This is a genomic window from Variovorax humicola (genome assembly GCF_037889915.1).
Lineage (GTDB): Bacteria > Pseudomonadota > Gammaproteobacteria > Burkholderiales > Burkholderiaceae_C > Variovorax > Variovorax humicola.
Genome location: NZ_JBBKZV010000040.1, coordinates 1 through 42,847, shown reverse-complemented (window position 1 = coordinate 42,847; position 42,847 = coordinate 1). Strand labels below are relative to the sequence as shown.

General features: G+C 65.9%; 40 protein-coding genes, 3 pseudogenes and 2 riboswitches. Of the genes and pseudogenes, 18 read left to right on the top strand and 25 right to left on the bottom strand.

What is annotated here, in order from left to right:
• Positions 1-305 (bottom strand): CoA transferase subunit A (locus WKW80_RS33000; protein WP_340367809.1); only part of this gene is annotated, 305 nt, incomplete at its 3' end.
• A gap of 89 nt (positions 306-394) precedes the next feature.
• On the opposite strand from WKW80_RS33000, the gene WKW80_RS32995 reads away from it, so the two are divergent.
• On the top strand, positions 395-958 hold the full coding sequence (locus WKW80_RS32995) for a LuxR C-terminal-related transcriptional regulator (protein WP_340367808.1): 564 nt from the start codon (positions 395-397) through the stop codon (positions 956-958).
• Positions 959-1,019: 61 nt separating this feature from the next.
• Positions 1,020-1,217, top strand: coding sequence for a hypothetical protein (locus tag WKW80_RS32990; protein WP_340367807.1), 198 nt, complete (start codon positions 1,020-1,022; stop codon positions 1,215-1,217).
• 14 nt (positions 1,218-1,231) lie between these two features.
• Here the strand turns inward: WKW80_RS32990 and alkB are convergent, their stop codons facing one another.
• The 4 genes from alkB to WKW80_RS32970 all read right to left on the bottom strand — a co-directional run bounded on the left by alkB (position 1,232) and on the right by WKW80_RS32970 (position 4,342).
• Positions 1,232-1,876 carry a DNA oxidative demethylase AlkB gene (gene alkB / locus WKW80_RS32985; RefSeq protein ID WP_340367806.1) on the bottom strand — a complete coding sequence of 215 codons (645 nt, stop codon included), beginning with the start codon at positions 1,874-1,876 and terminating at the stop codon, positions 1,232-1,234.
• A gap of 4 nt (positions 1,877-1,880) precedes the next feature.
• On the bottom strand, positions 1,881-2,567 hold the full coding sequence (locus WKW80_RS32980) for a 2OG-Fe(II) oxygenase (protein ID WP_340367805.1): 687 nt from the start codon (positions 2,565-2,567) through the stop codon (positions 1,881-1,883).
• Positions 2,564-3,655: a bifunctional DNA-binding transcriptional regulator/O6-methylguanine-DNA methyltransferase Ada gene (ada, locus tag WKW80_RS32975; RefSeq protein ID WP_422823012.1), complete on the bottom strand. Its 1,092-nt coding sequence runs from the start codon at positions 3,653-3,655 to the stop codon at positions 2,564-2,566. Before ada ends, WKW80_RS32980 begins: the two co-directional genes overlap by 4 nt.
• A gap of 267 nt (positions 3,656-3,922) precedes the next feature.
• The gene (locus WKW80_RS32970; RefSeq protein ID WP_340367803.1) at positions 3,923-4,342 is read right to left on the bottom strand and encodes an FKBP-type peptidyl-prolyl cis-trans isomerase; all 420 of its coding nucleotides are present in this window, start codon (positions 4,340-4,342) and stop codon (positions 3,923-3,925) included.
• A gap of 101 nt (positions 4,343-4,443) precedes the next feature.
• Between WKW80_RS32970 and WKW80_RS32965 the strand changes: the two genes are divergently transcribed.
• The 3 genes from WKW80_RS32965 to WKW80_RS32955 are packed head-to-tail and all read left to right on the top strand — an operon-like array spanning position 4,444 to position 7,298.
• Positions 4,444-5,841, top strand: coding sequence for an ethanolamine ammonia-lyase subunit EutB (locus WKW80_RS32965; protein WP_340367802.1), 1,398 nt, complete (start codon positions 4,444-4,446; stop codon positions 5,839-5,841).
• Between the two features lie 40 nt (positions 5,842-5,881).
• The gene (eutC, locus tag WKW80_RS32960) at positions 5,882-6,673 is read left to right on the top strand and encodes an ethanolamine ammonia-lyase subunit EutC (protein WP_340367801.1); all 792 of its coding nucleotides are present in this window, start codon (positions 5,882-5,884) and stop codon (positions 6,671-6,673) included.
• Positions 6,674-6,719: 46 nt separating this feature from the next.
• Complete coding sequence (locus WKW80_RS32955; RefSeq protein WP_340367800.1) at positions 6,720-7,298, top strand: peroxidase-related enzyme; 579 nt, start codon at positions 6,720-6,722, stop codon at positions 7,296-7,298.
• Positions 7,299-7,301: 3 nt separating this feature from the next.
• Here the strand turns inward: WKW80_RS32955 and WKW80_RS32950 are convergent, their stop codons facing one another.
• Both WKW80_RS32950 and WKW80_RS37555 read right to left on the bottom strand, forming a co-directional pair.
• Positions 7,302-9,056 (bottom strand): phosphoethanolamine transferase, encoded by a 1,755-nt coding sequence (locus WKW80_RS32950; RefSeq protein ID WP_422823011.1) that lies wholly within the window; start codon positions 9,054-9,056, stop codon positions 7,302-7,304.
• A 42-nt stretch (positions 9,057-9,098) separates the two neighbouring features.
• Positions 9,099-9,635 (bottom strand): annotated as a pseudogene (locus WKW80_RS37555) (phosphatase PAP2 family protein); the annotation flags it as partial.
• 154 nt (positions 9,636-9,789) lie between these two features.
• Between WKW80_RS37555 and WKW80_RS32945 the strand changes: the two are divergent.
• Positions 9,790-10,461, top strand: a complete 672-nt coding sequence (locus WKW80_RS32945) for a response regulator (RefSeq protein WP_340367798.1) — start codon at positions 9,790-9,792, stop codon at positions 10,459-10,461.
• 10 nt (positions 10,462-10,471) lie between these two features.
• On the top strand, positions 10,472-11,806 hold the full coding sequence (locus WKW80_RS32940) for an ATP-binding protein (RefSeq protein ID WP_340367797.1): 1,335 nt from the start codon (positions 10,472-10,474) through the stop codon (positions 11,804-11,806).
• Positions 11,807-11,969: 163 nt separating this feature from the next.
• Here WKW80_RS32940 and WKW80_RS32935 read toward each other — a convergent pair whose 3' ends face one another.
• Positions 11,970-12,752 (bottom strand): SDR family oxidoreductase, encoded by a 783-nt coding sequence (locus WKW80_RS32935; protein WP_340367796.1) that lies wholly within the window; start codon positions 12,750-12,752, stop codon positions 11,970-11,972.
• 142 nt (positions 12,753-12,894) lie between these two features.
• Between WKW80_RS32935 and WKW80_RS32930 the strand changes: the two genes are divergently transcribed.
• The 5 genes from WKW80_RS32930 (at position 12,895) to gcvP (ending at position 20,512) form a co-directional block, all read left to right on the top strand.
• Complete coding sequence (locus WKW80_RS32930; RefSeq protein WP_340367795.1) at positions 12,895-14,595, top strand: electron transfer flavoprotein-ubiquinone oxidoreductase; 1,701 nt, start codon at positions 12,895-12,897, stop codon at positions 14,593-14,595.
• A gap of 147 nt (positions 14,596-14,742) precedes the next feature.
• Positions 14,743-15,753, top strand: coding sequence for a D-erythronate dehydrogenase (gene denD, locus WKW80_RS32925; protein WP_340367794.1), 1,011 nt, complete (start codon positions 14,743-14,745; stop codon positions 15,751-15,753).
• A gap of 8 nt (positions 15,754-15,761) precedes the next feature.
• Positions 15,762-15,865, top strand: a riboswitch (glycine riboswitch).
• A 12-nt stretch (positions 15,866-15,877) separates the two neighbouring features.
• Positions 15,878-15,980, top strand: a riboswitch (glycine riboswitch).
• 47 nt (positions 15,981-16,027) lie between these two features.
• On the top strand, positions 16,028-17,197 hold the full coding sequence (gene gcvT / locus WKW80_RS32920) for a glycine cleavage system aminomethyltransferase GcvT (RefSeq protein ID WP_340367793.1): 1,170 nt from the start codon (positions 16,028-16,030) through the stop codon (positions 17,195-17,197).
• 30 nt (positions 17,198-17,227) lie between these two features.
• Entirely contained in the window at positions 17,228-17,602 is a 375-nt protein-coding gene (gene gcvH, locus WKW80_RS32915) for a glycine cleavage system protein GcvH (RefSeq protein ID WP_340367792.1), read from the top strand.
• A 12-nt stretch (positions 17,603-17,614) separates the two neighbouring features.
• Entirely contained in the window at positions 17,615-20,512 is a 2,898-nt protein-coding gene (gene gcvP / locus WKW80_RS32910) for an aminomethyl-transferring glycine dehydrogenase (protein WP_340367791.1), read from the top strand.
• Between the two features lie 49 nt (positions 20,513-20,561).
• On the opposite strand, the gene WKW80_RS32905 is transcribed toward gcvP, so the two are convergent.
• Positions 20,562-21,455, bottom strand: a complete 894-nt coding sequence (locus WKW80_RS32905; protein ID WP_340367790.1) for a DUF3014 domain-containing protein — start codon at positions 21,453-21,455, stop codon at positions 20,562-20,564.
• 96 nt (positions 21,456-21,551) lie between these two features.
• Between WKW80_RS32905 and WKW80_RS32900 the strand changes: the two genes are divergently transcribed.
• Positions 21,552-22,181 carry a flavin reductase family protein gene (locus WKW80_RS32900; protein ID WP_340367789.1) on the top strand — a complete coding sequence of 210 codons (630 nt, stop codon included), beginning with the start codon at positions 21,552-21,554 and terminating at the stop codon, positions 22,179-22,181.
• 37 nt (positions 22,182-22,218) lie between these two features.
• Positions 22,219-22,623 (top strand): cupin domain-containing protein, encoded by a 405-nt coding sequence (locus WKW80_RS32895; RefSeq protein WP_340367788.1) that lies wholly within the window; start codon positions 22,219-22,221, stop codon positions 22,621-22,623.
• A gap of 327 nt (positions 22,624-22,950) precedes the next feature.
• Here WKW80_RS32895 and WKW80_RS32890 read toward each other — a convergent pair whose 3' ends face one another.
• The 5 genes from WKW80_RS32890 to WKW80_RS32870 all read right to left on the bottom strand — a co-directional run bounded on the left by WKW80_RS32890 (position 22,951) and on the right by WKW80_RS32870 (position 27,195).
• A complete protein-coding gene (locus WKW80_RS32890; protein WP_340367787.1) occupies positions 22,951-23,625 on the bottom strand; it encodes a DsbA family oxidoreductase in 675 nt (224 codons plus the stop codon).
• Positions 23,626-23,768: 143 nt separating this feature from the next.
• Positions 23,769-24,536, bottom strand: coding sequence for an alpha/beta fold hydrolase (locus tag WKW80_RS32885; protein ID WP_340367786.1), 768 nt, complete (start codon positions 24,534-24,536; stop codon positions 23,769-23,771).
• Positions 24,537-24,616: 80 nt separating this feature from the next.
• Positions 24,617-25,039: a carboxymuconolactone decarboxylase family protein gene (locus WKW80_RS32880; RefSeq protein WP_340367785.1), complete on the bottom strand. Its 423-nt coding sequence runs from the start codon at positions 25,037-25,039 to the stop codon at positions 24,617-24,619.
• Positions 25,036-26,250 (bottom strand): lyase family protein, encoded by a 1,215-nt coding sequence (locus WKW80_RS32875; protein WP_340367784.1) that lies wholly within the window; start codon positions 26,248-26,250, stop codon positions 25,036-25,038. Before WKW80_RS32875 ends, WKW80_RS32880 begins: the two co-directional genes overlap by 4 nt.
• Positions 26,251-26,274: 24 nt before the next feature.
• Positions 26,275-27,195 carry a shikimate dehydrogenase family protein gene (locus tag WKW80_RS32870; protein WP_340367783.1) on the bottom strand — a complete coding sequence of 307 codons (921 nt, stop codon included), beginning with the start codon at positions 27,193-27,195 and terminating at the stop codon, positions 26,275-26,277.
• A gap of 199 nt (positions 27,196-27,394) precedes the next feature.
• Here WKW80_RS32870 and WKW80_RS32865 point away from each other — a divergent pair, with 199 nt between their 5' ends.
• Positions 27,395-28,183 carry an IclR family transcriptional regulator domain-containing protein gene (locus WKW80_RS32865; RefSeq protein ID WP_340367782.1) on the top strand — a complete coding sequence of 263 codons (789 nt, stop codon included), beginning with the start codon at positions 27,395-27,397 and terminating at the stop codon, positions 28,181-28,183.
• A gap of 251 nt (positions 28,184-28,434) precedes the next feature.
• Here WKW80_RS32865 and WKW80_RS37720 read toward each other — a convergent pair whose 3' ends face one another.
• A complete protein-coding gene (locus tag WKW80_RS37720; RefSeq protein WP_479694163.1) occupies positions 28,435-29,361 on the bottom strand; it encodes a rhomboid family intramembrane serine protease in 927 nt (308 codons plus the stop codon).
• Between the two features lie 111 nt (positions 29,362-29,472).
• On the bottom strand, positions 29,473-30,597 hold the full coding sequence (gene aroC, locus WKW80_RS32850) for a chorismate synthase (RefSeq protein ID WP_340367780.1): 1,125 nt from the start codon (positions 30,595-30,597) through the stop codon (positions 29,473-29,475).
• 163 nt (positions 30,598-30,760) lie between these two features.
• Here aroC and WKW80_RS32845 point away from each other — a divergent pair, with 163 nt between their 5' ends.
• From WKW80_RS32845 to WKW80_RS32835, 3 genes are all read left to right on the top strand, one after another.
• Positions 30,761-31,045, top strand: coding sequence for a hypothetical protein (locus WKW80_RS32845; RefSeq protein WP_340367779.1), 285 nt, complete (start codon positions 30,761-30,763; stop codon positions 31,043-31,045).
• Between the two features lie 116 nt (positions 31,046-31,161).
• Positions 31,162-31,473 carry a hypothetical protein gene (locus WKW80_RS32840; protein WP_340367778.1) on the top strand — a complete coding sequence of 104 codons (312 nt, stop codon included), beginning with the start codon at positions 31,162-31,164 and terminating at the stop codon, positions 31,471-31,473.
• A gap of 71 nt (positions 31,474-31,544) precedes the next feature.
• Positions 31,545-31,967, top strand: coding sequence for a cupin domain-containing protein (locus WKW80_RS32835; RefSeq protein ID WP_340367777.1), 423 nt, complete (start codon positions 31,545-31,547; stop codon positions 31,965-31,967).
• Positions 31,968-32,096: 129 nt separating this feature from the next.
• On the opposite strand, the gene cydX is transcribed toward WKW80_RS32835, so the two are convergent.
• From cydX to WKW80_RS32790, 9 genes and pseudogenes are all read right to left on the bottom strand, one after another.
• A complete protein-coding gene (gene cydX / locus WKW80_RS32830; RefSeq protein ID WP_340367776.1) occupies positions 32,097-32,243 on the bottom strand; it encodes a cytochrome bd-I oxidase subunit CydX in 147 nt (48 codons plus the stop codon).
• A gap of 24 nt (positions 32,244-32,267) precedes the next feature.
• Positions 32,268-33,387 (bottom strand): annotated as a pseudogene (gene cydB, locus WKW80_RS32825) (cytochrome d ubiquinol oxidase subunit II).
• A gap of 3 nt (positions 33,388-33,390) precedes the next feature.
• Entirely contained in the window at positions 33,391-34,992 is a 1,602-nt protein-coding gene (locus WKW80_RS32820) for a cytochrome ubiquinol oxidase subunit I (RefSeq protein WP_340367775.1), read from the bottom strand.
• Between the two features lie 39 nt (positions 34,993-35,031).
• Positions 35,032-36,726 (bottom strand): amino acid ABC transporter ATP-binding/permease protein, encoded by a 1,695-nt coding sequence (locus WKW80_RS32815; protein WP_340367774.1) that lies wholly within the window; start codon positions 36,724-36,726, stop codon positions 35,032-35,034.
• Positions 36,723-38,411 (bottom strand): thiol reductant ABC exporter subunit CydD, encoded by a 1,689-nt coding sequence (gene cydD, locus WKW80_RS32810; protein ID WP_340367773.1) that lies wholly within the window; start codon positions 38,409-38,411, stop codon positions 36,723-36,725. Before cydD ends, WKW80_RS32815 begins: the two co-directional genes overlap by 4 nt.
• Positions 38,412-38,556: 145 nt before the next feature.
• On the bottom strand, positions 38,557-39,666 hold the full coding sequence (locus WKW80_RS32805; RefSeq protein WP_422823010.1) for an acyltransferase family protein: 1,110 nt from the start codon (positions 39,664-39,666) through the stop codon (positions 38,557-38,559).
• Between the two features lie 51 nt (positions 39,667-39,717).
• Positions 39,718-40,680, bottom strand: coding sequence for an NAD(P)H-dependent flavin oxidoreductase (locus tag WKW80_RS32800; RefSeq protein WP_340367771.1), 963 nt, complete (start codon positions 40,678-40,680; stop codon positions 39,718-39,720).
• Between the two features lie 132 nt (positions 40,681-40,812).
• Positions 40,813-42,603 carry an acyl-CoA dehydrogenase gene (locus tag WKW80_RS32795; RefSeq protein ID WP_340367770.1) on the bottom strand — a complete coding sequence of 597 codons (1,791 nt, stop codon included), beginning with the start codon at positions 42,601-42,603 and terminating at the stop codon, positions 40,813-40,815.
• A gap of 72 nt (positions 42,604-42,675) precedes the next feature.
• Positions 42,676-42,847 (bottom strand): annotated as a pseudogene (locus tag WKW80_RS32790) (electron transfer flavoprotein subunit alpha/FixB family protein); the annotation flags it as partial.

Here is a 42,847-nt window from a genome sequence, read left to right as displayed (position 1 = left end):
TGCGGCGTGAACTCCAGTTCGAGTTCGCCCGCGAGGTACTGGCGCTCGAACTCCTTGTTCTCGCCGACGTAGCTGGCGACCATCTTCTTGATCTGCCGCGTCTCGAGCAGCCTGCCCAGGCCGAAGCCGTCGACACCCGCGTTGTTCGAGATGCAGGTCAGGTTCTTGACACCCGAGTCATGCAGCGCGTCGATCAGCGCCTCGGGAATGCCGCAGAGGCCGAAGCCCCCGACGGCGAGAGTCTGGCCGTCGGCCACGACGCCTTTCAGCGCCGCGTCGGCGGAGGGATAAATCTTGTTCGCCATGGCGTGGAATCCTTGGGTCGGAAAGGGTTGATGGAACACTGGAAACAGCGCCCAACGATACTACGTACTCGCATACGTAGTATTTCGTAATGGGCACACCCGATATCGACTACCGCCTGGCCTTCGAGCACGCACCCGTGGGCATGGTGCTGTCGCGCCATCGCACGATGGTCGACTGCAATGCCCGCCTGTGCGAGATGTTCGGTGCCACGCGCGAGTCGCTGGTCGGCCAGTCGTTTCGGGTGCTGTACCCGAGCGTCGCCGAATTCGAGCGCATCGGCAAGCGCATGGAGCCGATCCTGAATGCCAGCGGGCGCTACGCGGACAACCGGATGATGCGGCGCCTGGATGGCGCATTGCGCGGCGAGACATTCTGGTGCCACGTTACCGGTCATGCACTGAATCGGGCGGCGCCGCACGAGGCCGGCATCTGGACATTCGAAGACCTGGGCTCGCGCCGCTCCGTCAAGGCCGAGCTCACACCACGCGAGCGCGAAGTCGCGGCGCAAGTCATGCAGGGGCTGACGTCCAAGCAGATCGGCAAGGCGCTCGGCATCAGCCACCGCACCGTTGAGTTGCACCGGGCACGGCTCATGCGCAAATACAGTGCGAGCACAACAGCCGAATTGGTGCAGAAACTGCTAGCCGGCTGAATGGCCTATATGGGGAAATGACCTACAGAAATGCCCCTTGCATCGGACCAATATTCGGTTCATGACACACACCAAACTCATCGTTCGGGAGCCTGTCGCAGGCTCGTTCTTCTGGACCTTGATGGAGTCCGACGCCAAGGGCGATCCGGTGCGCGAACTCGAAACGGCGGAAGCCGATTTCGACTCGTATGAAGCCGCCCTCGCCGCCGGCACGCGCGCGTTGAAACGCCTCGTCGATCGCGAGCACTCGACGCACTGATTTCAGTCTGCGAATCAACCTGCCTTGCGAAAGGTCAGGTTGATGCGGCAGCGTCCGGTCAACGGATGCTCGCCTTCTTTCAACGGCAGGATGCCGTGATGGCTGAGCCGTGCCGGACCACCCCATACCACCACGTCGCCATGGGCGAGCGAGAGGCGCCTTGATTTGTCTGCACGCCGGATGCCGCCGAACAGGAAGGTCGCCGGCAGGCCGAGCGACGCCGAGACGATCGGCTGGGCATAGTCGCGCTCGTCGCGGTCCTGGTGCAACGACAGGCGGGCGCCGGCTTCGTAGCGATTGACCAGGCAGGCATCGGGTACGAAGCGATCGAAGCCCGCGGCCGCGGCCGCCTGCGCTGCAAGCTGCAGGAAAGTCGCGGGCATGGCGGGCCATGGTTCGCCGCTGGCGGGGTCGACGCGGTCGTAGCGATAGCCGGTGCGGTCGCTGACCCAGCCCAGCGTGCCGCAGTTGGTCATGGCCACCGACATGCGAAAGCCCCCGGGCGTTGTCATGTGACGCCACGGTGACGATGCGAGCACCCTTTCGAGGTCGCCCAGCAGTTGCTGTGCGATGTCGTTGGCGAACCCACGCAGCAGCACGGCTCCCGGCACGATCGGGATCGACAAGCCCTCTTCTTCCTGCTCGAAAAGATCGCGCATCGCTTCAGGCCGCGTCGTGAAAGATGATGCCGGCGGTGTGCCGATGCCCCGATCGCACGCGGCTCACGCCATGCCGCAGATTCACGCGGTACGCGCCGCGCGTGCCCTGCACCGGGCGGTTGTGCACGGCGATGACGGCCGCATCGCCCTGTCGCAATGGCAGCACCATGGGCCGCGACTGCATGCGCGGTCGTTGCTCGGTCATCACGAACTCGCCGCCCGTGAAATCCCGCCCCGGCTCCGACAGCAACACCACCACTTGCAACGGAAAGACATGCTCGCCGTACAAGTCCTGGTGCAGGCAGTTGTAGTCGCCCTCGCCGTATTGCAGCACCAGCGGCGTCGGCCGCACCTGCCCCGCCGCATGGCAACGCGCGAGGAAGGCGTCGTGCGTCGGCGGAAAGCGCACGTCGATGCCCATGGCCTGGTGCCATCGATTGGCGATCGGCACCAGCTTCGGATAGAAGGCTTCGCGCAGTTGCGCAACGAGCGGCGGCAGCGGATACGCGAGGTACTTGTATTCACCCCGGCCAAAGCCGTGGCGCTCCATCAGGACGCGGCTGCGGAACGGCTTGTCGTCGGCATACAAGGCAGCCAGCGCCTCGCAGTCACCGGGCGCCAACACCCTTTCGATGATGGCGTAGCCTTCCGCGTCCAGCGACTGCTCTACGGCCTCCCAGTCGACCTTCATGCGGCGCCCTCATGCTCGCGCTCCAGCAATGCGCGCTTGCGCTCGACGCCCCAGCGGTAACCCGACAGCGCACCGTCGTTGCGCACGACGCGATGGCATGGAATCGCGACGGCCAGCGTGTTCGCGCCGCACGCCTGCGCCACGGCGCGCTGCGCGGTGGGTGCGCCGATGCGCCCGGCGATTTCCGAATAGCTCACCGTCGCGCCGGCCGGCACGGCGCGCAAGGCTTGCCACACGCGTTGCTGGAACGCGGTGCCGCGCACGTCCAGCGGCAGATCGAGCCCGCGGCCCGGTGCCTCGACAAAGCCGACGACCTGCGCCACGAGACGATCGAATGCCGGGTCGTCACCGATCAATCGCGCCTGGGGAAAGCGGTCCTGCAGTTCACGCGCGAGCCGATCGGGATCTTCGCCCAGCTCGATCGCACACACGCCGCGCTCGCTGCGCGCCACCAGGATCGCACCGAGCGAGCATTGCCCGATGGCAAAGCGGATATCGGTATCGGCACCGCCCGCCTTGAAGGCGCTTGGCGTCATGCCCAATACGTCGTCGGACTCTTCGTAGAAGCGGCTGTTGGCGTTGTAGCCCGCGTCGTAGATCGCATCGGTCACGGTGTCGTTGCGGCCGAGCGCTTGCCGCACACGATGGGCGCGGTGTGCCATCGCCCAGGCCTTTGGCGTCAGGCCCGTCACCGCCTTGAAGATCCGGTGCAGATGCCAGTTGCTCATGCCGACACGCTCCGCGAGTTCGTCCAGCGTGGGCGCCTGCCCGGCGCTTTCGATGAAACGGCAAAGGTCCGCGATCATTTCGGCATGTTGCTCGGCAAGCGGCGACTCGCCTGGCTTGCAGCGATTGCACGGCCTGAAGCCTGCGCGTTCGGCATCCTCCGTGGTGTCGTAGAAGGCCACGTTCTCCGGCCGTGCGAGCCGCGCGCCGCACGAGGGCCGGCAATACACGCCGGTGGTCTTCACCGAATAGAAGAACTGGCCGTCGAAGCTGCCGTCGCGCGCCTGCACCGCGGCCCAGCGGGGGTCGTTCACAGTCGTTGCGGCCTGCGGCGCGGAGGGGGTGATGGTCATCACGTTCATCTTGTCCATCCTTTCTTTCCTGAGTGGATGGAAATGACTTTAGGCAAAGCCTCGGCGGCCGGCACTCCGGAGCTTGCTGTTGAATTCAATTGTCGCGCGCCGCCTTCGGGGCAAGGCCAGAAGCTGCCGGATACGCGAGGTTGATGCGCCGCTTCGAAAGCCGATGGCCGCGCGCAAAATCCGCGAAACGAAAATTGCGCGGCCCCACCGGGAAATTTCTCACGCGGGCGCTTTCACCGCACCGTGCCGTGAACCGCCCGCGGGTGCTCAGCGCCCCTTGATCGCAATCAGCTCGACTTCGAAGTTGAGCGTGGCATTGGGCGGAATCGTGCCGCCAGCGCCCTTCGATCCGTAGGCAATGGCGGGCGGACAGGTCAGCTTGGCCTTGCCGCCGACCTTCATCATCTGCACCCCTTCGGTCCAGCACGGGATCACGCGGTTCAGCGGAAACTCGGTGGGCTCGCCGCGCGAATAGGAGCTGTCGAACTCCTTGCCGGAATCGGGGAATGTGCCGCGGTAGTTCACCTTGACGGTGTCGGTGGCTGCCGGCGACGCGCCCGTGCCGTCCTTGACCGACTCGTAGACCAGGCCGCTGGCCGTGGTGACCGGCTTGCCCTGCGCCCAAGCTGCAGGTGCGATGCAAAGCGAAAGAAGAACGGCACTGACGGTACTCGGAGTAAGACGCACGGTATTTCCTTGAGAAACTAAAAACGGTCATTATTGCCACGCTGCGGCATGGCCCCCGTCTTGCTGCAACATGGTGTTGCCAATCAATCTGGATCCCCTCCATGCGATACAGCACGACGATCGATGCGCAGGTTTTTGTGTTCGACGACCTCAAGCAGGTGATGGCCTTCGCCAGCCCGGCCCGTTCGGGCGACTACCTCGCCGGCATCGGCGCCGCCACGGCGCAGCAGCGCATGGCAGCGCGCCACGTGCTGGCCGACACGCCGCTGAAGCAGTTCCTCACCGAAGCGCTGGTGCCTTATGAAGACGACAACATCACGCGGCTCATCATTGACAGCCACGACGGCGAGGCCTTCGAGCCGGTGGCGCACCTCACGGTCGGCGACTTTCGCAACTGGCTGCTGTCGGCGCTGGCCACCACCGAATCGCTGACCGCCCTGGCGCCCGGCCTCACGCCCGAGATGGTGGCTGCGGTGTCGAAACTCATGCGCAACCAGGACCTGATCGCGGTGGCGCGCAAGTGCAGCGTAAGCACGCGTTTTCGCAACACGCTCGGGCTGCCCGGCCATCTTGCGGTGCGCCTGCAGCCCAACCACCCGACCGACGACCTGCGCGGCGTGGCCGCTTCGACGCTCGACGGCTTGCTGATGGGTGCCGGCGACGCGGTGATCGGCATCAATCCGGTGTCCGACAGCATGGCGGTGCTCGGCACCTTGCTGCGCATGCTCGACGAGGTGATCCAGCGCTTCGAGATACCCACGCAAAGCTGCGTGCTCACGCATGTGACCAACGCGATCCGGCTGGCCGAGGCGAGCGCGCCGGTGGACCTGGTGTTCCAGTCGATTGGCGGCACCGAGAAGACTAACCTCTCCTTCGGCGTGACGCCCGCCCTGCTGGACGAGGCGTATGCGGCGGCGCTGGCGCTCGGGCGCGGCACCGTGGGCCACAACGTCATGTACTTCGAGACCGGCCAGGGCAGCGCGCTGTCGGCCAATGCCAACTTCGGCGTCGACCAGCAGACCTGCGAGGCGCGGGCCTATGCGCTGGCGCGTCGCTACAAGCCGCTGCTCATCAACACCGTGGTCGGCTTCATCGGACCGGAGTACCTGTACGACGGCAAGCAGATCATCCGCGCCGGGCTGGAAGACCACTTCTGCGGCAAGCTGCTCGGCCTGCCGATCGGCTGCGACGTCTGCTACACCAACCATGCCGAGGCCGACCAGGACGACATGGACACGCTGCTGGTGCTGCTCGGCGCGGCGGGCATTAACTTCATCATGGGCGTGCCGGGCGCCGACGACGTGATGCTCAACTACCAGAGCACCTCGTTCCACGACGCGCTGTTCCTGCGCGAGACGCTGGGCCTGAAGCGCGCACCGGAGTTCGAGGACTGGCTGCAACGCATGCAGATCACCGCGCCCGGCGGCGGCCTGCAAGCGCCCTCGGCCAATCGGGTGCTGCGCGGCATGGGCGACCTCGCTTCGCTGGCGGCGCCATGACGCGGCCATCTCCCGACGCACAGAGCCTGGAGGTTTTCCAATGACCGCCGTCACACCCAGCCCCTGGACCACCTGGCGCGCAACCACGCCTGCCCGCCTCGCCTTGGGCCGCGCCGGCAACGGCATGCCGACCGATGAGACCCTGCGCTTCGGCTGGGCTCACGCCATGGCCCGCGACGCCATTCACGCCCCGCTCGACGTCGAGGCGCTCGAGCGCAGCCTCGCGACCGACGGTTGGCCAACATTGCGCGCGCAAAGCCGGGCCGGCGACCGCCTCACCTACCTGCGCCGCCCCGACCTCGGCCGCCAGCTCGATGCCGACGACGCGAACCGGCTGCGCGCGGGCCTCGGCGACCGGCCCGCCGAAGGCTATGACGCATGCCTCGTCGTGGGCGACGGACTGTCTTCGCTCGCGGTTGCGCGCCACGCGGTGCCGCTGCTTGCCGCCTTGCGCACGCACCTGCCCGCGGCACTTCGCCTCACGCCGGTGGTCATCGCCTCGCAGGCTCGCGTCGCGCTCGCCGACGACATCGGCGAACTGCTCGGCGCCAGGCTCTCGGTCATGCTGATCGGCGAGCGTCCCGGCCTCAGTTCCCCTGACAGCCTGGGCATCTACCTCACGCACACGCCACGCCCCGGCCGGCACGATGCCGAACGCAACTGCATCTCGAACGTACGGCCCGAGGGGCTGGCGTACGACACGGCCGCCTTCAAGTTGTCATGGCTCATGCGCGAAGCACTGCACCGCGGCCTCAGCGGCATCGGGCTCAAGGACGAGAGCGATCACGCCGTGCTGCCGGGCAACGACGCAAGCCCGCCGTTGCCGCGCTGAACCCGAAGCCGGCGCCCTATCATGGTCGCCCGACAAGGAGACAACCATGCCCGCGCGCTACCCCTTGGCCGAATTGGCCGACCTGCCCGAAGACATCCGCACCGCCATCCTCGCCGTGCAGGAAAAGGCCGGCTTCGTGCCCAACGTGTTCCTCGGCCTTGCGCGGCGACCGGCCGAGTGGCGCGCCTTCTTCGCATACCACGATGCGCTCATGCTCAAGGAAGAAGGCACGCTCACCAAGGGCGACCGCGAGATGATCGTCACCACTACCAGCGCACGCAACCAGTGCCTCTATTGCGTGGTGGCGCACGGTGCGTTGCTGCGCATCTACGAGAAGAAGCCGCTGGTCGCCGACCAGGTGGCCGTGAACTATCGCAAGGCCGACATCACGCCGCGCCAGCGCGCCATGCTCGACTTTGCGATGAAGGTCTGCGACCGCTCGCATGAAATCGACGAGGCCGACTTCCCTCCCCTGCATGCGCACGGCTTCGACGACGAAGACATCTGGGACATCGCCGCCATCACCGCCTTCTTCGGCCTCTCCAACCGCCTGGCCAGCTTCAGCGGCATGCAGCCGAATCCGGAGTTCTTCCTGATGGGGCGGCTGCCGCGCGAGAAGAAGTAGCGGTCAGGCGGCCGGCGCGCGGCACTTGCCGAACATGTCGAGCGCCGGCTTGAAAGTCGGCGTCTGCACGTCCATCACGGCCAGCGCGGTGTGGTACAGGTTGTCGTGCGTGTAAGGCGAATCCAGGTCGCCCTTCATGCAGCTCATTGACAGCCGCTGGCGCTGGCGCAGGCCCTCGCTGAACCAGGCCACCAGCGGCACGTGCTTCTGCGCCTCCGGCGCGATGCTGTACGGCAATCCATGGAGGAACAGGCCGAATTCGCCCAGCGATTCGCCGTGGTCGCTGACATAGAACATGCCGGTGTCATAGACCTTCGACTGGACCTTGAGCCAGTCGACGGTGCGGGCGAGAACCCGGTCGGTGTAGCGGATCGAGTTGTCGTAGCCATTGAGCAATTCGTCATGGCCGCATTCGGCCAGCGCGTTGGTCTTGCACTCGGGCACGAACACCTTTCCATCGGGTGGCGAGCGCTTGTAGTAGGCCGGGCCATGGCTTCCCATCATGTGCATCACCAGCACCACGCCCCTGGCGCGGCGCTCGCGCGACAGACCGGCAAGCCGCGCGTCCAAATCGAACAACAGCGCGTCGTCCAGGCACTCGTCGGCATCGCACAAGGCGGCCTTTGCGCTCGGCGACAGGCCATCCACCGCGGACGCATTCGGCACGCGCTTGCACACATCCTTGCAGCCTGCCTGGTTCTCGACCCACAGCACGGCCAACCCGGCCGCCTGCAGCACGTCGAGCAGGTTTTCGTAGTCGTCCTTGCTGCCTTCATGGGCCTCCTTGCCGAGCGGCGAGAACATGCAAGGCACCGAGGCGAGCGTGTTGGTGCCGCACGAGTGCACGTTGCGGTAGCTGAGCACGTCGCGCCGGGCAAGTTCGGGGTTGGTGTCCCGCGCATAGCCGTTCAGCGAGAAGTGGTCGGACCGCGCCGTTTCGCCCACCATGATGACGAAAAGCGGCGGCTTGCCCTGCTTCGCATAGCTGGAACCCAGCGCCGCGCCGGCCGTCATCGGGATCAACTGGCGCTTGTGCTCGAACAGTGGACGCGCCAGCACGATAGTGGCCGAATAAACCGTGGCCAGCGGATTGAGCATGTACCGCAAGTGGGTGTTGTTGCGCATCAACGGCGCCAGTTGGCGGTTCATGGCCATGATGCCGCCGGCCGCGATCGCCGCACAGCCCAGCAGCAATACGGCGTTGCGCCAGGCGTTGGTCCACAAGCCCATGCGCACGATGCGCACGCGGCAGAGCCACCACACCGGCAACACCGACACCAGCGCCACGTTTGCCAGCAGGCGCCAGCTCAACAGGTCGAGCACTTCGTGCAGATCGGTCTGCGTTGTGTTGGCCGCCATCGACGGGTCCATCACCATCCCGTAGGCCAGCATGTAGTGCTGCACCACCGCGGCCAGCACCACCAGCACGATCCACAGGGGCTTGAACCAGCGCGACCAGGCCGTCAGCGACAGCAGCCCGACAGTGCCCGTCACCAGCAGCAACGCCATCACGGCGATGGAGCGAAGGTACACGCCCGGCTCGCCGCCTACGCGGACCAGTTCCAGCCAGAGCGCCCAGTTGGCCGCCAGCGCCAGATAAAGAGTGAGCCACAGGATGACGTTGCGCGCCGAACGTGGTTTCGCCATCCAGTCGTCGATGCGGGCGAACAGACCTCTGGGCGTACCGCTGGGCGCGGCAGCCGAAGGTCTTGCGGTGGGCTCCGCGTCGCGCCCGGTGCCGCCGGACGCCAACGCCATCCTGCCGCGCCGGCGCGAAAACAGGAAGTCGATCGCGAAAGCGACTGTCCAGCAAATCCACGCTGTCCACAGCGTGTGGCTCATATAGTGGGCACCGCGCATCTGCTGCGCGATACCAAGCACGGCACCGACCACCAGCACCGCCGCCAGCCAGCGCCATGCGACCGCCGGCGCATGGCGGCGGAACACGAACCAGCCACCCAGGTAGGCGAACGCGGCCGATGCATGCCCGGCAGGAAAACACTTGCCCGGGCCACCGTCGCGCACACCCCAGGCCCAGTGCGACACATGGCTTGCAACACCACCGAAGACCTGCATGTCCCACGGACAGCTCGTGCGGCTGCCGGTCTTGATCAACGACACTGCCAGCACCCCGCCGAGCACTGTGAACGCAAGCTGAACACGATCGCGCCGATCGAGCAGGCGCAGCACCCCGACCGGCCATCGAATCGCGAGACAAAGCCCCACGACCAGCGCCCAGCTTGCAAAGCGCGGCACCTCGTGCAGCCAGAGGACCAATCGATGGTTGTCCCGCCATGGAAAGCCGGTGGGCGTGCCGAACAGCTGCGCGGCAGCCATGTCCAGTCCCGTTGCATCCCATGCCAGTATCAGGGCGAGTGCGAGGAGGGTGGCGACGAGCGGGCCGCGATACGAAGCGCGTTGATTCATGCGAACTGGCAATGGAACTCTGGGACTCTGGATAGACTCCCGATTTTGAACCGTGGAGTCAGTAGTGCGCGTATTGCTGGTTGAAGACGATGTGGCGCTGTCTGAAGCGGTGTGCGGCTACCTGCGTGCCAAAGCCTTCATTGTCGATGCCGTGCTCAGCCTGGCCGAGGCGCGCGTCGCGCTGGTGTCCGCGCAGTACGCCGCCATTTTGCTCGACTTGCATCTCGGCGACGGAGACGGCCTGCACTTGCTGCCCTCGATCCGCGAGTTGAAGGAGCGGCCCATCGTGATCGTGCTGACCGCGCGTGACCAGGTCACCGACCGCATCCGCGGCCTCGACGCAGGCGCCGACGACTACCTCATCAAGCCCTACGATCCCGGGGAACTGTTGGCGCGGCTGCGCGCCTCGGAGCGCCGCCGCAGCGTCGGGAACGCGCCTGTGCTGCAACTGGGCACCATCGAGATCGACCTGGCGCGCGAGATGGTCCGCAAGAAGAGCGTTCCGGTCACCCTCACGCAGAAGGAATGGGCCTTGCTGCGCGTGATGGCAACGCGGCCCGAGCGTATCCACACCCGCGAAGTGCTGCAAGACGCCCTCTACGGCTTCGACGACGGCACCGACAGCAACACGCTCGAGGTCTTCATCAGCCGCCTTCGCCGCAAGCTTGGCCGCACGCACATCCAGACGCTGCGCGGCCTGGGCTACCGGCTCGCTTTCTCGACTGAAGAAGATTGATCCTTCCACCATGATCCACCGGGACACGCTGGCCGGCAGGCTCACGCGAACGCTGGTGCTCTGGGTGGGGGGCGTGTGGATCCTGAGCGTTTTGGCCGTGGCCTGGTACGTGGACCACGAGATCAACTACAACTTCGACAACGAACTGGTCGAAGTGTCGCATCGCATGTTCGACATAGCAGTGGAAGAGATCGACCGGCGCCGGCCGGAACTGCCGCCCGGCGGGCCCCTGATCGCGCCCACGCCGCTGTTCCACGACGCCGCGGTGCTCTACCAGGTGGTCGACAACGACGACCGCGTGCTGCTGCGCTCGGCCGAGACGCCGCCCAACACGTTCGCCGTACCGAACACGCCCGGCTTCGCCAATCTCGAAGCGTGGCGCATCTACACGGTGCAGCATCCGACGCGAGCGTTGTTCCTTCAGGTGGCCGACCCGATCGGCGACCGGCGCCGGGCATTGAACCGAACGCTGTTTGGGCTGCTGGTCCCGCTGGCCGCCGTGCTGCCCCTGCTCGCCTTCCTGCTGCGCCGCATCGCGCGCGGCGAGTTGCAGGTGCTGCGCGAGCTGGCCAGCGAAGTGGCCCGGCGCAGCGGTGCCGACCTCAGCCCGATCGCCCTGCCCGGCCTGCCGCGGGAACTGAGCCTGGTGGGCGACGACATCAACCGGCTGCTGCAGAGGCTCTCGCATTCGCTCGACGTGGAGCGCGCGCTGGCAGCCAATGCGGCGCACGAGCTGCGCACGCCCCTCGCGGCGGCCCGCCTGCGCCTGCAGACCGCGCTGGACCACGAGCTGCGCCGCAGCGACGTGCTTGCCGCGCTGAACGCCCTGCACACGCTGGCCCATCGCGCCGACAAACTGCTGCAGCTTTCACGGGCCGAGTCGGGGGCGTCGCTCACGCGCCTCAAGGTCGACCTGGTGCAACTCGCGGCCACCGTGGCACAGGAGTTCTGGCAGGAAACACGCGCACGCGACCGGCTCGACCTGAAAGTGCCCGAGACCGAGCCGGCCCCGGTGACCATGGGCGACTTCGATGCGCTCGCCATCGCCTTGCGCAACCTGGTCGAGAACAGCCTGCGCTATGCCGGCGAAAGCCGCGTGCTCATCCAGGTCACCGCGGATCGCCGGCTCATCGTGCGCGACACCGGCCCCGGCGTCAGCGCGGCCGAACTGCATACGCTGCAACAGCGCCACATGCGCCACACTTCCGAGCGCACCGGCTACGGCCTGGGCATGTCGATCGTCGCAACCATCGTGGCCAAGCACAACGCGCGGCTCGAATTGCTCTCGCCCCCGCCGGATGCGCAGTCGGGCTTCGAGGCGCGGATCGTGCTGCCGCCCGCGTGAATTCATCCGTTTCTCCACCGCGCTTCGCGTGATCCGTGGACGCATGAAACCAGGACGAGCACCGCGAAGTCTGTTCGTGGGCACCCGCGGAACCGGCTTTGCCGGGCCGCTGGGTGCGCCCCCTCGAGGGGGAGGCGCCGCAGGCGCATCGGGGGTGTTTCATTCAGAGCGCGAACCCGTCGTCGACGGCGACAACGGCGCCGTTCACGAAGTGGCTTTGCGCACTGGCCAGCAGGACGACCAGCCCGTCCAGGTCCTCCGGCTTGCCGACGCGCTTGCGCGGCAGCATGCCCACCACCTTCTGCCCGCTCTCGGTATCCCAGTGATGCTGGTTGAACTCGGTCTCGATGTAGCCCGGGCACAGCGCGTTCACGTTGATGCCGAAGCGGCCCCACTCCAGCGCCATGGCCTTCGTCATCTGCACCACGGCCGCCTTGCTCATGCAATACACGCCGATCTGCGGCAGCACCTTAAGCCCCGCCATCGACGCGATGTTGATGATGCGTCCGCCGGTATAGGTGCCGGGCGCCGCGCCACGGGCACGCTGGATCATGCGTCGCGCCACTTCCTGCGCCACGAAGAACGAACCCTTCGCGTTGGTGTCGAAGATGAAGTCGTAGTCGCCCTCGTCCACGTCGAGCAGCCGCTGCGTGCTGCTGACGCCGGAGTTGTTGACGAGGATGTCGATGGAACCGACCTCGGTCTCGGCACGGGCCACGGCGGCCTTGATGCTCTGGCGGTCGGTCACGTCCAGCTCGACCACATGGGCGTCACCGCCCTCGCCTTCGATGCGGGCGCGCAGCTCCTTGAGCATGTCGACCCGGCGGCTGGCCAGCACCACCGCGGCGCCGGCACGCGAGAGCGTCCTCGCGAATTGCGCGCCAAGGCCGCTCGACGCCCCGGTAACGAAGGCCACCCGGCCCGAGAGATCGATGCTGTATGCCATGGCGGAGCCCCTGATGAGTCGCGCGCAAGGCGACGCGATAGGGGCGCCGCCGAATGACAGGGGATGCGGCCCGATGCGCCGCATAAAATGCCGTGCATCCCGCTGCTCCCCTGCAACCAAAAAACATTATCGACCACACCCCATGACGCACGACGAAATCCTCGCCCAGTTCGGCCCCCGCGAAGCCATGGAGTACGACGTAGTCGTAGTCGGTGGCGGCCCCGCGGGCCTTTCCACCGCGATCCGCCTGAAGCAACTGGCCGCCAAGAACAACACCGAAGTCTCCGTCGTGGTGCTCGAGAAAGGCTCCGAGCCCGGCGCCCACATCCTGTCCGGCGCCATCATGGACCCGCGCGCGCTCAACGAGTTGCTGCCCGACTGGGCCGAACTCGGCGCCCCGCTGAACCAGCCCGTCACCGACGACGCGATGGTGTTCCTCAGCGAAAAGACCGGCTACCGCACCCCCAACTTCTTCCTGCCGGACTGCTTCCAGAACCACGGCAACTACATCATCAGCCTGGGCAACTTCACCAAGTGGCTTGCCCAGCAGGCCGAGAACCTCGGCGTCGAGATCTTCCCCGGCTTCCCCGCGGCCGAAGTGCTCTACAACGACGACGGCTCGGTGCGCGGCGTCGCCACCGGCAACATGGGCGTCGGCAAGGACGGCGAACCCACCGAAAACTTCCAGCTCGGCATGGAGTTGCACGGCAAGTACACGATCTTTGCGGAAGGCGCCCGCGGCCACCTGGGCCGCCAGCTCATCAGCAAGTTCAAGCTCGATGCCGGCAAGGACCCGCAAGCCTATGGCCTCGGTGTCAAGGAAGTGTGGGAAATCGACCCCAAGCGCCACCAGCCCGGCTTCGTTCTGCACACGGCCGGCTGGCCGATGAAGAGCGACACCTACGGCGGCGCCTTCCTCTATCACATGGAGGACAACAAGGTCACGCTCGGCTTCATCACCGGCCTGGACTACAGCAACCCCTACCTCAGCCCGTTCGAGGAAATGCAGCGCTGGAAGACGCACCCGAACATCCGCTGGTACCTCGAAGGCGACGAAGCCCACGGCATCAAGCCGGCCAAGCGCATCGGCTACGGTGCGCGGGCCATCACGGCGGGCGGCCTGATGTCGCTGCCGAAGACGGTGTTCCCGGGCGGTGCGCTGGTCGGCTGCGATGCCGGCTATCTGAACGTGAGCCGCATCAAGGGCAGCCATGCCGCCATCAAGTCCGGCATGCTCGCCGCGGAATCCGCCTACGCCGCGCTGCAATCCGGCCGCCAGCACGACGAGCTCGCGACTTATCCGGCCGCGTTCGAGAGGAGCTGGCTCTACAAGGAGCTCTACAAGGCGCGCAACTTCAAGAGCTGGTTCAAGAAGGGCCTGGCAGTGGCGACACTGATGAACGGCGTCGAGCAATTCCTGCTCAAGGGCCACGTCCCATGGACGCTGCATCGCGACAAGCCCGACCACCTGGCGCTCAAGCCGGCATCGGAGTGCGAGCCCATCGTCTATCCGAAGCCGGACGGCAAGCTCACCTTCGACCGGCTCTCCAGTGTGTTCATCAGCAACACCAACCATGAAGAGCACCAGCCTGCCCACCTGACGCTGAAGGATGCATCGGTGCCGGTCAACGTCAATCTGGCTAAGTTCGCCGGACCCGAATCGCGCTACTGCCCGGCCGGTGTGTACGAGTTCGTGCCCGATGGCGATGCCGGCAAGCAGCGCCTGCAGATCAATGCGCAGAACTGCGTGCACTGCAAGACCTGCGACATCAAGGACCCGACACAAAACATCGTCTGGGTCACGCCGGAAGGCGGCGGCGGCCCCAACTACGTGGGCATGTAACCCCGCGCGCCCTTCACGCCGGAACGCTCACGCCAGAACGCGCCTTGCCGGCGCGTTTTTTGTTTGTGTCAGCGCGTTTCCTGCTTCACACGGGGGAGGCGATGCGCTATGACATCGCTTTGAGCTGGCTGGACAGGAGAGCAACGAATGCAAATCGTGATCACCGGCGGTGCTGGCTTTCTGGGCGTGCGCCTGGCGCGCAGGCTGCTGGCGAAAGGCGCAATCGGGGTCGGCGGCGGCAAGGAACATCGCATCGGCATGATCACGCTGGTCGACCGCGTGCATCCGCCGCGCGACCTGGCCGACCATCCCCGGGTCAACCTGATCGTCGGCGACCTGTGCGAGTTGCTGGCCCCGGACAGTCCACAGCGGGCGCTGCCGCCAGAGACGGCGGTGGTCTTCCATCTGGCGGCCGCCGTCAGCGGCGAATCCGAGAAAGATTTCGAACTCGGCATGCGCAGCAATTTCCTGGGGACCTATGCGCTGCTGGAAGCCTGCCGCGCCCAGCACACCCGGCCGCTGGTCGTGTTCGCGAGTTCCCTGGCCGTGTTCGGCGCGCCGCTGCCCCATGTCATCGAGGACGATACGCTGCCCACGCCCCAGACCAGCTACGGCACCCAGAAGTTCATCGGCGAGCAACTCATGGCCGACTATGGGCGCAAGGGCTTCATCCACGCGCGCAGCGTTCGCCTCATGACGGTGTGCGTGCGGCCGGGCGAACCCGATGGCGCGGCGTCGGATTTTCTCAGCGGCATGTTCCGCGAGCCGCTGGCCGGCCGGCCAGCCCGTTGCCTGGTGCCGCCTGACACGCTGGTGGCAATCTCGTCTCCCGCGCGCGCCATCGAGGGGCTTGTTTGCGCCGCGAGCGCGCCACACGGCAAATGGGGACCCCGCACCGCCGTCAACCTGCCGTCACTGTGTGCCAGCGTGGACGAAATGGTGCAGGCGCTGTATCGCATCGGTGGTTCAGCCGCAATCGACCTGCTCGATATCCGGCCTGACCGCGATGTCAGCGAAATCATCAGCGGCTGGCCGGGCCGCTTCGAATGGGTGCGCGCACGCGAGCTGGGCCTGTACGCCGACGAGAGCATCGAAGCCATCGTGCGCGACTACGTCCGTGAAAATCCCGAAGCGGTGAAGCTCGCCGTCGCGGCCTGACAGTAGAATTCCGGCGGTCAGGAGAGCGCCTCGGTTGCCGGGGCCGCCGAAGGCGCAGGCCCCCGAAAAAGCACGGGTCCGAACGCTCAGGCAAAAGGACTGACGAGGCGCCCGCTCCAATGGGCGTTTTCTTGCTGGAGAGAGGCCGCGCAACCAGGCGGTCCACCGAAGGAGCAAACCCCGATCGTGGGGCGAATCTCTCAGGTAAAGCGGACAGCAGGAGTGGCCCGTGGCATTGCCATGGAACTCGACTGCCCCACTGGAACAAAGCCTCATGGCCACTCCATCCGACACCGCCGCAGTACTCCTCAAGACGCCGCTGCATGCCCTCCATGCCGAACTCGGCGGCCGCATGGTGCCCTTCGCGGGCTACTCGATGCCGGTGCAATACCCGACCGGCCTGATGGCCGAGCACAAGCACACGCGCGAAGCCGCCGGCTTGTTCGATATTTCACACATGGGGCAGCTGCGGCTTGTCGGTCCGGAAGCAGCGGCGGCCTTCGAAACGCTGATGCCGGTCGACGTGATCGGACTGGCGCAGGGCAGGCAGCGCTACGGCCTGCTGCTGGACGACAACGGCGGAATCCTCGATGACCTGATGTTCTTCAACGAGGGCGACGACTCGATCTTCGTGATCGTGAACGGGGCCTGCAAGGCGGCTGACATCGCCTACATCACGGCCAGGATCGGCACACGGTGCGAGGTGCGGCCGCTGCCGGACCACGCGCTGATGGCGTTGCAAGGCCCGCAGGCGGCGGCGACGCTGGCGCGCCTGTCCCCGGGCGTCGAGCGCTTCGTTTTCATGACCGGAGGCTCGGTGCGGATCGGCTCGATCCCGGCTTTCGTGACCCGCAGCGGCTATACCGGGGAAGACGGATTCGAAATCTCGGTCGCCGCAAGCGATGCCGACGCCCTCGCCCGCCTGCTGCTTGCGCAACCCGAGGTCAAGCCCATCGGCCTCGGCGCGCGCAACTCGCTGCGCCTCGAAGCCGGCCTGTGCCTCTACGGCAGCGACATCGACACCACCACCACGCCGGTCGAAGCCTCGCTCAACTGGGCCATGCAGAAGGTGCGCCGGCCCGGTGGCGCGCGCCCGGGCGGCTTTCCGGGGGCGGACAAGATCCTGGCGCAGTTGGCGGTGGCGGCCGACCTGGCCGGACACGTCGACCAGAAAACGCTCACCCGCAAGCGCGTCGGCCTGGTGGCGCTGGAGCGTGTGCCGGTTCGCGACGGCACCGAGCTGCAATCCTTCGAGGGCCACGCCATCGGCAGGGTGACCAGCGGCCTGCTGGGCCCGACGGCCGACCGCCCGATCGCGATGGCCTACGTGGCCACGGCCTTCTCCGAACCCGGCACCCGCATCCAGGCCATCGTGCGCGGCAAGCCCGTGCCGATGGAAGTGACCACCATGCCCTTCGTGCCGACCCGCTACTACCGCGGCTGATCTTCTTTCTTGCTTTTCTCAGGAGCTTTCATGACTGTCAAATACACCAAGGACCACGAGTGGGTCCAGTCCACCGGCGGTGATGCCGCCACCGTCGGCATCACCGTGCATGCACAGGATGCGCTGGGCGACGTGGTGTTCGTCGACCTGCCCGAAGTCGGCAAGACCTATGCACAAGGCGAAGTGGCCGGCGTGGTCGAGTCGGTCAAGGCCGCGGCCGATGTCTTCATGCCCGTGTCCGGTGAAATCTCCGAAGTGAACGAGGCGCTGCGCGCCGACCCTTCGCTCGCCAACAGCGACCCGCTCGCGGCCGGCTGGTTCTTCAAGGTCAAGCTCAGCGATGCCCTGCAACTCGATGCGCTGATGGACGCCACCAGCTACGAGAAATTCTCCGCCGAGGCTTGATCGACCGCCGTGATGTCCAACGCCCTCCCCACCCTGCGTCAACTCGAGAACGCCGATGAGTTCGTCGCGCGCCACATCGGCATCGAACCGGCCGATGAGGCGCGCATGCTGCCCGTCATCGGCCACGCCACCCGAGCGGAGTTGATCGACGGCATCGTGCCGCCGGCCATTCGTCGCTCGGCGCCGATGGACCTGCCGCCCGCGACCACCGAAGCAGCCGCGCTGGCCGAACTGAAAGCCATTGCCGCGAAGAACAAGGTCGCGCGCAACTTCATCGGCCAGGGCTACTACGGGACGCACACGCCGGGCGTGATCCTGCGCAACATCCTCGAGAACCCGGCCTGGTACACCGCCTACACGCCATACCAGGCCGAGATCTCGCAGGGCCGCATGGAGGCGCTGCTGAACTTCCAGACGATGGTCTGCGATCTCACCGGCATGGCCATCGCCAACGCCTCGATGCTCGATGAAGCCACGGCTGCGGCCGAGGCCATGACGCTCGCCAGGCGCAGCGTCAAGAGCAAGAGCAACGTGTTCATCGTGGCGGGCGACTGCCATCCGCAGACCATCGAGGTCGTCAGGACGCGCGCGGCGCCGCTGGGCATCGAGGTCCAGGTCAGCACCGCCTCCGAAACGCTGCCGCACCTGATGGCGAGCGGCGATTTCTTCGGCGTGCTCGCGCAGTACCCCGGTACCACCGGCCAGGTACATGACCTGCGCCCGCTCGCCGGCCATGCCCACGCCAACGGCGCCGCATTGTGCGTCGCAGCAGACCTGCTCGCGCTCACGCTGCTGGCGCCGCCCGGCGAATGGGACGCCGACATCGTCTGCGGCACCACGCAGCGCTTCGGCATGCCTCTGTGCAACGGTGGGCCGCACGCGGCTTTCCTCGCCTGCCGCGACGAGTACAAGCGCTCGCTGCCGGGGCGGCTGGTCGGCGTCAGCGTCGACGTCCATGGCGCACCCGCCTATCGTCTCGCGCTGCAGACGCGCGAGCAACACATCCGCCGCGAGAAGGCCACGTCGAACATCTGCACGGCGCAGGTGTTGCCGGCGGTGATCTCGAGCATGTACGCCGTGTACCACGGGCCCGAAGGGCTGATCCGCATTGCGCAACGCGTGGCCGCGCTGACGGCCGTGCTCGCCGAGGGCCTCGAGGAAATGGGCCGCAAGCTGGCCAACAGCACCGCCTTCGATTCGCTGACCATCCAGACCGGCGACGACACCCAGGCCATCCTCGACCGTGCGGCCGTTGCCAACATCAACTTGCGCTGTCGCCTGCAAGGGCACCTCGGCATCTCGCTCGACGAAACCAGCACCTACGCCGATGTCGAAGACCTGTGGGCGTTGTTCGCGCCGAAAGACGCGCATTTGCCGCACTTCGAACTGCTGGCCGAAGGCGTCAGGCCGCTCATCCCCGAAGAACTGAGCCGCGCGAGTGCCTTCCTGACGCATCCGGTGTTCAACACGCACAAGAGCGAGACAGGCATGCTGCGCTACATCCGCAGCCTGAGCGACAAGGACCTGGCACTGGACCGCAGCATGATCCCGCTCGGCAGTTGCACGATGAAGCTCAACGCCACGAGCGAGATGATCCCGATCACGTGGCCCGAGTTCGCGAACATCCATCCGTTCGCGCCCGCTGACCAGCTCCAAGGCTATGCCGAGCTCGACCAGCAACTGCGCGACTGGCTCTGCGAAGCGACAGGCTATGCCGGCATCAGCCTGCAGCCCAACGCCGGTTCGCAGGGCGAATACGCCGGGCTGCTGGCGATCAAGGCGTTCCATGCGTCGCGGGGCGAGGGCCAGCGCAACATCTGCCTGATTCCTTCATCGGCCCACGGCACCAACCCGGCCAGTGCGCAGATGGTCGGCATGCAGGTCGTGGTGACGGCCTGCGACGCGCAAGGCAACGTCGACCTCGACGACCTGAAGCGCGCCTGCGAGAAGCACAGCGCCAACCTGGCCGCCGTGATGATTACCTATCCGAGCACGCACGGTGTATTCGAGACCGGCGTCAAGGCGCTGTGCGAGCTCGTGCATTCGCACGGCGGGCGCGTGTATGTCGACGGCGCCAACATGAACGCATTGGTCGGCGTGGCTGCGCCCGGCGAGTTCGGCGGCGACGTGAGCCACCTGAACCTGCACAAGACCTTTTGCATTCCGCACGGCGGCGGCGGACCGGGCGTCGGGCCGGTGTGCGTGGTAGAAGACCTCGTGCCTTTCCTGCCCGGCCACGCGACGGCCGACATCGCATCGCAAGGCCCCGGCGCGGTTTCCGCCGCGCCGCTTGGCAACGCGGCCGTGCTGCCGATCAGCTGGATGTACTGTCGAATGATGGGCGCCGACGGCCTCAAGGCCGCGACCGAAGTCGCGATCCTCAGCGCCAACTACATCAGCTCGCGACTCAAGGAGCACTACCCCACGCTCTACGCCAGCGCCAACGGCCACGTCGCGCACGAGTGCATCCTGGACCTTCGGCCGCTCAAGGACAGCAGCGGCGTGACCGCCGAGGACGTGGCCAAGCGCCTGATCGACTACGGTTTCCACGCGCCGACCTTGAGCTTCCCCGTACCCGGCACGTTGATGGTCGAGCCGACCGAGAGCGAGCCGCTGGCCGAACTCGATCGCTTCGTCGACGCGATGATCGCCATCCGCGGCGAGATCCGCCGCATCGAGGAAGGCGTCTGGCCGAGGGACGACAACCCGCTGAAGCATGCACCCCATACGGCCGCAAGCCTGATGGCGACCGAGTGGGGCCATCCCTACTCGCGCGAAATCGGTGCCTTCCCGTTGGCCGCGCTCAAGCAGAACAAGTACTGGTCACCGGTCGGCCGCGTAGACAACGTCTATGGCGACCGCAACCTGTTCTGCAGTTGCGTGCCGGTGAGCGAGTACGAAGAGGCGTGAGCGTGTGATCAGGCGGGCGTAGCCGGCCTGGTCACCGCAATCGCACGCTTCAACTCTTGGGCGCTGCCCCTGCCGCAACCCCCTTGCGGAACTCGGCCAGCTTCGCCTTCAGCCGCTTTTCGTTGGCCGGCCCCATTCGAATCATCATCTTCTGCCCCGCCGAAAGCGATTCGAGTCCCGGGTCCGCAAACTCGTAGCGCGTCCACGGTTGCGCGGACGGGTATTCGCCCTTCACTTCCGTCAGCTTGACCTGCGGCGCAGACGCCGGCTCCGGCGCCTGCAGCAAATGGTCGATCACCGCGACCAGCCGGTCGTTGAAGTAACCCTTTGGATAGCCGAGTTCCTCGTAGGCCTGCTGGAAGCGCGGATAGAGCTTGACGTAAAGCGCCGCGGCCTTCGGTGCGTCGACCTTCTCGGCAAACGACACGAAGGGCGCATAGCGCTTGGCGTTGTCCGCGGCGATGCGCTGCGACGGGCCCTCGCCCGTCACGGTGAAACGCTGCGGTGTCTGCTGCACCGGCCACATGCGCGTCGTGGCCTGTTCGCGGGTCAGGTTGTCGACCGTGGCGACCACGCGCCGCGCAAAGCCGTCGACCTGCAGGAACGATGCAACTGCGGGCTGCCCGAGCAAGGCCGTCAGCGCCTGCAGCATTTGTGCATCGGCGTCACCTGGCGGTGCGGCCTCGGCCTGCGACTCGATCGGGTAGCGGGGGCCGGAAGCAACGGCCGGCTCGGGTGCCGGCCCTGGCGGCGCCGCGTCCTCGACCGGTGGCGTCACGGCGGGCGCCTCGCTCATCTGTGCGGGCGGCTGAGGGCGCTGCGTGGTGAACCACCACCAGCCACCCGCGCCGATCGCCACCGCGATCAACAAGCCGACAACGATGCGGCCGGCCGGCGATTCGCCCTCCACTGGCCTGAAATCTGCTGTGTCCCGCTCAGGCATCGACTTCACTCCTTGCTGCATCTGAAAACAAGCTCATTGGAAACCCGCCGCGCAAGATTCGGGGTAACGTACTGTGAGCAACCCGGACATACATCCATGGACATCGATTTCGCTGCGCTCACCGAGCACCAGCGCTACAAACTCATGGCAAGCCTGATCGTGCCACGCCCGATCGCGCTGGTCACTACGATCGGGCCCGACGGCGTGGTCAACGCGGCGCCGTTCAGCATGTTCAACATGCTCGGCGAGGAGCCGCCCATCGTGATGATCAGCGTCAACCGCCTTCAGGACGGCGTGCTCAAGGACACGGCCGCCAACATCGTTCGCACCGGCGAGTTCGTGGTGCACCTGCCCGACGAGGATACCGCCGAGCAGATGCACCGCTGCGGCGACCGCCATCCGCCGCATGTGAGCGAACTCGACCTGGTCGGATTCACCGCCTTGCCCAGCAACGCCGTAAAGCCGCCGCGCATCGCGGAGGCGCCCGTCGCCTTCGAATGCACGCTGTGGGAAAAGCTCGAGACCACGAGCCGACAAATCTTCATCGGCCAGGTGCGATGGATGCATGCGCGCGACGAACTCATCGACACCGAGAACTGGCGCGTACGGCTGCAGAACTACTTTCCGATCGGGCGCTTCGGCGCTAGTTTTTACGTGAAGACGCGCGAACGCTATTCGCTGGCCGCGCAGGGCGCCGCGCGCAGCACGTCGATCGACGAGATTTGACCGCTCGCCGCGCGAGCCACCACTCTAGGAGCCTTCCATGTCCTCCGTTTTCAATGAACGTCTCAGCGGCAGGCTTGCGCCGACGCCGGGCGGCTCGGTCTACGTCGACCCGGCCCAACTGGCGTGGCAGCCCTCGCAATTCCCCGGGATCCAGATGAAGGTGCTCTACCGTGACGACGCGGTGGGCGAGATGACGGTGCTGCTCAAGTGGGAGCCGGGCGCGGTGTTGCCTTTCCACAAGCACCCTGAGATCGAGCAGAGCTATGTGCTCGAAGGCTCCTTCTACGACCATGACGGCATCTGCGCGCCGGGCAGTTCGTCTACCGCGTGCCAGGCTCGATGCACGAAACCCGTTCCGACGAAGGCTGCGTGCTGCTGGCCGTCTATCGCAAGCCCAACATCTTCTTCAAGAGCGCGGGCTTCGTCGCAACCTGACGCGTGAACCGACTCTCATATCGGTGCGCCATGACGCCCAGCGTCTTCTGCGACACATGAAATCAGGACGAGCACTGCGAAGTCTGTTCGTGAGCACCCCCGGAACCGGCTTTGCCGGGCCGCCCTCGAGGTCCCTCGAGGGGGAGGCGCCGCAGGCGCATCGGGGGTGTCTCATTTCAGTTTTTCACCACGCTATTGCGTTACCCGCGACACATGAAACCGGGACGAGCATTGCGAAGTCTGTTCGTGGGCACCCGCGGAACCGGCTTTGCCGGGCCGCCGGGTGCGCCCCCTCGAGGGGGAGGCGCCACAGGCGCATCGGGGGTGTTTAATTTCAAGCCGTAGCCGTTTCGGACGGCTGCGCACCGGCAATCTGGCGCAGCGCCCGCTCGAACACTTCGACCGGTTGGCCGCCCGAAATCAGGTGCTGGTTGTTGATGATGATCGCCGGCACCGAGTGGATGCCCGCATCGAGGTAGAGTTTCTCGCGCGAACGCGTTTCGGCGGCGTACTCGTCGCCGGTCAGGATCTCGCGCGCACGCGCCACGTCGAGCCCGACCGCGCCGACCACGCGCAGCAGAAGTTGGTGTTCCGACGGGTTTTCGCCCTCGGTGAAGTAGGCCTTCAGCAATGCCTTCTTCAGCGCGCGCTGTTGAGCGGGGCCTTGCAGTTCAGCCCAGTGAAGCAGGCGGTGCGCGTCGAACGTGTTGTAGATGCGCTTGCGCAAACCGATGCCGAACTCGAAGCCGACCGCCTCGCCGCGCTGGCGGATCATCTCGCGCATCTGGGCCTGCTGCTCCGGCGAAGATCCGTATTTCTCGCGAATGTGTTCCTCGATGTCCTGGCCCTCGGGCACCATGTTCGGGTTCAACTCGAACGGCTGGAAGCGCAATTCGGCCTGAACATCCGGCGCCACGCGCGCCAGCGCCCTCTCGAGCGCGCCCAGCCCGATGGCACACCATGGGCAAGACACGTCGGACACGAAATCGATCTGGAGTCGGGCGGTCATGAATGCGGCCTCAAGGACAGTGAAGAAAGAACAGCGACATTCTTTACTGTGGTGGCGACCTTTGGAGCTTCAAGGTCTTGGGGCGCAATCTGCCGCGCAGGACCTCATCGACAAGGCCCATCGACGAGGCCGGCGAACTTCACTCAGAGGCTGCGCCAGAAGTCGATGAGCAGTTCGGCGAACTCGGCCGGCCGCTCGACGGCACTGAGGTGCGCCGCGTTGATGGTCACGAGCCGCGCGCCCGGAATCGCATCGGCCATTTCCTTGGACATCATCATCGGCGTGGCCTCATCCTGCAGGCCACCGATGACCAGCGTCGGCACCGAGATGCGGTGGTTGCTCTCGCGAAAATCGATGGCCGCCACTGCGTTACAGCTGGCAATGTAGCCTGTGGCATCGGTCTTCTCGAGCGTCTGCTGGAGCGCAATCGCCGCAGCCTCGCCCTCGAAAGTCGACACCCACTCCGGCGTCAGCCAACGCGACACCGCCCCCGGCGCGATGGCCGCCACGCCTTGCGACGCCACCGCCTGCACGCGGGCGCGCCATGGGGACTGGTCCGGGTAATGCGCGGATGAATTGGCGATGACCACGCTGCGCAGCAAGTCCGGCCGGCGCGCCGCCAGCGCCTGCGCCGTCATCCCGCCCATCGAAAGGCCGACGAAATGCACCGTCTCGCCCACGGCTTCGCGCTCGATCAATGCAATCGCATCGTCGGCCAGCGTTTCGATGCCGAAGTCTGCCGTCGACTGCGCCGAGCCGCCATGGTTGCGGTGGTCGTAGCGCACCACCGTATGCGCGCGTGCGAGCAGCGCGGCAACGCCGTCCCACATGCGCAGGTCGCAGCCCAGCGCATGGCTCAGCACGACGATCGGGCCTTGGCCTTCGCGAACGACGTTCAATTGAATTGTCACGGTCTCTCCTTACGGGATTGGATTCGGGGCATCCACTGCAAGCGGATCATCGGCGAGGCTCAGGCTGGCAGAGCCCGCGGTCACGCAGCAGCGGCGGGCAACAGGCCCTTCTCGCGCAGGATGCCTGTCGCGATGCCGAACGCATGATTGGCCACCGGCACGCCGCAATAGATGGCCGACATCATCAGCACTTCCTTGATGTCTTCAGGGGTGAGGCGCGACTCCACCGGTCCGTCGAGCGCAGCGCGCACGTGCATCGCGAACTCCTCGTACGCGTGCACGCCCAGCATCATCGACAGCACCATCAGCCGGCGCGTCTTGTCACCCAGCGCGGGCCGGCCCCAGATGTCGTTCCACGCGTGGCGCGTGATCATTTCCTGGAACTCGCTGTTGAAGGCGTTGCGGTTCGCCAGCGCCCGGTCGACCCAGGCATCGCCCAGCACCCTGCGGCGGTGCACCAGGCCCTCTTCGTAGTCGGTCATCGTGTTCTGGTTATCGGTCATCGGGTGCGTTCCTTGATCGGGTTGGATGGCTTGCGCAAGTGCTCGATTTGCTCGATCGTCAGGCGCCCGGCGTGCTGCGCGAGCGCGGGGTTGAACCATTCGTCGGCCGCATCCTTGGGCAACTCGGCGCGCAATCGGTCGATGTTGGCGCGCATTCGCGCCACGTCGACCTGCAGCCCCGGCAACGCCGTGGCCAGCGCGCGCACGCTGCCATGCGCCGACATCAGCAGTTGAGGCCACTCCGCCAACTCGGCCTGCCATGCACCGAGCGCGCGCTCATGCTGTTGCGGCATCGCGCCCAGCAGCGCAGCAACGCGCTGCGGCGTGCGTTGCGCCGCAGCGAGCGCCACCATCGATGCAACCGGATTGCGCTTGTGCGGCATCGCGGAAGACCCGCCGCGGCCGGGCTCGCTAGGCTCCATGACCTCGGCAACCTCATACTGCCCGAGCAGCGAGATGTCCAGCGCGATCTTGCCGAGTGCGCCGACCATCAGCCCCAGTTCGCAGCCCAGCGCAATCCATTCGTCGCGCTGCGTGTGCCAGGTGGCGCGCGCATTGCCGAGGCCGAGGTCGTCAGCCATGCGCTGCATCACGTCGCCGCCCTTGTCACCCATCTGCGCGCGCGTGCCGACCGCGCCGCCAAGCTGCACGTTGAGCGCATTGGCCTTTGCCACGCGCAGCCGGGCGCGACTGCGCACCAGCGGCGCAACCCAGCCCGCGCATTTGAAGCCGAAGCTCGTGACGGAGGCCGGCTGCATCAGCGTACGCGCCAGCACCGGCGTCGTCGCATGCTGGACGGCATGGTCCAGCAGCGCATCGATGGCGCGCGAAAGGTCGGCCTCGACATGCGCCATCGCGTTGCGCGTGACCTGCGCCATCGCCGTGTCGATCACGTCCTGGCTGGTGCTGCCGAAATGCGTGTACGCCACTGCGTCGGCATTGAACAGCCCCACCGCCTCTTTCAGCGCCTTGACCAGGGGGATTGCCACACTGCCGGCGCGACTGCTCTCGCGCACGATGCGGGCGACGTCGAACAGCTCGACCTTGCAACTGCCGACGATCGACTGCGCGGCCGATTCGGGGATGAGGCCGACTGCGGCCTGCGCCCGCGCGAGCGCGGCCTCGAAGCGCAGCATGGCGTCGACAAAGCTGCGGTCGTCGAACGCGGCGAGCGTTTCCGTGGTGGAGAGAAAGCCTTCGAAGATGCTCATGGAAATGGCCCAGTTTGAAGCGGCTCAGGCCACGCTGGCCGAGTGGTAGCGCAGCGGTGCGGCAATCTCGTTGCGCATCGCCTCGGGATAGATCTGCTCGCGCAGGAACCGCATGTCGTGGCGCACGCCGTTGGCGGCCACGCCATGGCCGAAATAATCGAGGTAGTTGGGCATCTGCTGAATCAGCATCTCGAACCCCGCCTGTGCATTGAGCCCGCGTGCGCGCGCGGCCTGCACCAGCGGCGTCGGCTGCCCACGCAGCAGGATGTCGAACAGCGCCGCATGCGATTCCATGCGCGACACGTCGCATGGCAGCGCATCGCCCGGCGCCAGCCCGAGTTGCGAGGCGTTCACCACCAGGTCGTAACCTGCCGGATCGCTGGAGTCGACCGACACCACCGTCGCGTCGAAAAACGAATCGAGCTGCGTCGCCAGTCCGATCGCCTTGCCCGCCACCGGGTCGTAGAACGCGATGTGCTCGGCCCCATCGACCGTGCCGCCCTCCGCCAGCGCCACGCCGATGGCCGCGGCACTCACGCCGGCGCCAAGCACCAGCACGCGCTTGCCGCGAAAAGGGATGTTGTAGTAGTCGAGCGCATGGACCAGGCCTTCGCCGTCGAACAGGTCGCCTTCGAGTTCACCGTTGTCGAGGCGTCGCACGATGTTGGCCGACCCCGCCACGCGCCCGAACAGGCCGCAGCCGTCGAGCAGGCTCACGATGAGCGGCTTGTGCGGCGGCGCGATCACCATGCCCTTCACGTTCTTCGCGAGGAAGCTGGCTTTCAGGAACACGCCCAGGTCACGCGCGGCCACGCGTGTCGGCACCATCACCGCGTCGATGCCGAAGCGCTCGAACACGGCGTTGAACATGCGCGGCACGCGGACATTGGCAATTGGGTCGCCCGGGATCAGGTAGAGGTCGGTCGTGCCATTGATGGCCTGCATGTCTCACGCTCCGTTATTCAGGCAATCGCTCGCGCGGCGATGCGGGTTTGCCCGGACTTTAACGGCTCGATGCCGAATGCGAATCTCTTTTCGCTGGTTTCGTGCGATCATCGAACAGCCTCAGGCGATCATCATCCGCTTGCCGGGGTTTCACCGAGGCAACCGTCGCCTCGACACAATAATGCGAAGGACTCGCACGATGGCAAGAGACGAAGCGCAGGCTCCCCCACCCGGGCTCGAAAAGCGCGACTGGATCGCCGGCCTCGAACGCGGCATCAGCGTGATCGAGGCCTTCGACGATGCCAACCCCCGCCTCACGGCCAGCCAGGCCGGCCAGCGCACCTGCATGACGCGCACTGCCGCCCGGCGCTACCTGCTGACGCTGCAGCACATGGGCTATGTGGCGAGCGACGGCAAGCTGTTCTGGCTCACGCCACGGGTGTTGAGGCTCGGGCAGTCGTACCTCGAATCGGCCCGGCTGCCGCGCATCGTCCAGCCCTTCCTGCAGCGCGTGTCGGCCGGCACGCATGAGATCGTCTACCTGAGCGTGATGGACGGCGACGAGGTGGTCTACATCGCGCGCAACGGCCCCAACCGCAGCATGAGCACCGGCTATGTGCTGGGCGCGCGCGCGCCTGCGCAGGTCACGGCATCGGGCATGCTGATGCTGGCCTTGCGCGGCGACGCCGAACTGGACAGCTGGCTCGCTGCGCACGAACTCGCCGTGTTCACCTCGCACACCATCGCGAGCAAGGAGCGCATGCACCTCGAACTCATGCGCATCCGCGCACAGGGCTGGGCGCTGTCGGAGCAGCAACTCGACCTCAATTCGCGCGGCATCGCCGTGCCGCTGCGGGACCGCCGAGGCGAACTGGTCGGTGCACTCAACATCACGATGCCGATGGGGCATGAGAGCAGCGAGGATGCGGTGAAGCGGGTGCTGCCGGTGCTGCGCGAGACGGCGCAGGCGATGCGGAATTTGATTTAGGAGCCCAGTGCTGTACGACAACTCGAGGAGTTGCGACTTGTTGAGCGTAGGACTTCCGGGCTCGAACTTCATGTTGTGTTCAAGATCGCCGGGCTTGCACGCAAACGCCGGTTCTCACGTCACGCGCTTGAAGCATTCGGCCCGTGAGCCGGGCGCCGTCGCGGTCGGAGACCGCACACCTTGGAATTGAAACGGGTTCTGCCAATGCTGCGCGAGACGGCGCAGGCGATGCGGAACTTGACCCAGGCGTCTTATCGCCGACCCCACCCAAAGGGCGGCTGCCCCCGCCAATACCGCAACGTCAGCCAGCCACCGACGATGCCGCCCAGATGCGCGAAATGCGCCACCCCGTTGAGCGTGCCGGTCACGCCCAACCCCAATTCGACCAGCCCGTAGATCAGCACGAACAACCACGCAGGCATCGGAATCGGCGGGATCAACGGCACGATTTTCCGGTTTGGAAACAGCATCGCGAAGCCCAGCAGCAGGCCGAACAAGCCGCCCGAGGCGCCGATCGTGGGCTCCGTGGCACCACTCCACGCGGCGACCAGCAATTGCATCAGCGCAGCGCCCAGCACGCTCGCGAAATAGAAGACCAATTGCCGGCGCGGCCCCCACACGCGCTCCAATTCGGAGCCGAACATCCACAACCCGAACATGTTGAAGATCAGGTGCGACGGACCGCCGTGCAGGAAGGCATAGCTCAGCACCTGCCAGGGCATGAAGTTGCCGGAGCCTATCGGCCAAAGCATCAAGGCCTCCAGGTCGAGGCCGGGTAGCGAGTCGGCGAAATACACGACCACGCAAGCGAGGATCAGGGCCCGGGTCACGGGTGGCATGCGAAACATCGGGTGGATTCCGTTGGTTGATTCAGGGAAAAGACGGGCGAGAACATGCCAGTGTTCCATGACGCGAGCGCCCCTTCGGTGAGCCCCATCATCGAACTGGTGTGGGTGAACCGCAGCAGGAGGACCAGCGCGATCCACCAGGCGCCGCCATGGAACCACAGGCCGAAACGACACCATGAGCGCAATCGCCGCACTGATGCGCAGCAGCCGCACGCGCTCCCCGGTGTGGTCGGACAGCGCGCCCCATGCATAGGGCGCGAACACCCGCGAAAGCGACTGCACGGCCGCCAGCAAGCTGATCGTGAAGATCGGCGGTCCCTGGGCCTTCAGCCACAGTGGCAGGTACGGATTGAAGAACCCGATGTGCGCGAAGTAGCTGCCCGACAGGGCCGCGAACGCCAGCAGATGACCGCGCCCCGCGGCATCCGGCGCCGTCGCCGCTCAGAGAAAGGAGGCTTGCAGTGAGGCCGCGGCGGCGTCGCTCATGTGGAGCATGCGGGCCGCGCCCACGTCGGCGTTCTGGGCACGGTTGCGCAAGGCATGCTCCATCACCACGAGCGCCAGCATCGCCTCGGCAATCGGCGTCGCGCGAATGCCCACGCACGGGTCATGGCGACCCTTGGTGATGACTTCGACGGGCTGGTTGTTCACGTCGACGGACTGGCGCGGGCTGATGATCGAGCTGGTCGGCTTGATCGCGATGCTGACCTCGAGGTCTTGCCCGCTGGTGATGCCGCCTAGCGTGCCGCCCGAGTTGTTGGTGACGAAACCTTGCGGCGTGATCGAGTCGCCATGCACGGTGCCACGCTGAGTCACGCTTGCAAAGCCGGCACCGATCTCCACCCCCTTGACCGCGTTGATGCCCATCATGGCGTAGGCGATGTCGGCATCCATCTTGTCGAACAGCGGCTCGCCCAGCCCCACGGGCACGTTGGACGCGGTCACGCGGATGCGCGCGCCGCAGGAGTCGCCGGCCTTGCGCAGCGCGTCCATGTAGGCCTCGAGCTGCGACACATCCGCCGTCGGTGCGAAGAAGGGGTTGTTTGGCACGTGCTCCCAGCTATCGAAGGGAATCACGATCTCGCCGATCTGGGCCATGCACCCGCGGAACACAGTGCCGTATTTTTCAGCCAGCCATTTCTTGGCGACCGCGCCCGCGGCCACCATCGGCGCCGTGAGCCGGGCCGACGAGCGGCCTCCTCCCCGCGGATCGCGGATGCCGTACTTCTTCCAATAGGTGTAGTCGGCGTGGCCGGGACGGAACTGCTGGGCGATGTTGCCGTAGTCCTTGCTGCGCTGGTCGGTGTTCTGGATCAGCAGCGCGATCGGCGTGCCGGTGGTCTTGCCCTCGTACACGCCCGAGAGGATCTGCACCGCATCGGGCTCGTTGCGTTGCGTGACATGGCGGCTGGTGCCGGGGCGGCGGCGGTCGAGGTCGCCCTGGATATCGGCTTCGCTGAGCGCCATGCCGGGCGGGCAGCCGTCGATGACGCACCCGATCGCAGGGCCGTGGGATTCACCGAAATTGGTGACTGCGAAAAGGGTGCCGAAGGTATTGCCGCTCATGGCGCGGGATTATCCCAACAAACGCCACGCGGCCCCTCGCAACCGCACGTCACACGACAAAGCGGTGCGAATGCGGTTTTCACGCAACAGAATTGCAAACCAAATAGTTATCGCAGGGTAACATTGCGTAGTACTTTCAGTTGCACGTTTAAAGCCGCATGGCTTGGCCATTCGGACCATTGCATCCCTGCCGTTCCCGACGAAAGGGGATGGCCAGAACAACGCCGAAAAGGCGGAAATGGACGGCTACGAAATGATGAGCGCAATCAGCGACATGGGCACTGATTTCAGGCAATGGCAGGAATTGACCGATGCCTATGCAAGGCAGATCGACGCCCTCGCCCGCCGCATGCCCGGCGCCGCAGCGGAAATCGCACGGCTGGCGCAGGCCATGAAGGAACACGAAATCGCATTTCGCGACGCGCCGTGGACAATGCTGCCGGTGTAGGAAGGCGCCATTGCTGTCGATCTAATTGCGTAGCCATACGACGTATGGACACTACTTTCCTCGATGCATACCTTTGGACCTCGGTCGAATGACGACCGCAATCCGTGAAGGTTTTCATGCAACCCCACCTCCAGATCCGCTGCATTCGCCCCCAGGTCTATGCGTATTGCCTCAGTGCCGGTGGCAACTCGTTCGTGCATACCGAGACCACGCTCGAGTCGCTCGAAAGGTGTCTTTGGGATGCCTGCGATGCGCTCGGCCATTACTTTTCGAGCGTGCAGATCAGCCTCGAAGGGCAACCGCTTGGCAGCTACGGGGTCGCATTGATCCAGCGCAACGCACCCGCCCTCGCGCGGCAATTGCGCGCGCGATTCCTGATAACGCGCGAGCGCCAGGCGCGCCCTCTTTCGATCGTCAGCGCCACATAGAGCCGGCCTCCTTCAGGAATGGTTTTTGCGTGCTGCAGTGCAGCAGCAAACCATCTCGGAAGGAGTGCCCCATGTTGGACCGTACCGCCACCAAGTTCTCGCACGTCAAGCCCGGCGATACCCAATTCGTCTCCGGCGGATTGCGAGATTTTTTCCTGTACCGCGACCTCGGCGTGGCCGAAGCAACCAATGGCCAGGTCATTGCGCACCTGGTGAAGGCCAACATGCCCCCGGACGAAGGCACCGGCTGGCACCGGCATGAGGCGAACTTCCAGATCGTCATCATGGTCAAGGGCTGGGCCCGCTTCATGTACGAGGACAAGGAAACCCTGGTCGAGGCCGGCGACGTGGTGCACCAGCGCCCCGGCATCCGGCATTACCTGTTCGACTACTCGCCCGACATGGAGTACCTGGAGATCGTGTCGCCGGCGGATTTCAAGAGCGTCGACGTGGAAGCCGCAGCGGCCGTACCGCCGGCAACGCCCTGGGAGTAGTCAGGAAGAAACGACCCCGAAGCGCCTGCGGCGCCTCCCCCACGAGGCCCCTTGAGGGGCGATACCAGCGGCCCGGCCAAGCCGGTTCCACGGTATCCCGGGTATCTCACTGCGCTACATCTCACTGCGCTAAAGCCGCTCCTGCCCCTGCGGGCCTTCAGGCTCCAGCGTCGCCTTGCGAATCGCATCGTCGTCCATCAGTTCGTACCACATGGCATTGAGCACCGCAAAAGCTGCTGCCAACGGCAGCCCCAGAATCCACGAGAAGTACCACATCAGATTTCCTTTCCACGCGGGGAATCAGTAGGCATGGCCCCGCTCTTCGCGTATCGCGTCTTCATCCACCTTGCCCCACAGCACGTGATAGACCCAGCTCGTGTAGGCCAGCACGATCGGCAGGAAGATGCCGGTCGTCACCAACATGATGAAGAGCGTCATGTGGCTCGATGACGAGTCCCACACCATCAGGCTGGCGCGCGGGTCGATGCTCGACGGCATGATGAACGGGAACATCGACGCGCCCACGCTCAGGATGATGCCGGCGATGCCAAGCCCCGAGCAGAGCAGCGCCAGCCCGCCGCGCCGCGCGATCAATGCCAGCAGTGCGCCAATGGCACCGGCGAACCCGGCCGCGGGCGCGATCAACGTCCACGGGTGGGCGGCGTAATTTGCAAACCAGGCGCCGGCGCGCACCTCCGTCGACGACGCTGGTGATGCGGTAGCCGTTCACCACGGTCAGCAACAGCACGCCGGCCAGCGCATACAGCGCAACCGTCAGCAGCGCCGCCAGCATGCCGAACATGCGCGCCCGCTCGGCCACCGCACCGTCGGTCTTGAACACCAGCCAGCCGGCGGCATGCATCACCAGCATCACGACCGACACCATCCCGCACAGCAACGCGAATGGATTGAGCAGGCCGATGAAGCTGCCCTCGTAGAGGATGTGCATGTCGGGCGTGAAGCGGAACGGCACGCCCTGCAGCACGTTGCCGATCGCCACGCCGAAGATCAGCGAGGGCACCAGTCCGCTGTAGAACAGCACCCAGTCCCAGCGCGCGCGCCAGCCGGGATCGTCGCGCTTGCTGCGGAACTTGAAGGCCACCGGCCGCAGGATCAGCGCCGTCAGCACCACGAACAGCGCAAGGTAGAAGCCCGAGAACGACACCGCATAGAGCTGCGGCCAGGCCGCGAAGATGGCGCCGCCACCGAGCACCAGCCAGACCTGGTTGCCTTCCCACACCGGCCCCACGCTGTTGATGACGACGCGACGCTCGATGTCGTTGCGCCCGGTGAAGGGCAGCAGGATGCCGGCGCCCAGGTCGAAGCCGTCCGTCAGCGCAAAGCCGACCAGCACAATGCCCAGCAGCAGCCACCAGATGATTCGCAGCGTGTCGTAGCCCAGCAGATCGTGAAGGATCATGATTCAGCTCCCTGAAGCGAAAGGCCTGGATGGGTTTCTGCCGAAACCGCGCAATACATCACCCACCATCGGCGGATGCTCGTCGTGTGGCCCGTTGCGGATCGCCCTGAACATCAGCTTCAATTCAATGACCAACAGCAAGGTGTAGAGCGCGATGAAGCCCAGCAGCGTGATGAGCAACGTCGTGGCGCCGAGGTTCGACACCGCCACGGCCGTCGGCAAGACGCCTTCGATGATCCACGGCTGCCGGCCGAATTCGGCCACCATCCAGCCGGCCTCCGCGGCAATCCACGGCAGCGGAATCGCAAACACGGCGAGCTTGAGCAGCCACGCGTGCCGGTCCAGCCGCCGGCGCGCCGACAACACGAAGAACGTGAGCGTCAGCAGGATGAGGAACATGCCGATGCCGACCATCAGGCGGAAGGTCCAGAACAGGGGCGCGACCTGCGGTACCGTGTCCCAGGCCGCCTGCCGGATCTGCTCGGGCGTGGCCTGGCGCGGGTCGTCGACATAGCGCTTGAGCAGCAGCGCGTAGCCCATGTCCGGTCCGTTGAATTCGAACGCGTCGCGCACGCCCTGCGTCACGCTCGTCGTGCTGCCGGCTTCGCGTATCTGCTGCAGCGCGGCGTAGGCCTTGAGGCCCTGGGCAATGCGCGCCTCGGCACGCTTCACCAACTCGTCGATGCCGGGAATCACGGTATTGAGCGAGCGCGTGCCGATCAGGCCCATCACCATCGGGATATGCACGGCATAGTGCGTCTCGCGCGCTTCCTGGTCGGGGAAGCCGAAGACGGTGAACGGTGCCGGCGCGGGATGCGTTTCCCACATGGCCTCGATGGCCGCGAGCTTCATCTTCTGGTGTTCGCTCGACTGGTAGCCGCTCTCGTCGCCCAGCAAGACGACCGACAGCGAGGCGGCAAGACCGAAGGACGCGGCAACCGTCATCGAGCGCTTGGCCAGTTCGACGTGCCGGTTTTTCAGCAGGTACCAGGCCGACACGCCCAGCACGAAGATCGACGCGCACGCATAGCCCGCCGACACGGTGTGCACGAACTTGGCTTGTGCCACCGTGTTGGTCAGGATCTCGTAGAAGTCGCTGACCTCCATGCGCATCGTCTTCGCGTTGAAGACCGCGCCGACCGGGTTCTGCATCCAGCCGTTGGCAATCAGGATCCACAGCGCCGACAGGTTGGTGCCCATCGCCACCGCGTAGGTCGTGACCAGGTGGCCTACCTTCGACAGCTTGTCCCAGCCGAAGAAGAACAGCCCGACAAAGGTCGCTTCGAGAAAGAACGCCATCAATGCCTCGATGGCCAGCGGCGCGCCGAAGACGTCGCCGACATAGTGGCTGTAGTAGCTCCAGTTCATCCCGAACTGGAATTCCATGACCACGCCCGTCGCCACGCCCATCGCAAAGTTGATGCCGAACAACGTGCCCCAGAACTTGGTGATGTCGCGCCAGATGACGCGGCCAGTCATGACGTAGACCGTCTCCATGATGGCCAGCAGGACCGACAGCCCGATGGTCAGCGGCACGAACAGGAAGTGATAGAGCGCGGTGGCGCCGAACTGCAATCGCGAGAGAGCAACGATGTCCAGATCCATGTGGCGCTCCTCTTAATCAACGTCGGTTCTTGTTGTCCATCAATCGTGACGCAGCGCGTGGAGCGCAGCGTCGAAAGCGTGCGTGCCGCGCCTCAGGTCGGCCACGACGCAACCTTCCTTCAGGCAGACCAGCCGATCCGCCAACTCCGCCTCGCGTCGCAGATGCGTGGCGATAAGAAGACTCCTGCCTGCAACATGGCCGGACAGCCGATGCAACACATCACGCGCAGTGACGGTGTCCAGCGCTTCAGTGGGTTCATCGAGAACCCACAGGGGCGTATTACGCAAGAAGAGTCGCGCGAGCGCAAGTCGTCTTGACTGGCCGCCCGACAAGCCCAGACCACCTTCGCCCAATGGGGTGTCCAGCCCCGCCGACGTGGCCCGCACCTCGTCGCCGAGACCTGCCGCATCGAGCACGGACCATAGGCAGGCATCGTCGGCCGAAGGGTTGGCAAGGCGCAGGTTATCGCGCACGCTGTCGTGGAACAGTTCGGTGCGCTGGGTCAGCAGGCATGCGGGTTGCCTTGCGACGCTGCCGGCCACCGGCGTCAACTCGCCGGCGGCAATGGCCAGCAATGTGGACTTGCCCGCGCCGCTCGGGCCGATCAGCGCAACTCGTTCGCCAGCAGCGATGGCGAGCGACAGGCGAGCGACGGGGACTGTGCTCTGTGCATAGCCTGCAGTCACGTCGCGCAATTGCAATGCAAACGACGTTTCTTCATCGACAGGCGGTGCGAGCAACGTCTCTTCGACGACGGACATGCGCGGACCCAGCCGCTTTACCGCGAGCCATGTCCGCCCGGCATCGAGCGCCCCGCGCCGCAATGCCGCGAACGGCTCTATCGCAGTCAACGCGATGAGCAATGCCAACGCCGCGGCGGGCGCACCGATGGCGCCCTTGTCTGCCAGCCAGCCGACCGCTGACAACATGACGACCAGGCTCAGCGTGCTGGCAGCGCCGTAGCCAAATCCGGCAGCAGTCTCGAGCCGGTTCAATGCCAGGTCGGCCTTGGCAAGACGCGCGTCCGCGCTGGCCAACGCATCGCGTTGCGCATCGACACGACCCGCCATCACGAGGTCAGTCTGGCCCGCGACCAGGTCCACCGCACGCGCACGCAGTGCCTCGATCGCATGGCCGCGCAGCACCGAGGGCCGGCGCGCACGACTGGCAACGGCCATCGCCATGCCCCATCCGCATGCCACCAGCCAGAGCCCCAGCGCGAGGCCCACGCCTGCGTGCATGAAGCCGACGACCACGCCGGCCAGCACGGCCGCACCCAATGCCGCGAACGCTGGCACCATGAGGCGCAGATAGAGCGACTCCAGTGCGTCGATATCGGAGGTCAGGCGAAACAGCAGCCGCGACGGTTGCGCAAGCAGCGCACGCGCAGCCTCGGCTCGGGCCCAGCCACGGAACAAACGCACACGCAGCGCCGCCAGCACGCCAAAGGTTGCATCGTGCGTGACAAGCCGCTCCGCATACCGCGAGGCGGTGCGCCCGACGGCCAGCAACCGGATGCCGGCCGATGGCATGGACACATCGAACATGATCGCCGTTGAAGCATTCAACCCGGCCAGCGAAGCGGCGGTGATGAACCAGCCCGACAGGCCGAGCAGGGCCATGCCCGTCAACACGGTAAGCGCGGCCAACGACATGCCGAGCAGCAAGGCGCGCGGCTGTGCAGCGACGAACGGCTGCAGCACGGCACGCAGATCGCGCCTCGATCCGGTCACGCCGCCCGCTCCAGCAACTCGACATCCAGATTGACGACGCGGCCAATGCGCGAAGCAAGCACCGGGTCGTGCGTGGCAACGATCAATGTCTTGCCGAACGCCAATGCGAGCAGCGCATCTGCCACGTGCGCGGCAGTCTCGGTGTCGAGGTGTGCAGTGGGTTCGTCGACGAGCAGCAAAACAGCGTCGGCATGAACGGCAATGCGTGCCATCGCGAGCCGCACTGCCTCGCCGCCCGAGAGCCCGACCCCGCCTTCGCCAAGTGCAGTACCCGGATGCGCTTGTGCCACCGCTTCCAGCCCGACCAATCGCACGGCGGACGCGACCTGCGGCGCGCCGACACCGCTGCGGCCCAATGCGACATTGGCTTCCACCGAGCCCGCGAACACATGCGGCTTTTGCCCCATCCAGCCGATGCGCTGGCGCAACGCGGTCGCGGTGCGATCGGTCATCGGCACGCCGCCGATCTCGATCTCGCCGCGTGCGGCGGGCAACAAGCCCGCTATCAGCGACAGCAGCGCGCTCTTGCCCGACCCACTCGCGCCCAGCAGCGCGACGTGCTCGCCGGCTGCAATGCGAAGTTCGAAGCCGCCGAACAGGGGTGCCTCTCCGGGGTGTGCAAAGTGCAGGCCGCGCATTGTCACGGACGGCGCCCCATGCGCGTGCGCGACCCCGGGTTCGGCGTTGACCGCCGCTGCATGCCCGCCGGGAAATGCAAGCCCATGGCGCTCCATCTGGCCGAGCGCATTCAAGGCTGCCTCGCCAGCGGCGCGGTCATGCCAGACCGCGGCAATGTCTCGCAATGGCTCGAAGAACGCCGGCGCCAGCAGCAGGATGAACAGGCCTTCTCCAAGGCTGAGCCGATGGCCCCAGGTGCCGAAGGCCAGCGTGCCCAGCAAATGGAATCCCACATACGCAGCCACCATCGCGACGCCGAGCGCGGAGAACAGTTCGAGCACGGCCGACGACAGGAACGCGATGCGCAACACAGCCATGGTGCGTCGCCGCAGCGACTGCGCGGATTCGCCCAGACGCTGCGCAGTCGCATCCACCGCGTCCAGCGCACGCAAGGTGGCAAGTCCGCGCAGGCGGTCCAGCAGGAACGCATTCATGCTGCCCATTTCCAGCATCTGCGCCTTGCTCGCCGCCTGCGCGCTCATGCCGACGAAGGCCATGAAGACAGGAATCAGCGGGGCCGCAACCAACAGCACCAGCGCCGCGACCCATGACAAGCCTGCCACCACCGTCGCGATGGCCAGCGGCACCACCATCACGCGCCAGCGCGCCGGCTGATAGTGCACCAGGTAAGGCACCACCGCTTCGGCCTGCTCGGCGATCACGCTGGCCGCCAGGCCCGATGACACTCGCGCGCGATCCAGCGGCGATCCAGCGGCCAGTGCCGCCGCCGCATGCGCCCGCAAGATCGACAAGTGGGCGCGGGCCTGCGCGAAGACCCGGCGCGCACCCCAGGCTTCGCAGGCTGCGCGCAGCAGGCCCAGCACCAAGATACCCCCGGCCGGCCACCAGACTGCTGCCAGGCCGCGGCCGTAAGCAAGGCCCTGCACGGCCCAGGCCAGCAGTGCGGCCTGCGGTAACCACAGCAAGGCCGCGGCACCTTGCACAGCGCTGCCGACCTTCTGCGACTGGAGCGATTGCAAGTGTGGACTCGGCGATGGCGTTGTCATCCGTCGATCAGGTTGTTCACCCCCCGCAGGGTGCTCTCTCCGAACGCCGCGTGCAACGACTTTCGTTCGCCAGCGGAAACCGGCCACATGAGCGCACGACCCACGCACGACCCGCGCATGACCCGCGCACGCGGGGCCATGTTCCCTACAGCGCCGTAAGCAAGCCGCACAGCAAGAGTGCGCCGAACATGATCAGCAGAGCCCGCCAAGTTGCCGGACGCTGCTCGACCTGCGTGTAGAGCACCGTTGCGGCCCCAAGAGACAGCGCCACCGCCGCCAGCAACCCGGCCGCGTCGCCCCAGGCCGATCGCGGCGCCCAGCGGCTGACGATCGCATTGACCAGCAGGATCACCGGAAAGTGAATCAGGAACAACGAGTAGGAGATCCGGCCCAACAGCAAGAGAGGCATGGCCACCACCGGCCAATGCTTCGGCGCCAGCCAGCCGCGGCGGTCGGCCATCACGACCGCGAGGACCGCGACCAGCGCCACCGCAATGCGGCTGCGCCAGTCGACGGCCAACGCCGCCAGGCCCAGCGTGCCGAGCAAGGCCACGGCACTGCGCCACGTGATGTCGCGCGTGGCGCGACCGATCCAGAAGCCCAGCATGCCGAGCCCATAGGCACCGAAGAAATAAATGGCCGTGATGTCCAGCGAGGCTTGCCGGTTGAACACCAGCAGCGAGCCAACGACAAGGCCCGCGACCAGCGTCACGCCAACCCGGCGCGCCTGCACGGGCGGCAGGCGCCAATACCGCTGCATCAGCCCGGCCAGGCCAAACACCAAGACAGCAACCGCGAACAACTGAAAGTCGATGGCCACGTACCAGACGCCTGCCGACAGCGCCTCATAGCCCAGCAGGTCCTGCAACAACAATCCGTGCGCGATGAGTTGCGGCAGGCTTGGCGCGCCTGGCACGGCTTCGTCGTCCAGCCAGGGCCGCACCGCCGCCGCCACCAGCACCGTGCAGATGAGCGCCACAAGGTAAGGCATGACCAGGCGCCCGTAACGCTGGTAGAGCGCGCGCATTGCCGACCGGTCGCTTCGCAACAGGCCCGCGGGCGCAAGGCTCGCGGCGGCCAGGAAACCGGCAAGTACCAGGAAGACCTGCACCGCGAGCCTGCCATCCTGCGAGAGCCAGCCGAACAGGCGCGGCGCAAGCGGCGCCGCCCCTTCGGACAGGGGTCCGTAGCGAACCAGGTGGTGCCCGACGATGAGCAGGCAAGCCACGCCCTTGGTCGCATCGAGGAGCGGCATGCGCCCCGCCGCGGACTGCTGCGGCGGGGTCGCCGCGGTGCGTGTCGTCAATTAAAGCGCGAGGCGCTTGCGGGCGGCAAAGTACTCGCCCTTCAGTTTCTCGATGAAAGCAGCTGCCGTTGCCACTTCCGTGACCGCGCCGATGCCCTGGCCCGAGCCCCAGATGTCCTTCCAGGCCTTGGCCTTGCTGCCTTCGCCACCGCCGAAGTTCATCGTCTTCAGGTCGCCCTCAGGCAGGTTTTTCGGGTCCATTCCGGCCGCGACGATCGACGGCGCCAGGTAGTTGCCATGCACGCCGGTGAACAGGTTCGAGTAGACGATGTCGTCGGACGTGCCGTCGACGATGGCCTGCTTGTAGTCGGCGCTGGCGCGTGCTTCCTCGGTCGCGATGAAAGCGGTGCCGATGTAGGCGAAGTCGGCGCCCATGGCCTGCGCAGCGAGCACCGCATCGCCGGTGGCGATCGAGCCCGACAACGCGATCGGGCCGTCGAACCAGCGGCGGATTTCGTGGATCAGCGCAAACGGGCTTTTCACGCCCGCGTGGCCGCCGGCACCGGCCGCCACGGCGATGATGCCGTCGGCGCCCTTCTCGATCGCCTTGCGCGCGAACTTGTTGTCGATCACGTCATGCAGCGTGACGCCACCGTAGCTGTGCACCGCATCGTTGACGTCGGTGCGCGCGCCGAGCGAGGTAATGACGATCGGCACCTTGTACTTCACGACCATCTCCATGTCGTGCTCGAGCCGGTCGTTGCTCTTGTGCACGATCTGGTTGATGGCGAACGGCGCGGCCGGGTTGTCCGGATTGGCCTTGTTGTAGGCGGCGAGTTCTTCGGTGATCTCGGCCAGCCAATCTTCCAGCTGCGAAGCCGGGCGCGCATTGAGCGCGGGCATCGCACCGACCACGCCTGCCTTGCATTGCGCAACCACGAGCTTTGGGTTGCTGATGATGAACAGCGGCGAACCGATGATGGGCAACGGCAGGTTGGCGAGGACGGGGGGCAGTTTCGACATGATCGGTTTGTCTGTTGGGAATGTTGAATACGGGAGCGGGCAGCCGACGCAGAAGCAATACCATCAGATTCTGGATTTACTTCTGCGATTCCTGCGTAACCTTCGCGACCTCTGCGTTCGGCCGCTCGAGTGTCAGAACGCCTCGAGCGCCATCGCAGTCACGCTCTCGCCGCCTTCGACGATGCTGTCGCGCAGGCCGGGCGCCTTGTTGAGGATGTGCTCCGCATAGAAGCGCGCGGTCGCGATCTTGGCCTGCATGAACTCGACGTCGTTGTTCTGCGAAGCGAGGTCTTCCGCGATGATCAGCGAGCGAGCGAGCTGCCACCCGGCCACCACATTGCCTGCGAGCATCAGGTACGGCACGCTGCCGGCGAACACTGCGTTGGGCGAGCCCTTGGCCTGGGTCACGACGAAGTCGACCACGTCGAGCAAGGCTTCGCGGCCCGCCTTGAGGCGCTTCAGCATCGAGGCCGATGCAGCACTGCTCCGTTTGGCCAATTCGGCTTCCGTCTTCTCGATCTGCGCGGCGACCGCCCTCGCGGTTGCGCCGCCGTCGCGCATGGTCTTGCGGCCCACCAGGTCATTGGCCTGGATCGCCGTCGTGCCTTCGTAGATCGTCAGGATCTTGGCATCGCGCAGGTACTGCGCCACGCCGGTTTCCTCGATGAAGCCCATGCCGCCGTGCACCTGCACGCCAAGCGATGCCACTTCCAGGCTCATCTCGGTGCTGTAGCCCTTGACGAGCGGAACGAGAAAGTCGTAGACGGCTTCGTTCTCCTTGCGCGCGTCGGAATCCGGATGCCTGTGTGCCGCGTCGTAAGCCGCTGCGCCGACGCTGGCCATGGCACGGCAGCCTTCGACGTAAGCGCGCATCGTCATCAGCATGCGCTTGATGTCGGGGTGGTGAATGATCGGCGCGCTGGCCTTGATCGAACCATCGACCGGACGGCTCTGCACGCGTTCCTTTGCATAGGCCACGGCCGCCTGGTAGGCACGCTCTGCCACCGCGATGCCCTGCACTCCGACGCCAAAGCGCGCCACGTTCATCATGATGAACATGTACTCGAGACCACGGTTTTCCTCGCCGACGAGATAGCCTGCGGCACCGCCGTTGTCCCCGTATTGCAGCACTGCGGTCGGCGATGCCTTGATGCCCAGCTTGTGCTCGATGCTCACGCAATGCACGTCGTTGCGCTCACCCAGCGAACCGTCCTTGTTGACCATGAACTTCGGCACGATGAACAGGCTGATGCCCTTGACACCTTCAGGTGCGCCGGTCACGCGGGCCAGCACGAGATGCACGATGTTCTCGGCCATGTCGTGCTCGCCATAGGTAATGAAGATCTTCGTGCCGAAGACCTTGTAGGTGCCGTCGGGCTGCGGCTCTGCGCGGCTGCGCACCAATGCGAGATCGCTGCCGGCCTGCGGCTCGGTGAGGTTCATCGTGCCGGTCCATTGGCCGGCGATGAGTTTTTCGAGATAGGTCGATTTGAGTTCGTCCGAGCCGGCCATCAACAGCGCTTCGGTCGCGCCGTCGCTCAACAGCGGGCACAGAGCGAAGCTCATGTTGGCCGAGTTGATCATCTCGGTGCAGGCCGCGCCGATGGTCTTGGGCAAGCCCTGGCCACCGAATTCGGTCGGGTGTTGAATGCCTTGCCAGCCTCCCGCGGCGTATTGCGCGTAGGCGTCCTTGAAGCCGGCAGTGGTCGTGACCTTGCCATCCTTGAACGTCGAAGGCGCGCGGTCGCCTTCGACGTTCAACGGCGCGATCACATCCTGGTTGAAGCGCGCGCATTCTTCGAGCACGGCCTGCGCGGTTTCGAGGCCGGCGTCTTCAAAGCCCGGGAGCTTGGCGACTTCGGCGATGTTGGCCAGGTGCTCGATGTCGAACAGCATGTCCTTGAGGGGCGCGGTGTAGCTCATATCCTGTCTCTCTGAAAAGATGTGAAAAGGGCATCGCGAACGATGCCCTTGATGCTGTCGGGCTCCGAGGCCTTAGAGCGCCTTCACCAGTTCCGGCACCGCCGTAAACAAATCAGCCACGAGGCCGTAGTCGGCCACCGAGAAGATCGGGGCTTCTTCGTCCTTGTTGATCGCGACGATCACCTTGGAGTCCTTCATGCCGGCCAGATGCTGGATCGCACCCGAGATGCCCGCTGCGATGTAG

Coding starts and splice junctions, on each gene's coding strand:
- WKW80_RS32995 (WP_340367808.1), top strand. CDS start 395: ATGGGCACACCCGATATCGACTACCGCCTGGCCTTCGAGCACGCACCC.
- WKW80_RS32990 (WP_340367807.1), top strand. CDS start 1,020: ATGACACACACCAAACTCATCGTTCGGGAGCCTGTCGCAGGCTCGTTC.
- alkB (WP_340367806.1), bottom strand. CDS start 1,876: ATGCGCGATCTTTTCGAGCAGGAAGAAGAGGGCTTGTCGATCCCGATC.
- WKW80_RS32980 (WP_340367805.1), bottom strand. CDS start 2,567: ATGAAGGTCGACTGGGAGGCCGTAGAGCAGTCGCTGGACGCGGAAGGC.
- ada (WP_422823012.1), bottom strand. CDS start 3,655: ATGAACGTGATGACCATCACCCCCTCCGCGCCGCAGGCCGCAACGACT.
- WKW80_RS32965 (WP_340367802.1), top strand. CDS start 4,444: ATGCGATACAGCACGACGATCGATGCGCAGGTTTTTGTGTTCGACGAC.
- eutC (WP_340367801.1), top strand. CDS start 5,882: ATGACCGCCGTCACACCCAGCCCCTGGACCACCTGGCGCGCAACCACG.
- WKW80_RS32955 (WP_340367800.1), top strand. CDS start 6,720: ATGCCCGCGCGCTACCCCTTGGCCGAATTGGCCGACCTGCCCGAAGAC.
- WKW80_RS32950 (WP_422823011.1), bottom strand. CDS start 9,056: ATGGCGTTGGCGTCCGGCGGCACCGGGCGCGACGCGGAGCCCACCGCA.
- WKW80_RS32940 (WP_340367797.1), top strand. CDS start 10,472: ATGATCCACCGGGACACGCTGGCCGGCAGGCTCACGCGAACGCTGGTG.
- WKW80_RS32935 (WP_340367796.1), bottom strand. CDS start 12,752: ATGGCATACAGCATCGATCTCTCGGGCCGGGTGGCCTTCGTTACCGGG.
- WKW80_RS32930 (WP_340367795.1), top strand. CDS start 12,895: ATGACGCACGACGAAATCCTCGCCCAGTTCGGCCCCCGCGAAGCCATG.
- denD (WP_340367794.1), top strand. CDS start 14,743: ATGCAAATCGTGATCACCGGCGGTGCTGGCTTTCTGGGCGTGCGCCTG.
- gcvT (WP_340367793.1), top strand. CDS start 16,028: ATGGCCACTCCATCCGACACCGCCGCAGTACTCCTCAAGACGCCGCTG.
- gcvH (WP_340367792.1), top strand. CDS start 17,228: ATGACTGTCAAATACACCAAGGACCACGAGTGGGTCCAGTCCACCGGC.
- gcvP (WP_340367791.1), top strand. CDS start 17,615: ATGTCCAACGCCCTCCCCACCCTGCGTCAACTCGAGAACGCCGATGAG.
- WKW80_RS32905 (WP_340367790.1), bottom strand. CDS start 21,455: ATGCCTGAGCGGGACACAGCAGATTTCAGGCCAGTGGAGGGCGAATCG.
- WKW80_RS32900 (WP_340367789.1), top strand. CDS start 21,552: ATGGACATCGATTTCGCTGCGCTCACCGAGCACCAGCGCTACAAACTC.
- WKW80_RS32895 (WP_340367788.1), top strand. CDS start 22,219: ATGTCCTCCGTTTTCAATGAACGTCTCAGCGGCAGGCTTGCGCCGACG.
- WKW80_RS32890 (WP_340367787.1), bottom strand. CDS start 23,625: ATGACCGCCCGACTCCAGATCGATTTCGTGTCCGACGTGTCTTGCCCA.
- WKW80_RS32880 (WP_340367785.1), bottom strand. CDS start 25,039: ATGACCGATAACCAGAACACGATGACCGACTACGAAGAGGGCCTGGTG.
- WKW80_RS32875 (WP_340367784.1), bottom strand. CDS start 26,250: ATGAGCATCTTCGAAGGCTTTCTCTCCACCACGGAAACGCTCGCCGCG.
- WKW80_RS32870 (WP_340367783.1), bottom strand. CDS start 27,195: ATGCAGGCCATCAATGGCACGACCGACCTCTACCTGATCCCGGGCGAC.
- WKW80_RS32865 (WP_340367782.1), top strand. CDS start 27,395: ATGGCAAGAGACGAAGCGCAGGCTCCCCCACCCGGGCTCGAAAAGCGC.
- aroC (WP_340367780.1), bottom strand. CDS start 30,597: ATGAGCGGCAATACCTTCGGCACCCTTTTCGCAGTCACCAATTTCGGT.
- WKW80_RS32840 (WP_340367778.1), top strand. CDS start 31,162: ATGCAACCCCACCTCCAGATCCGCTGCATTCGCCCCCAGGTCTATGCG.
- WKW80_RS32835 (WP_340367777.1), top strand. CDS start 31,545: ATGTTGGACCGTACCGCCACCAAGTTCTCGCACGTCAAGCCCGGCGAT.
- cydX (WP_340367776.1), bottom strand. CDS start 32,243: ATGTGGTACTTCTCGTGGATTCTGGGGCTGCCGTTGGCAGCAGCTTTT.
- WKW80_RS32820 (WP_340367775.1), bottom strand. CDS start 34,992: ATGGATCTGGACATCGTTGCTCTCTCGCGATTGCAGTTCGGCGCCACC.
- cydD (WP_340367773.1), bottom strand. CDS start 38,411: ATGACAACGCCATCGCCGAGTCCACACTTGCAATCGCTCCAGTCGCAG.
- WKW80_RS32805 (WP_422823010.1), bottom strand. CDS start 39,666: ATGCCGCTCCTCGATGCGACCAAGGGCGTGGCTTGCCTGCTCATCGTC.
- WKW80_RS32800 (WP_340367771.1), bottom strand. CDS start 40,680: ATGTCGAAACTGCCCCCCGTCCTCGCCAACCTGCCGTTGCCCATCATC.
- WKW80_RS32795 (WP_340367770.1), bottom strand. CDS start 42,603: ATGAGCTACACCGCGCCCCTCAAGGACATGCTGTTCGACATCGAGCAC.